Below are 56,590 nucleotides of genomic sequence, written 5' to 3' on the forward strand. Positions count from 1 at the left end.
GCATGCGATAGCGACGCCCGACCGCCGATCATTCCTTCGGCAGTTTGTGCTTATGAATTCGGATATAATCCTGCACAGCGTTTCGCAGCAGCTCGGTCATGCTGTGCCCGTTGCTGATCGCCAGCAACTTGAACTGACGCTGTTCCGCGGCCGTCAGATAGTAGCCGCAGCGGACCATCTCCTCCTCGCGAATCTTCTTGCCGGCGATGGGATCCTTTTTCTGGCCCTGTCGCAGCAGCTTGCGGAAATCGGGCCCGACTGCCGGGGACGGCTTTGTCGGTTCCTGCATCAGTGGCGCTGCTTGCTGCTTGGCCCCTGACGGCTCGACCTTCGGTGGGATGAACATGCTCGGCAATACGGGCGGCTGCGTGGAGATCGCCTTCATCATGCGGGCCTTCTTGTCGTCCCCGGGTTTAGGCGCGGTTTCTTCACTCATGCCGCGTTCCTTGTGGCTTCGATGAGGGTTTGCAGAAGGTCGTCAAACACCCCTTCGCTCTCGGCAACCGCCTTCGCGTCAGGCACCTCGGGGCTGTAAAGGGTCTGCCCGGTCTGAAGGTCGCGGTAGGCAACACGATTGTGCAGGACGTGTTCCGCAATCGGCGTGCCGTTGGCCTGGATAATGGCGCGCAGTTCGGTCAGGGCTCGCGCCCTGCCATCGATGATGGTCTGCTTGGTCAGCACGAATATCGCAGGCAGCGATCTCCCCCGGCTCTCGACCGCCAGTGGGATGTAGTGGTCGGTGACCTGGATGGCGGCGGTCACATCGTCGAGGGCAAAATAGACCGGCACGACGACAATGTCGGCGGCGAAGAGCCCGGCCATGAGGTTATCGTTTGTGGTGCCTTCCGTATCGATCAAGACGACCGAGCGTTCTCCGTTGTGAGTGGCTGCCGCGCGAAGGATTTCCTGCGGCGTCATCGCGCTCACCATCGTGAGCCTGTCAGGACGATTGCCAGCTTCGCCCAGCATCTGGAACCAGCGATTCATGTTCTGCCGCCGGTCGCCGTCGATGAGAGTGACCGAATAGCCCCTATGCAGCGCGACGGATGCGAGGGCGCGCAGCATCGTCGATTTGCCGGTGCCGCCCTTTGGGATCGCAGCGGAAATGATCATGAGGGCCTCCTTCCGGCATCATGGACACATGGAATGTCACGTTAGAAACATGGTGACATAGTCAACGGGGCTGACCGGTTTGGCAACCCAGGCGCGTACCAATAAAAGGCTCTATCGCAAGGCGCAATCATTCCGGACTGCTATCTTCAGTGAGTGCGGATACGGTGGAGCATCCCGACTGCAACCGCTCGGACATTTCCATGTTAACATGGAAACAAGTCTCCAATGCATCACCGACACATCACAACAAATCACTGTGGAAACATGTCGACGTTGGCGTGCCGCGGTCTAGTGTTGAAAACTGGGCTAGGTCGTGAGGGGACGTCCGCTGGTTTTTTGCGGCCTCCCTCCTTTTTTATTGGCAGGATAGCCTATTTTGTGATACACACAAAATAGGCGGCGCGGCCCTGGCGGGCCTTAGCGCCCGCAAGCGGGCTTGACGATGGATGCAGACGCCCAGAAAGCAGCGGTCAAGAGCGCGTCACGACGCTATGGCGAGGTGACGCACATCCGGTTTTCGGCTGACGAGCTGGTCGGCCTCAAAGCCATTGCGGAGCGGGACGGCGTAACCGTCAGCGAGGTCGTCCGGCGTCTGGTGCGGGCAGAGGCGGGGCGCCTGCCTGTTGCATCAGAGGCGTTGCGACCGGCGATCGTGGACATGACCGATCAGCTGCGGCGCGTTGGCATAAATTTCAATCAGGCCGTGCGCGCCATGAACGACGGCCGAGTTGCCCAGGATGAGGATCTTGAGCAGGCGCTGATCGCCGTGGGCGACCTCGTGCGGCAGTTTCGCGAGGAACTGAAGGCGATGACCGTCGGGTCCCGCAAGGCGAGGAAGGCCAAGCCATGAGCGGTCGTCTTGCTGGCTACGCGGCCGAAATCGAACGCTATCTGCGGGGCAAGTCCGGCGTGAAGCGCGAGGACCTGGACGACGACAAGTCACTGACGGGCGCCCGGCGCGATGCCGGTGAATTCCAGGCGATGAAGAGTTATGAGCGGACCGGTGGCGGCGGACGCCTCGGGCAAGGACAAGCCGGCTCGGTGGTGGGTGGCGGCAGGAACGTCCCTCGTTCGTCGCCGGGAGTAACAGGAGTGGCGGGGAGATCTATGTCCAGCAGGACGTCGAAGTCCACTGCGGCTGCGAGCTCCCCCAACGGCGCTAGCGCGCCGATCATGGTCTATGGCGCTACGCTCGCCGGTTTCCGGCCGGAAGAGGAGGAGGAAGATTGGAAGCGGCGCGGCGGCGGCGGTGGTGGCCGTGGTGCTGGTCGTCCGAGCGGTACGGGACGAGCGGCGCGGGTCGCCTATCAGGCGCGGGCGGTGGCGGCACGGGCAGGCTTTGCGGCGGGCGCGCAGCCTGCTGTTTTCAAGGTCATGCCCAATCCGCCATCGACCAGGGAAGCTGCCACTCGGCTGCTCAATTACATCGGCAAGCGCGAAGACGAAAAAGGCGAGAAACACGACATCGAGATTTTTGACGAAGATGGACAGGTCGTTGCGACAGGCGGCGCACGAAAGGCGTTCCTGGATACGTTTTGCGAGACGTTCGAACCGCCCTTGGAAAACACCAATTTTATGGAGGTTCGTTTTGAGCTCGCCGGCGAAGTCGCCGATGCCGCCTTGAGCGAGGCGTTGAACAAGGCCTTCGGCGCAAAACCGTTCATCTACGCACAGAATGGTCAATCGGTGGAGGTATACGCGCACACCGATGAGCGGGCCGGGCCGCTTGCGAGAGTCCTGGCCGGTGGTCGGGAGAATTCGCGCATCAAGGCGCTCGACAAGATCGAGGCGCGCTTGTCTGAAGCAATGGGTGCGGCGGGGGTGGTCGCCAAGGCAGAGGTAACGGCGGCCGTCAGCCGTGAACCCAAGGCGAAATATTTCCTGCAGAAGTTCATCCGCACCCACAGCCAGGTCCGCCACGCAAATGGCGAGCCCGTGCCCGGGGTGAAGAATCTCACGAAGGCTGCGACTTCGGCCTATGAACAATGGCGCCCGCATTTTTCGGGGCGTGAGCGCCGCAATGCCTATCACCTGCTTTTCTCGGCAAGAGCCAGCACCGATGCAAACGCCGTGATGGCCGCGGCGCGCGCCGTGCTTGAGGAGCGAGCGCCAGGATACAAGTTCGTCCTGGCGCATCACAAGGACACCAAGCACGTCCATATCCATGCGATGGTGCAGGCACGGTCGGCCGACGGCGAGCGCCTGAAATTCTACAAGCCAGATCTGGTCGCCTGGCGCGAGACTTTTGCAGAGAAGGCACGGGAGAACGGCATTGCGATGGTGGCGACGCGGCGCATGGATCATGCGATGACGCGGCCATTCACGAAGGAGCATGCCGGCGCCTACAGCCGCGCCCAGAGCGATCCGCGCTACCAGGTCAGCGCCAAGACGATCGAGCGGGTGGAGGCCAAGCGGCAAAGCCGTTTGGATGGACAATCCCTTGTCGTGAACGGCGATGCAATCGCTGCCGGATGGCAAAAGACTGTGTCGACAATGCGTACCGCGGGCGTAGTCGGTCAGGCTCTCACGGCAGCGGAGTCGATCGGAAACAATTTTCTGCAGTTCCGTCGCGATCGAGCAGGGGAGGGGCAGGCAGGTTCTGCCGCGGGTCGCGGAGCTGATCAATTGGGGCAGAAGTCTTTCCTGTCTCACCCCGGTATGAGAGAATTGAACGCACTGATAGGAGATTTGGACATGGCGCAAACCCCCTTGGAAATGCGGCGTCAGATGGCCCGCGTCAATCAGGCTCTCGACAACATGCGCGAGACGCTCCCGCCGGCGCATCAAGGACAGTTCGAAGAGTATCGTGAAGAGGTGAACGACAAGATGCACGATCGTCTCGCGCGGCTGCAATTCGAGCGGCAGCAACAGCGTCGTGGTGGTGGCGGTGGCGAGCCGATCCCCGAACGCGAGGCGCGAGGGCGAGACCTTCCAACCCGGGACGATCCGCGCGAGCCAGAGCAACCGCGCACAGGCACCGAGCAGGAGAAGGTGAGAGCCAAACAGAAGGACGCCAACGAACAGAAGGCACGGCAGTCGGAAGAGCAGGACCGTAAGACCCAGCGCTCAAACGATAACGATTACGAGCGCTGAGCAAGGGCCAACCTTGCGTCCTCGCGCGGTGGTCTACCAAAACGACGCATTCGTCACAGAATGATCAGGCTGCAGGGCAGTGGGACGAAGCCACGAAGTGGCTTCGTCGAAAGAAAACGAGATATAGCTCGGGCTGCCGTTGGCCGGTGCGGCACAAAATGCCGGACAAACCAGAATCAAATGTACTTGCGATAGTCGGAACTCACCTGTCCCTCGCTGATATATTTCAGCACTTCTCCGACCTTGCGCGCTGCCCTGATGGGGATTGGCAGCTTTTGGTTCATCTGGGTGGAATTCCAATTGATTTTGGTCAGCCCGAGAATCTCGTTCGCGATCTGGGCTACCGTGCTGTCGCTGGAATTATAGGGACAGATCAACAGAGGCTTTGGATCATACATACCGGGGTAGGTCCCGTAGTAAGGAATGCTGCCGTTTGTGTAGAGCAGCCCTTTACCATCGAGTTCCACGAACGTGCCGCGCATAACAGGGTAGTTGCCATCGCGAAAAACCTTCACAAACGACGATTCCTGCACCCAGACCAAGTCGCGCAGCTCGGTCCCTACCTCGTCGAGAGCTTCAAAAATCCCGTCGGCCTCTTCGTCGCGAAACTTTGATGTTTTTAGAACGATGACGCGCGCCGGATAATTCATATGATGCTTTTTGTACGCAGCGAGCGCGTCGGCGATGAGCGACTTTGCATCGTCTTGCGTGAGGTAAGGATGCCTTCCCCGACTCTCGGTTTGTGCGCCCTTTCCTTTGAGAATGAACCCCCTGCCTCGCTCGTCGAACATTTGAGCAGCGCTCGTAAAAAGCTGCTGGCCACCAGCCTCGCGGTAGAAGCTGACGCCGATGTAACAGGCGGAGAACTCGCCTTCTTGCGGAGCCCGGCGCCATGGAACGCGCCCTGACCCTTTGTAGTAGAGGGTGGTGAGCAGATTCCATGTTCGTCCCGCTTGGTCCTGGATCTGACGGGCACTGCTCTCCTTGATCTTGAGAGGAATGACGGCCCGCTCGTCGAGCACATCTTCCCACACGATCTGAATGGGAAACCGGAAGTGCATCGCTTTCGCTTTGAGCAAGCCGCGGAAGTTAGGGGCATCTGAGCCTCCGCTATCCTCCTGCTCCACAGTAGCGTCGGAATCGACCTTGGCGTTCCAGACGCGCTCGATGAGTTCTACGGGAAGAGCGATGATCGCGACGTCGGGCCGACTGCTGCCCTCGTCGAGGGCCTGCAGCTGCTGGATGATCTCATCCACAGCCATCTCGACGGCTTTGCCGTGATGCGGCTCTTTCCTGATTCGCTCGATGCGTGCCTGCGGAATAGCCGCGACGGCGCCGTCGGGAATCTCGAACCGACATCGGAAAGGATTGCGATTGCCGAGGCCCGGAAAGGGCGGATGCATGTTGGGATGTTTTTCAGACTTCCCGGCAAACCCGACGCTGGCGGCTTCAAGAAAGTTACGGGCATCTTCAATGGTCTTCTGGCTGCCGATGACCGCGATGTTGATCACGTCGCCAAAGGGCGTCTGCAGCGGACCGGCCTCGAAAAGTCCGAGGCGAGGATCGGGGTGTTGATGTTGGTTGCCAAATTCCAACAGGGGCTCCTCGAAGATCTTAGTTTCGAACTTCATGCGAACCTCAGCAGTTCTTGATTGCTCTCTTCGTCATCACTCGCCTTCTTCTGCGCACCCCAAACGTCTTCGGGCACCTTGGTGGGGAGCTTTACCGTCGGCGGATCACCAAATGTCAGGCGCGGATCAGTGCTGGCAATGGCGAAAAGATCGTCTGCATTGCGATCCGCTTCGGTGAGGAAACGATGCCACATGATGACTTGCCCCCGCAGCGATGCGCTCTTATCCAGCCGCTTCTTCCCCGCAAGAAGCGCGCTTGGGTAGGAGTGTGGAATGAAGCCGTTGGTGGTGAAGAAATAGGTTGGATTGATCACCAGGAACCACTGGTCGTAGAGGAGTTCGAACCGCGGGACGAACGCGTGGTGCCTCACAAACTCGACGCGAGCAGCGTCTAATTTGTTGCGAACGACATTGACGACGTCTGCCTCAGCCTTCTTCTTCGAGGCTTGGTACTGAAAGGCGCGGGACTCGTTCTCGACGCGAGCCCTGAAATAGAAAAGCCTCCCCTCTTTGTCCCACCCGAGGTCGGCTCGTATTTGATGCCGGAGAGTTTGGGCCAGCAGGAAAGCGAAATTGTTTCTCTCGTCGAGGTCCTGGTGGAACGCCAGATGTTCCACTTCAATAGCCTCCACCTGATCAAGGTCGACGATTTGATCGCACGATGAAGTTCGCGGATCGTGGAACGACCAGAATGCACTTCCTTTGATCGCCCAATCAAATCGCGCAGGCTCCTCTGCCGCCAGCAGCATCGCCGTGGCTTGCTTTGCGGTGTATGCGGTAGTCGTCACAAACACCTCATCCGGAAGGGCCACAGGTAATATGTTGACGAGCGCTTCCTCACCGCCGCCAAGCGGTGGAACGAAGTAGCCGAAGCCGGTTTTGGGAATTGTAAGAGCAGCAAGCCTGTCGACAGCATTCGTGTCGAGCACATCCTGCTGCTTGTCGAAGCGCAACCGCCGCTCACCCGGCCCCGTGCCTCCAAGTACTTCCTTCCAATAGTAACTCTCGTCACTTCTGCGGTAGAGAACAACAATGATTGGTAGATTGGCACCGCGCCAGTACGCAAGGTCTTCGCTCCGTAAGAGATAGGCGAAGCCGTTCGCATCCTCCGACGTGTACGTGCTGGACTCGGTTGTCTTGACCTGAACCGCAATCATTCTGGCGGAGGGCTGCCCCTCTATCATCACTTCGGCGATGCCATCGATTCCCGCTTCGAGCCGCGAGCGCACGTCGAATTGGAATCCCATTGTGAGAAATCGCAATTGAACCGCGGTCTCGCCGATCTGGCCGAGGAGTTGATTCGGGGTGATAGTTTTTGCCATATTCGCACTATAGAACATTATGCGAACACGCCCCATGAGATTCTTGTTCTCGCCCGCTTTTCAGGGCGGATAATTTGCGAGCCTGCTTACTGAGGCCTGTGCGGAAGCGCGTTCGCAGTAAACGGTCATTCGCTACACCAATAAAATCGACATTGTGGATGTTGAAGCGGACACTGAGAGAACCGCTACCGTCACAGAGTGTCGTCCGGCCTGTGAGCGGCTGTTCAGACAAGAAGTGCTTCCCTTTTGCGAACTCACGGACTGGGAACTTGGCGATCTCATTGCGCGAAGCGCGGTCTATGCGGGTTTGCGCTTGAACTCGATTGAGACCTCGGCACTGCCCGAAACGCGCGGCAATGTCCTCCGCCGCAACGACGTGTGCGACAAGGTCACGGTAGCCAATGACCTCTCCGCCGCATCGCTATCCTACCCATCGACTACCTCAGGTAAAGTATCTTCGACGATGCTGAGATTTCGATCGAAAGTCTCGGTGTCGGATGCGTTGACGCGCAGAGAACGCACCTTGTTCAGGATGGCCGCAACCGCCGCTTCTTTGTCGGGCGCTATGCGTGTTGTCACCGCCTTGGCGGCCAGAGCGGAAAAATCTATAGCGGCATAAGCTGGTACGGGTTCAGCGTCTGTTGCTTTCAGCCGTTCTTTAACAATTGTGCGCCGGCCCGCCGGCGGAGCTATATGGCCTGCTTTTGCGGCAAATGTTGCGCCGCGCCGCAGGCGGGTTTGCAAGAGGCCTGAGCGGTACGCCGGTGCTGTCGGCACAATTGTCGGGACCCCAGGAGATGGAACCGCAGCGGAAGCGTCCAATGCAGGGCTTGTCGTGCGCGAAGCGTCGGTAGAGGCGGGCAGGGGCATGAACGCGCGTTTGGCGAGCTGGCCGTCGGCGAAATAGAAATTGCGGGTGCCGAGGATCGGCAGTTCGCCGCGCGGCAATATGATGACCTTGTTCGTGTCGAGCGTACGGATTTCATCTGGCCGCATCAGGGGCCGCCGCACTTCCTTGCGGTGCTCCGAGCGCGTGTAATATGTGTCGAACAACGTTGCCTTGGTGCGCGTCACGTCCTTTTGCACGTCCGACGTTTCGCCGAGCTGCTCGGAAACGTAGCGCAGATCGTCCGCGTCCTGCGCGCCGAAAAAGATCTGTACGCGAGCAGCGTTGATGAGCGTCTTACGCCCTTCCTGGCGATAAATCTCGTCTACGGCCTTCAGCGACTGCACGAAAAACCACATGGAAACCCCGTTGCCGCCAAGCACGCTCGCCATTTCGGTCACGTTCTCGAGCTTGCCGAGGTTCTGAAATTCGTCGAGCAGCACTAGCACCGGATTCTCGTCCGGACGCGGCATAGTTTCCGACATGAAGTTCATCATCTGCGTAATCAGGACGTTGAACAACGGTCCGAGCGAGGTGATCTGCTCGCGCCGTACGTCGAGATAAAGAGAGATCCGGTCGCGCTTGAGTTTGCGAATATCGAACGTGCTGCGCGAGGTAGCTCGCCTCAGGCGCTCGTTGAGAAAGGGGGCCATGCCGGTCCGCACGCCGGCGTAAATTCCGGAAAACTGTCGCTCAGACATTTCGAAATAGGGCAACAGGGTTTGCAGCGTGAAATGCGAGCATTCGCGGCGTCGTTCCTCGCGTAGCGAGCCGATGAACTCCAGGAGTGGCTGCTCGGCACCATTCATGATTTCGAGGATTGTGGCGAAGGTCTTCCTCTCGCTCGGGATCGCATGCGATTCCATGACGAAGGACGCGATGCCGGTAAAGAGGAGGCGGGCATCGTTGACCCAATAGGGGTCCGCGTTCGAAGGGGGGCGCGGAAAAAGCGCCGCAGCGATGTTGCGGAGGTCGATGTCGCGCTGAGCTGAGTCCAGCGAGATGAAGTCCATCGGATTGTAGCATGCGGTATCTCCGTCTGGATCAGCCGGCGCGAAACGCACCACGCGGCTGATGGTTGAACGATAACCGGCGGTGGCCGCATAGGTCTCGCCCCGCAGGTCGAGAACCACGAGCGAATGCGGCCAGGTCAAGGCGTTCGGGATGATGAGTGACGTTCCCTTACCGGAGCGCGGCGGCCCTATGACGAAGCCGCCGACATCATCGCCATCAATCCACAATTTCTTGCCGCCGATCAGCTTGCGCTGGGTCAAGTGAATCTTGCCGGAGCGCTGATCGCGGCCGGGCGACAAAATTTCGGCAAACCTGCCGCCGGCTCGACCGACGAAGACGCCGCCAACTTTTGTCAGGCCGGTTTTCGATATGTCGCTCATGGTCATGAAGCGAGAGTCATTGCGCTTTCTCGGGCGCATGAGAAACAAGCTGACCAGTGGCAAGAGAAACCCTAATGCACCCGCTGCAACGGCATATTGTACGCGGTCAAAATTTCTCGCGGTCACGTCAGTCCAGGCCAGACGAACAACCGGCAAGGGATTGGCGTTCAGCTGGTCAAACGGGACGTGGGAGCCAGTCCGGTACCAATCTGTCGCGACATAGGCGACCGTGAAGAGCAGGGCGCCCATGGCCATCGCCATGAGCACCATGAAAATTGCTGTTGCGATTTTCTGCATGGATGGGCCTCGTTAGATCGTCTCCGCCTTGGTGAACTTGATCTCGCTGATACCGCGCCGTCCGCCTTCACTGCGGACCATCTGGACGACCACCGGAATGACCTCGCGCAAGTAATCGAGGATTTCACTCCGTGAGAGCCCCGTACTGCCCTGCATGACCATGAGCGCCAGCCGCTCGTAGGCGGACCGGGCGGAATTGGCATGAACGGTCGTGAGCGAGCCCGGATGGCCGGTGTTGATCGCCTGGAGAAACGCGAAGGTTTCAGCGCCGCGTAACTCGCCCAACAACAGACGGTCGGGTCGCATGCGAAGCGAGGCTTCGAGAAGCTGTTGCGCGGAGACTTTGGCAAGGCCCTGGTCGCCCTTCGAGGCTATCAGGGTGACGTTGTTAGGAGCCGGCAGCCTCAGTTCGCGGGTGTCTTCGATCGTGATGATCCGTTCATGAGCCGGGATTTCCTTCAGGAGTGCATTCAAGAACGTCGTCTTGCCGGTCGACGTGCCGCCTGAAACGACTATCGAGACGCGGTTGCGCACCGCATACTGGAGGAACTCCATCGGCGAGGTGTCCTGCAGCATTTCGACGAGTCGCTTTTCTTCGGTTGAAAGCGCCAGGCCGCTGCCCATCGCCGTATTCTCGAATGCGCCAAGATCCTTGTAGGCATCAAGGCTCATATCCATGATGACCTGTTTGCGGATTGAGATCGCCCCGCCTTCGGGAGCCGCCGGCGGCAAGATGCATTGGATGCGCTCGCCTGAGGGTAGTGCTGCCGACAGGACCGGTTTTTCTTCGTTGATGACCTGATTTGTCGCCGAGGCGACACCCGTCGAGATATGCCTAATCCAGCCGGGCGTGACCTCGCGCTTGACGACGTGCTCCATTTCCTTGGCGCCGAGGCGTTCGATGAACAATTCACCTGGCCTGTTGATCGCAATCTCGGAAACCGAGTCTTCGTTCAAATAGGACCATACTGGCTCCAGATGCGCGCGCAGGACCGGGGCTCTTGCCCAAGGGTCGGGGAGGGGATGCAGGGCGTTCATTTCACCGGGCTCCCATAGCCGCGATAAAAATGATCCTTTGGCGTCGCGTAAAGAGGCGTCGGATCGATCGCGGCCTTCGGCCGCCCACCTGCCCTCATTCGTGCAACTTCTTCCTGAACCGGATCGGCGTACAAATCCGAGAAATCGAGATCTCGCCGCACCAGCACGACGATGGACGTGCCCTGGTCTACGTAGACTGTCGGGCCAATGCTCTGCGTGTCGCGAAACGCCTCTTGCGCGAGTTGCTGCAAGGCGGTCGATGACTTGTCGAACGCGATACCGCGGGCGTCGCGCTGCGAGCCATTGCCACCATACGTTACGGTTGTGGTCTCACCGGTCACGGGATCGGTCGTCGACACCTGACGCTGTTGTCCATTCTGGCTGCTGTCGCCAAGCGAAGACAGATATTCAGAGACGCCGCCAACGACGGAGAGCATGATGGCGTTGCCGTACCGTTCAACCCAATGCGTATCGACACGACCGCCCATGCCGCCGCGGCCGAGCGCATCTGCACCAGGCGACTTTATATCGACGGAAATACCGTCCGAGCGAATGACCCTGTTCCAGACGATGAAAACACGCTTTTGTCCGCGCGCTAGCCCCGAGCGGTATTCTCCGGTCAGACGCGATCCTTTCGGAATGAGGATCCGCCTGCCGTCGAGCGAGAAGACATCCTCCCGCACGACAGCGCGTACGGCACCGGGAAGGTCGGTGTTAACAGCGGTTTCCAAATAGCCGCGAAGGATCGTTCCCTCTGGGATCAACGCATCGGTGCGTCGGGAGACCCTGGCTTTGACAATACTAGAAGAACTTGCCTCTGACTGCGCCAGGAATGCCTTGTTGGGATCGCTGTCGGCGCCGGGGACCGGGATGATCTGACCGTCGGGCGCGATTTCGGCCTGTGCCGCCTGGGCGCCGGTATCCGTCGAGCCGGTTTCACCATTTGTCACCATCTGGTTGGATCGTAGGCGTTCCCACACGGCCTTTTCATGCTCGGCGGCCTCAGCCTTGCGGCGAGCCTCGTCATCAGCCTCGGCCTTGCGGCGGGCTTCTTCCGCCTCGGCCTTGCGGCGAGCTTCCTCGGCCGCCATTTGTGCTTCCAGCGCCCGCCGCTGCGCATCGAGATCCGCGCCCTCCTGCACTGTCTGATCGACGTTCTCGGCTTGTTGCGTGGCCTTCTGGTCGTCAGCCGGTGGCGGCACCACGATCTGGTCGATCGTGCCGTCGGCAGGTTGAGGCGGCTCGTTCAACGCCGGCGGGCGAAACTCCGGCTGGTTGAAGTTTTCCTCGCCATCGCTGCGAAGATCGCGCGATACCGGCTCCCGAGGCCAGTTCAGCCATATCAGCGCGCCCACCAGCACCACGCCGAGGCCGACCAGGGCGATTTTGGTACCCACACCCGCACCGCGGCGCGCGACCGTCGGGCTGCCGTCCAGTTGGTTATAGTCGATCTGCGTCATCACCGCCCTCCGCTGGACCCGAACAGGGTGGAACCACTTGTCAGTTTCGTTGGACCGTAGACCTGCTCGACTGGATCGATAGCGTTGGGTCGAGCCCGGTTGTAAAGGCAGAGTGTCTTGCCATCGGCTCGCAGGGTGAATTGCCGTGCCACCTTGTCGATGACGGTGTATTTGCCCTGAGTGCGAACGTTGACCAGCGACTCATGGCGCTTGTCGTCGACCACGAAAATCGCAGGAATGTCACCCTTGAACTCCAGAAACACCTTGGTGCCGTCGTCGAACACGGTGCGCGGCTTCAAGCTGTCATCGCCTTTGTACGCATAGTCGTAATTGAGATCGGCATAGTTCAGGTCCTTCAAATCCGGATCGGCGGCGCTCTCCTTGGCCTGCGAGAGCAGGCGCGCGTTGATATCCTCGTCCGGGTATTTGAACCGGACCTGGAAGGATGCCCGGTCGCGGCTATTGTCAGTTGCCTGCAGCAGCAGGGAATAGACGCGCCGGTTGGTGACCACGTTGACGTTGGTCCAAGCATCGCGCTCCAGCGGCTTGACGAAGAGAAATCGCGATCCGCGTTTGGGGATGATCGACCAGCCCTTCGTGTCGCCGGCGGAAACGGTTTCGATGACTTCGGTCGGACTGAGTTCGACCATCGTCGAAATACCGAGAGCGGCGCGCACCGACGTCACGTCGTCATTGTTGAAGGTGACATATCGGATGCGGCCGTCGCGTGCGGCCGCGCCGTGGATCGTGCCGAGCAGAAGGGCGGCCGACAGGACGAGGCCCGCGCGCCGTCTCATTGCAGGCTCCCCGCCGCCGGCGCCGATTCCTGGTCGCGGCGGTAATCCGTAACCTGAAATCCCAGTGGATTGTCGAAACGCCATTCGTTCTTGAGCGGCGTTGAGGTGTAGCGGAATTTTATCACCGCCACCCAATTGTCAGCCGTGGACGAATTGTCCCGCCGCGTCGTCGTGGCAAAGCGCACCGAGGCAGTGTTGCGATTGAGCAGGGAAACAGATTTGATCTCGACCGAGACAGTGACATTGCGGCCAAAAATCTTGTCCAGCGATTGCGGGTTTGCAGGCGTGAACAGCCATGTCAAATCCTTGGACGCGGCGTCGGTCGAATAGAGCTGGGCCAAGTCGTAATTCTGTTTCAGTTCACGGGAATCATAGGTTTCGCGGGCCCTGATGTAGCGCACCAGATTGGCCGCCGTGACGGCCTCGTTCTGCGATAAATCTCCAGGCTTGAGCGCGCGCATGATCTCGAGGTAGCCCGTCGATTTGTCGACCTCGACAACATACGGTTCGAACTGCCGGAGCGGCAAGATCAGCACGAGCGCCAACAGCGACAGCACCGCAACCAGTCCCGAAATGCCGCTGACGATCCAGGCCAATGTACGCGATCGGCGTATTGACCTGTGCGTGTCGTCTTCCCAGGTCGCGCCCGCCCTATAATAGCGCTTGTCGACGAGTTCGCTGCTGCGGTCAGCAGCTGTTTCCACTGGCATGATCACGTTTACTATTGCCTCGTTTGCGCGACGATCCCGATCCGATCCAGGGCCGGGATCCGTGACGTTCTTGTGTTCTAGGCCAGAGGCCTGGAGTTATCGCGCGCCCCTTGCTGGATGGCGGTCCGGGTTGCGGCATCCGCGCTGGCTGCTCGCGAAGATCGAAAACTGTTTGTCGCGAACTGCCGGGCGCCCCGAGCGGCGCGGCCTGCGGCCCATCGCGCGCCGGAATAGCGCACAGCGTTTCTGCCGAAGTTTCTATAAGGGTTGTATGCGCCCACGGTGCTGAGATACCCGCCGCCATTCAGGATCGAAGCAATCGAGGGTATCTGCATGAGAACGTAAATGCCGATGATCGTCACCAGCACCAAGGGCAGCACCAGCGACATTTTGCTGTCCATGGTCGCTCCGCCTGATGTGGCGGTGTTCAGCGCCGCATTGACGAGCGAGAAGTAGAAACCGAGAAAGCCGTAGATCAGGATTTGCTGGATCATCAGGAAGGTGGTCAGCGAAAGAAAGCCTTCGCTCATGCGCGAGGACCATCGGTAAAGCCAAAGGATGATCCATATCGGCGCCAACGCCAGCGTGATGAACAACATCACCTTGGCGGCGATGATCGCGGCAATGGCAAGCGCTGCGAAGATGATGGCAGACAGCAGGACGAGCAGCGACAAGAGCGCACCAAAAATGTCATAGAAGGATCCGCTGTAGACCTGATTGGCGACGTCCTGGGCCCCTTGGTAGAGATTGTCGATCAGCGCTGGAATTGCCGCCTGGTCGCTAAGCTGATTGCCGGTGGCCCGCGACACGGCGCCGACGATCACCTTACCCACCTCGTCTGGAATGCTTTGCACGAGCTGATAGATCGTCGCGGAAAATGTGCCCCATCCGGTCAGCAGCAGATAGATGATGACGGCGCGGCCGAGGCGATAGGCCGCTTCGAGCGGCGAAATCGACTCACGCCCGCTCAGGATCGAATAGCCCCACAACACGATATAAAGGGTCAGCATCAGGGTGAAGACGTTGCCCATCGCATTGCCCAACTGCATATAGACGGTGCGAACGAAGTCCTCGCCGATGTTGTCAATGCCACCCAGAATGCTTGCGGCGAGACCGTTCATGGATCCTCGTCAACGATGTTGGCGAACGGCGTTGAATTGACCGGCTTCAGCGGGCCGCATTCATCGACATTGGCATACGCCAAAGGCCCGCACGGCGCTTTCAGTTCGCGATTTGCACATCCAAACAGCCCCGCGCTGACGCCAATCACAGCGCATATGCGCAGGACTCGCCCCGACAAGCGTTCAGCCCCCGCTCTTGCCAAATTCCGCGAACGGATTGACGGTGCGCGGTGTCATCATCTTCTGCACCTGGCTCTGGCGAAGAAGATCTCCCTTCAGCTTCTCATTCAGGGCCGCGACCGCGCCGTTCTGGACGCCGATCAGTTCGTTGACCGCACGCGCGTTTTCCAGCTGCATTCGGGTGTTCTGGTCCACCGAACCCTTGACGTCCTGTGACTGCCCAATCTGCCCGCTCGCTGACTGGAGGGAGTGTTGGCGCTGGGTAACGCCCTGCGAAGCCTGCGAGGTCAATGCGCTTAGCAGCGAGGCCACATTGACGCTGCCGCCATAGGCGGTGTTGACGGCGCTGGTCTCCTTGCCGGCAATCTGCTGGAGCTGCTTCACCAGCTGGAGCCCATTGATGACGGCGCCTGCGATTTTCTGGATTTCGGGCGAAAGGCCGCCAAACGAAAGCGCGCCGCCGTTGAGGATCGATCCGAACGACGGCGCCTGGGCAATCGACATGTTGCCGCCAAGGCCCATCTGTCCGATCCCGAGCGAACCGTCACGACTGCCGCTGAGAGCCTGCAGGATCTCCTCGCTCTTTTTCAGGATATCCTTGTTCGAATCCATGATGGAGTTGGTGTTGTCCGCATTCTTGCGGGCGACATCGAGATTGGCGCCATCAATGACGGCAATCTGTGCGTGGGCCGTGCTTGCCCAAAGCGCCAGACTGGCAGCAATCGCGAATTTGTTCATGTCAGCCTCCTATTGCTGTAGCGAATTGATCACACTGGCAGCGCCGGCAGGATCACTGGTGATGATCATCGAGCGATTGTCGGCCGAGCTTGCCGCCGCGTTCTCAAGTGCGCATGGTAGCCACCGGCCGCGATCGATCCTCAACCGCTCCAATTCCGCGGGATCACAAGAGAACGGGTTTGGAGAGCCGCTCTTCGGCGGTTGCACCAGCTTGGACGACTGCGATGCCTGAACGTTCTGCAACGATAGAAGTTGGGCCAGCAACGTCGTAAAATCCCCCGCCTCGGCGAGGTACTGGTTGGTGACATCGGCGTTGACCCCACGAGCCGACGAGTTCAGCTCCCAGGCGTCCTTGTTTTCGGTCACCTGGCCAACGTTGCCCGCCAGCGCGTCGATTGCAGCATTGTTGGCGCCCATCTGCGATGAGCTTGCATCAAGGCCGCCAGCCGCCTTTCTCACCGTGCCCATGGCCGCGTCCTGGGCCGTGCCGCCGGCGCCGTCGGCCGTTACGATCGAGAATGGCGGCGGCGCGGCGGCCGGAGCCTGGCCGCTCGACACATAGTCATTGAAGTAACTGTTCCAGCGGCCGACGCCGCCGGCCCATTGGTTCTGCTCGCCTGCGTTCGATCCGTTGTAGAAGGAGGCGAGACAGCTGTAGTTCGTCGCGCCGCATTGCTTCACGCCCATTCCGAGGTATTTGACGCCGCCTTCGACATTCTGCTCGTTCACGTCGCGGTCCAGTCCCATGGACTTGCCGGTGCCCTTGGTCAGCTGCATGACGCCTTTGACGCCGGTGTGGCTCCCGGCGCATGTGTCGAAGCGCGATTCCTGATAGGCGACGGACAGTGCCAGGCCTTCGGGCACGCCGTATTTTTGCGCATAATAGCGGATCATCTTCACGTTGCCCGCGTCGCGCTGCAACGCTTCGGCAGGCGACCGGCGAAACATCTGTGAGCGGTATTTGTTCGAATAGGTGCAGACGACGCTTTTCTTCCTGTCGGTTTCGTCCTTCTTGGTGTCATCCGACTTCGTACTGTGCTGCTCGTCCTCTTGCCGCTTGTCGAGGTTCTGCCCGTCGATGACCGCGATCTGAGCGACAGCCCCGCTCATGCTTTCCGTCGCCGCGAGAGCCACGGCCAGACAAAAGCTGCTAAGCCGCTTCGTCATGCTCGTTCTCCCATCCGCAGAAGTATGGCAGCCACATCTCCGGCTCGTCGCCGAAGGCTTCCCGGAGCCGGGCGCATTCCTTGCTGTTGGCTTCGTTCGAGGACAAGACCTTGATGAGATCGGGCATTGCCGACAAATCGAGCTTGGCGACGATCGAGTCGCTGTCGTGCTTGACGAGGAAGGTGCGTGTTTCCTTCGCGGTTCGGCGCACGAACTCGAATTCCTTCGCTGTCAGCGAGAAGCGCTCCACGTAGGATTCTTTGCTCGCCTTGGGGTTGGGGAAGAAAATGTTGGTCTTCGTTTGCTCGATCAGTGACGACGAGATGGAGGAGTTGACGACGTCTTCTGCGGTCTGCGTGCCAAAGCCGACCACGCCGTTGCGGCGACGAATGGTCTTCAGCGTCTCATTGATGAAAGCGGCGAAAACCTCGTCGTCCAGCAGCTTCCAGCCTTCATCGAGGAAAAGCATGAACGGCGAGCCGTCGATGACGTCCTCGAGACGATGGAAGATGTAGAGCAACGCCGCCGAGCGCAGCTTTCGGTCGCCCAGGATCTTCGTCATGTCGAACCCGACAACGGGTTTCGAGAAATCGATGAGATCGACGGGATTGTTGAAAAGCCAGCCCTTGTCCTTCGGATCGAGCCAGGGTTGTATCCGCGCCGCCAGATCATTCATGCCAGGCATGAGCGAGCCCCGCAGCACTTCCGGCAGCAGGTCGAAGGTCCGCTGTTCGCGCGGTATCTTGTAGATCATGTCGACGGCCGCGTTGATGACGCGCATCTCGGCCACATCAAGCGCGCCGCCTTCCGGCGTCAGAATGTAGAGGAGTAAATCTTCCAGGAAAGAACGGTTTTCCGCCGTGTCATCAAGCTGCAATGGCGCGAACCCGGTCGGCTGAGAGGGTTCCATCACCTCGTAACGACCGCCGAGCGCCCGAACGAAGATCTCGGCGCCGCGCATGTAGTCGAAATAAACACATCGCGGCCGCGGCATGATGCGCATGGCCTGCGCCATCAGGAACGACAGCACCACGGTCTTGCCCGAGCCGGTCGGGCCGAACACCGTGAAGTGCCCGACATCGTGTACGTGGAAATTGAAATAGTAGGCTGTCTGGCTGGTCGTCTCGAGCAAGGCGATGGGCCGTTTCCAATGCAGCCGGTCACGTTGGCCGGACGGGAAATTGTGTCCGGAAAAAAGGCCGGCGAAATTCAGCGACGAGATCAACGCACGTCGCGCGATGTAGCTGAAATTTCCCGGCAACTGCGCCCAGAAGGCCAGTTCCGTGTTGAGTGTCTCGCGGACCGGCACGATCGACATGCGCGAAAGCTCGGCCGTGATGTCGGATAGCGCACGGTTGAGCCCAGTCATGTCCGGCGCCAATGCCATGACGCTCATGTGATGCTGTCCGAAGACGACTTCGCCGCCGGCCAGCTTGTCGGCGCCATCATGGACAGAGACCTCCACCGTCGTGCCCGCCTCGTCGGAACCCTCAACCTGGTTGGCGATGGTGTTGATCCTGCGCATCGCCGTGACACGGTCTTCGATCGCGAAGCTCTGGGTCAGGACAAACTCATGTGGCAGGCGCAAAAGACCGTCCAATGAGCCCGGAGCGGTGAACGGCGGGTATTCCTTGATCGACACCATGGCGCCGAGCTTGCCTGCGTCCGGCCCGCGCAGTTCCAGCGCGGACTTGCCGAAAAACAGCTGCCGCGTCGCCAGCACATCGCCAAGGGACATGCGCGGCAAAGGCATTTCCACGTCGCCGCCACCGGCGAGGATTTTCGCCAGAAATTCGGCGGCCTCGGAAAAGAAGCTGTCGCGGCGCTTCACGACACCGAGAAGACGTCCTCCATAAGCGGTGAAATCCTTGACCATGCCGTCGAGAATGTCATGCAGTTCGGCTATTGCCTCTTCGCGGGTTTCTTCGCCAGCGGTGCTGATGCGGAATGCGTTGAGCGCCTTGTCCACCCAGCCGACCCGGCCGACCATTGGGCGCCGTATGACCGTCAGATACGCCTCGTTGACGAAAAGGTTCTTCGACCCAAGCTCATCCATGTAGCGGGCGTCGAGCTCGGCCACGAAAGGATTGTCAAAGTCGCCTTCGATCTCCGGCGTCACGTGGCGGCGGATGATCGTGGTGTAGACCGCAAAGCGAGACGTCGACAGGTTGCGGAAGGTGGTGTTGCGGTTGAACATTCGGCTGTTCAACTCGGCCTGGTCCATCGTCTGAAAGGGCAGGCCACTGAGCTGGATGGCGCCGACCAGAAAGCCGCTCTTCGTCACGATCAGATTGTCATCGACATGGCGAAGGTAGGGGATGTGCATCGCCGCAGATTTTTCGCGGCGGCGCTCACGGCCAAATTTCAGGTCAGCATCGAGGCTCATGGCGAATAGCTCCTCGCCCCCCAGAAAGTAAGGTTCGCCACCGCTCCGCGTTTGGAGATGCGCCGCTCGAAAATATGAAATATGTAAGGGTCGCGCTGGCACAGATATGCACTGACCAGATGCACCACGCCGAACACGCCAAGACCGAGCATGAAGCTGCTCGTGGCGATGAAACCGATCACCGCCAGCATGCCGTTCAGTGCAAAAACTTCATAGCGCACCCCCCATTTCATCGGGGGGCGTGTCAGGGGCAGGCTGACCGGCTCGACATAGACTTCCTCGTCGTCCATGGCTCAGCTGCCTCCCGCGGTGGCGCGAACCGCATCCACCAGCTGGGCAGCGCCGAAGATCAGAGCGATGCCGATGATGATGGAAAAAGCCATCATCCACGCCAGCCGCCCCGTCATGGCGAGGAAGCCGAGAAAACAGACCGCGATGATGGCAAATGAGCGCGCTATGTTGCCCTGCAGAACGCCGACGAACCATTCCAGCACGTTTTCGACTGGCGCCGCCGACTGGGCGTATGCGGTGGCTGGCGCCAGCGCTATTCCGACCGCCGAGGCCAAGGCCAGTTTCAGAGCAAATTTGCCTGCTTTCCTGTATTCCACCCTTGGCTCCTTTCAGTTGCCGAAATCCATGACATGACCCTCCTGCCAAGCGTCTCCGCTTGCTGGCGGAGCGGCCGCGAGCATTTCGGATTTGGTCAGGGCGGACTTCTTCACGACACCGCCGAACTTCCAGCGGTTCAGTATCTTCACGATGTAATCAGCCGTCTCCGGATTCACCGGAATGCCTTGCGCCTTGTAGACGCTGTTGGGCCCGGCGTTATAAGCCGCCAGCATCAGCAGCGGATCCTGGAACTCGTCATAGAGGGACTTCAGATATCGCAGGCCAGCCCGAACATTCACCTGCGTATCGCAACGGTCGCTCACGCCGAGATCGGCCGCCGTCCCCGGCATCAACTGCATGACCCCAAGGGCTCCGGCCTTGGACGGACCCTGATTGGCGCCGAGATCGCTTTCAGCCCATGCAATCGCCTCGGCCAGATCAGCGTCGAAGCCTTCGTCCTGCGCGATTGAACGCACAAGTTCGGCGACTTCAGTACGGTTTCCGGTCTTGCACGCCCCAGGCCTCTGCGCCCCGACTGAGGGAAGGGCTTGCGCGGGCGTTGCAAAGGCGACTGCGACGCGGTCTGATGCCAGATCCCGGCCGTGCGCTTCCAAGGGCATTGTAGCGGCACACAAAGTGAGCAGAAGAGCTGTTCGAGTGTTCATACTGTCGCCAAAATTTAACACTTTACTATGGCTACACGCAGCCCTAGTAAAGTGTCAACACCATATGCACCGCAGGGACGGATTTCGATGAAACAGATTGCCCTTTGCACGGCTTTGCTGCTCCAGGGTGCCGTGGCCCATGCCGCCGGCGCCGACGCCCCAAATGCCTTCGCGCAGCCTTCGGAGCGATACCTGCTTCAGTTTGCCAAGCGGGGTGAGAAGATGTTCGTCTATGAACGCTACGATGCCAAAGGCGCGCTCTTTCAGCGCGATGCGGCCGCCCTCAGCTCGCCGGTCAAGGTGCCGTCGGCAACCGAGCGCGTCATCAACGGCGTGCCCTATCGACTGCGCGGCCTCGCGGCCTGCCCAAAACCGAAGATTACCTACAAGGCGCAGGAGTGGGATTGCACGAAGGCCGCGCAGGACTATGAAGAGGGAATCTACAACGATCGGGCTTCTGTCGTGCTTTGCAAAACGCTTGTGCTGCAAAGCAGGAAGGGGGAACCAGACGCCGTGTCGTGTTTTTCTCTCGTGGGTGCGGGCAATACAAATGACCCGTACAACGTCGCCTACGACGATGACGAAATGGTTTTCTTCGACATGGCCGCAATCGGACGCAACGAGGACGGCAAGTCGCTGCGCCCCGATCTGGAGCACTCTGCTGACCTCGGTGCACAGTTCCAGGAATGAGACAGGCGCGCTTTGCAGTGCTGGCCGCTTTTGGTTTGTGCGTATCGGCACACGCGCAGGACGCATCCGAATCTGCCGCGCCAACGCCCTTCGCGGTATCGAAATCGGCTCAACTGCTGACTGGAGATACGTGGCGTGACGGCGACCACCTTTTCCGCCTCTATGGCGTGCAGTCATGTCTTCGCGGCACGTCGTCTGAACAGCCAAATGGGAACAAACTCGATTGCGGGAACATCTCGCTGGCGCACCTGGCCGCGCTGTTCGATAGCGCTGCGGTGACATGCCAGCCAATCGGCTACGCCCTCGACAAGGCGGCCTTTGTCGTCTGCGGTGCACAGCTCAATGGCGACACAATCGACGTCGGCACCGCGCTCATAGCGACCGGATACGCGTTTGCCGCAACGACAGCAAAGGGCAAAGCCGTCAATGAGAACTACCTCGTCGCGGAAATCAACGCTAAGATGAAACGTGCAGGTTTGTGGGGCACGACGTTTCAGCATCCTGTTCAGTTGCTGCTAAATAAGCGATCGGAGAGACAACAATGAAGCACGACGATGAGGCGCACAAATATTACTATCCCGTGGAAGGACGCGGCGACGGCGCTATTGTCGGAGCTGCGGCGTTCTTGGCGATCATCTTGGTGCCCGCAGGGATGTATGCGGCCTGGAACACCGTGGCTGCATGGATTTCAGCGCTCTTCTCCTAGGACCGGAGTTTCGCGAAGGAACCGAGCAACGCGCGAAAATCGTCGACATCAACCTCGCACCAGTCATGAGCCGTCAGCCGTTCAAAGTAAGCAGCCTTCATTTTCATTTCCTCGATAGTGGCTACTGGAGCAATGGCAGCACGCCTTCGCACCGCGGCCTCTTCCGCCATGACCGCGTCCAGTCTCTGACCCAGCAAGATAGCATCCGTACCCTCTGCCTCCATCGCACGCTTGCCGATACGTTCAAGTTCAGCGACGCTCTGACGATGTTCCGCAATCAATTTCGGGACGTCTTCAGCCGTTGCCATCACTCCGTTGCGACAGACCAATTGAATAGGCATTGACCGGATCCTCGCGCATGACAATTCGTAAATGATACCTGGGCAGGCGAGAAAAATAGGGGGTTCATCCCTCTGTTTCTCAGGCTCCTGACCTGTAGCTTCCCCTACTTTCACTCATGCGGTCACACTCCGCCGCTGCCACCAGACAAAACGTTTCAGATTGTAGGCGTGCCGGCCAAATCGAGTTGATAAAAACGTTGATTGAGGACGAAGGCACGATAGGATACGAAGCCTGGCGAAACGGAACGAAACTAGAGCCTATAAGTTGTTGTTTAGGAACGGAAAATTATTTCTCCCTCCGCCTAACGATGGGAGTGATTTCAAAGAATTGTTCAAACGACTGGCGGCGGCAGGTGCGGGTCGACTGTTGGGCAAAGACGGGTTTCCTGCAGGCCCATGGACGCCCGAGCTCCTTGCAGAGGCGATTTCACAGATTGATGCTAACCGGGTTGGGGTCGATCTGCGAACGGTGCAGCTTTGGTTTCAAGAGAACGACAAGGGAATTAGCACTGCCAACATTCGTTGGCTGGCGAGGGTTTTTGGATGCGATGATCCGGCCGCAACTAGCGAATGGCAGATGGAGCTTAGCGCGGCCCAATCGCGGTTATCGGCCAAGAGACGAGAATGGAAGAGAGCCGGAAGCAGCGTTGCAGAAGAGATTCCAGATACGGCACTGACTACGACCTTCGATAATGAGACAGACCCCCCGGCAGAGCCCACACGGGATACTGACGCCAAGGGGCCAAGCCAGCATTTTAGTTTGGCGAGGAAATCGGAGGCGTTTTTTAGTCACGGATCTCCCCTGAATTTACCGGCGTCGGTGTTTGCCGGCATGACCGCCCTCGGCTTCTTGTCGTACATCATTGGTATCCACAACGTCACCTACGAGCGAGCGGACGGGCTCGTTAAGCAGGTTGGATTCCTTTGGGCCGCAAATTGGACACTCGACTTTATGGTGTTCTTGCCGCTGTTTTTCTTCTTCGTTATTGAGTTGCTGGACTTCTGGAAAAATGAGGGGCGCAAAAAGCTCGCAGCGCAGAGCGATCAGCCGGAAAGCGACGACGCTTGGTTGCGCAACGTTGACGCTTCCTCCTACACATATTGGTCGGTTTTTTTGATTTGCTTGCTGTTCGCGGGTCTTTTTCAATGGATCGGCGTGTCCTTGATCCCATTGATGAAGGGCGGTAGCAACTATGCCATGGATTGGGGAAAAATAGCTCTTGTGCGTCCTGAGGTCATATCTGTCCCTGAAACAGTAATCTTTACGGGGGTCGCTTACCTATACATGTGCCTGGTGTTTTATCTTTTCTTCGCTGGCCTCATTTTGCTCTATACGATTGTTCATGATCTTTGGAGAATTGGAGGCGGATTGAAGAAGCTGCCGCATGTTGAACATCAGCAAGAGCTCAATGAAGCCGGCCTCAGAGTGATGCGTGGGGTTTTTCGGTGTACTGTTTTGGGGGTTCTGGTCGCCATATGGATGAAAGTCCAAAGCTCTTATCTGGCATCCGGTGGTGAGAATATTGTGGCATGGCTGGTCGGCGATATGTCCTCGATCTTCCAAGGTCGCGTTGATGTCAGCACCGGGTATCGCTATCGTATGCCGACCCATTACAGTAGCCTTCTTATCGTTATTTCGACCTGTTTTGTATTTCTGTACGGCTCCATCCGATTAGGTGTCGGAGGTCGATTTCATGCGCCTTTGTGGAAGATGTCAGCGGTCGTGGCGTTACTTGTTGTCAGCTACTTGCTGATCGACGCGTTTGCCGGCTTTTCGACCCTTCTGGCCATTTCAGTGCTAGTCGCACTATACGGCCTGTTCGATCCAGGATTAGGCCGCCGGCGAGCGAGCGAGTAAGGAAACAATCAGAGTGTTTCATAGTTGGCTAGATCGTTGGGACGAACGCCGGGCCCTTCGCGGTGAGGAAGGGAAGAAACCAACGGATTTCGTCCTTGACGCGGAGCGCGCCTTTCCAGGTGCAAAGAAGATAACGAGTATCGAGGAATTCTGTGCCCTCGCGGACGAAGCCGTGGCTGATCCAGCCTTTTTCGATGGTCCGAATGTGAGTGATCAGGGGTTTGAAAAGCTAGATGGGTGGCTCAAATTTCCATCCGACATTTCTACTGATATCGAACAGAACAATGTCGTCTCGGCGAAAATCACAGAAAGCGGGTCGTTAGATCAGGCGATGGTGATTTTTCACCATTGGAATGCAAGCTCTCGGAATCGTCAAATTGCCAACTTTTTCTCGCAGCGTGGCACCACGGTTGTCGAGATTGCTATGCCTTATCACTTCGAACGCAGCCGGCCCGGCTCCGTGCACGCCGACTATATGCTTAGCCCTAATCTCGGTCGAACGATTCAATCTGTAAGGCAGGCAGTGTTGGATGGGCGAAAACTCATACGTTGGTTGAAAAGCGAAGGCTATCGAGAGATTTCGGTTCTCGGAATGAGCTTAGGTTCCTGGGTTGCGGCCATAGTCGCGGCACACGATTTGGCTGTGTCAAAAGCCTCGTTGTTTCTGACGGCGGGGAGTCTAGCGGATATGGTCTGGACGGGCCGCGCGACACGATCGATACGCGATAGCCTTGAGCCTGAGATTGAGCTGACCGATCTCAGAAGGGCCTGGGGTCCACTTAACTTGGAGAATTACGCGCATAGTTTGGCACGACCTGATCTCGATCTTCAAGTTGTGTTGGCTAAGAGAGACAAAGTGGTGTTGCCAGAGCTATCGGAGAGGTTCATGCAGAGGCTGAAGGACGCCGGGGCTAGGCCAAATATTATGGAATTAAACTGCGGTCACTATTCGCTCGCCATACCGCCTTATATTTTGTTGGCCGGTTTGAGCTTGAAGCGGTTTCTGTCGCGTGCTGACAAGTCGGCCCGGCGAGCATGAGTTTGGCTTTGGCCGGTCCGTTCACCAGCAGATTCTCTGGCAGGCATCACGACACAAAAGTGATGAATGTAGGGCGCCACCTGGCGGAACCGACCCCTGGAAGTGGCCGACAAAGGCGCAGGCATGACACTGGCAATTGTCGAAAAGGCCACGACACCCTTCTTCTCGACACGCGCCGGCAGGATTGACGGCTTGTTCTCATATGGTTTCGACCCTCAAGGGAAGCTCTTCATCAGCAAGCATTCACGGCGCCGGCACAGTCGTCCATGTCAACGTCCCGTTATCATCCTAGCGCCAACAGCCGACGATGACGCCAGCGGCCGCCCGACAGGCGCGGCGGGGGGCGCTAGTCGGCCGCCGGGCTGACGGCAGGGGCATAGGAGCGGCGGCGGCAGGGGCGAATTATAGGCCGTTTAGGAACACTCGTGGGGCGGCTAGCTAGGTGTCAGTTCTGGGGATCTTTTCGGAAAAGAGGAAGGTCGCTGGATCAAGTTTCAACGCCTGGGCGATCGCGGCAATCGTGTCCACGCTGATGTTACCGCTCGCGCGTTCGAGCTTCGTGTATGTCGCCTCCGCCACGCCGATGAGCTCAGCCATCTCATAGCGGTGCAAAGTACGTCGTTGTCGCTCAATATCGATGATGTGGGCCAGCCTCTTACGGATCGCATTGTCGTCCAACCGATGCACCCACTCCGGAACTTTCTTACCGCCGGCGAGCAGTCCTGCAAAAGACACTTGCAAGCCGTTTGCCATGATCTGCAGCGTCGTCAATGTGACATTATTTTTCTGACGCACTGTCTGAATGTAGGTTCGATAGGCCAGTTTTTCGCCCTCGGCGGTCCGAAACAGTTCGGCCATGTGCATATGGGATAGGCCGCGTCTGGCTCTCTCCCGCTCAAGCGTCAGTGCAATGTTGGCGCGCAACGGGTTGTTGACCACGCCTCCGTCGTCTCGTTTCATAAATCGATGTAGTCGCACAAACCTGCCTTTTCGACCTGTCCTTTTTCGCGCGGATCATCCATAGTAAACTGTCAAATCTGCAGCGAGGAAAAGGCTATGACCATACTCAAATTCCTACTAGGGGGTGCCGTCGCCATCGCGGGCGCCGCAGCCCTTCCATCCCAATCAAAAGCGTCGGAATGGGGCTGTCAGGTTCTCCTATGTCTTTCCGGCGATTGGCAAGGCACCCCCTCATGCCACCCGCCAATTTACAAGTTGATTGCGGCGATGGAAGCCCCGGGTTTTAATTGGCCGACCTGTCCGCAAGCCAACTCCAGCGCGGCGAGATATGAGAAGTATGAGGATTGTCCATCTGGCTGGCAAGCAGTTGGCAGCTCCGAATCCGATCGGCCGGGCATAGGTCAAGAACGAAACATCTGCCGCATCGCGGCCGATAGGCTCCCCTTGCCCGTTGTTTTCAAAAACAACGTCCTCGGCGGGCATCATGGAGACGGATCACGTCCGGTCCAAATCGAAATCGACGGTAAGGTGGTTGCGGCAACAATCCAGACCGCGGGAAACGATCGAGGGCATTCCCTTGGTAATGGTCCCACCTACTACACCATCCCTCGACCGATGCGCGGAAAGCCCTGGTTCATCGAGTATGATGACGCGAACGGCGTGCGCCAGAAAAGCTGGTTCACTCTCAACATCCCATGAGCCAGGCGATCACGCAGGACGAGGTGCTACGACGGTGACAATTTCAAGGAGGTTTGAAGTGCTCAAGGCGCTTCTCCTGTCCGCTGTGATTATGAACATAGGCACAGTGTTGGCGGTGGCTGGTCAGACCGACAAGCCGCGATCAAACGTGGACAACCCTATGTGGCCGGCTTCGCTGAAATGGGACTGCAAGACCGCAGCCAAAATCGTGTGCGAGCGCGATGGCAGTTGTTCGGTGGCTGAGGACCACACCGGATTTGTGCTGAATTACGGCAGCAACGATGCTGAGTTTCCGGCCAGCAATGTCAGGATCAAACGCCACTATCAACAGACCGTGCAGGGGAGTCCTTTGCAGCAGGAAGTTAAAGTTGAATTGGTCGACAATCGCGTTCTTTGGCTGACGGCCGTGGATGCCAGCCGCACTTATTCGCAAGCGTGGGTCGGCGCACTGAGCGAGTTGAAGGGTGGCGCGGTGCTGATGGAGTCCGAGGGCGTCTATTGCATGCCGCACAAGTGAGTGCACCGAGAGGGGACGCGAGCGAGCGAAGGCCGATATAGTCTGACTTGGGACTCCGGCGGTTAGGAAGAGTCCATAGTCGGCCGCCGAGTTTTAATCAGACGGTGAGAACAGCGATCTCTCGATCTGAGGCGTAAAGTTGGCTGGACTGTTGGAAGCTGACCCGATTTCTGTTTATGACTATCGGAAAGACCTGGATAAAGTGCTATAATACGTTAAAATGTAAAGAAATATTAATTTACACTTGTAAAAGTCGCATAATCTATCTTATGGAACTTGCTAGGCGATAGAAATCGAATCAGCTATTTTCAGCCGCAGCCGCAGCCGCAGCCGCAGCCGCAGCCGCAGCCGCAGCCGCAGCCGCAGCCGCTCGAACTGGTCCGCATCCCGGTCGGCTTCGGCAAGACACTCGTCGACAATCGCTCTACCCGTCACTCGGGGACGGAACCGTCGTCCGGCCTCTGGAGGCTCCAACTTCACCGCGACGGCACGGGGGTTCGGTGGCTCAAGTGTCGAATGAGGGCTTGTCTACGTCAACCCGAATGGCGGCGCCATCGCGCTTTGCAATCCGCTCGGTATGTGCGCGCCCGCATCACCGCACTCCGGCGATCGAGCTTCGCGGGCGGGGCGCTACGCGCTTGCCACCGTCTCCATCGGCGTCGGCCAGGGCATAGCGATAGCACTGGACGGAGTTTGACGGCTTCCGCCGATCAATAGGGAAAGCCGACGTAATCCGCAATGCGGTCGACGCCGCCTTGGAGTGCACGAGATAGTCGAGCTCGGCTTCCTGGATGCGCTGGCCGAACTCGCCAGTGTCAGGGAACCGATGCAGCATCGTCGTCATCCACCAAGAAAAGCGCACGGCTTTCCCCACCCTGGCCAGTGCCTTTTGTGAATAGCTTTCTGCGGGTTGGTCGGCAAACACGTCGATACCTACAAGTTCGCCGACGGGCGGCTGGGATCGAGCCGCACACCCCCAGGCGCCGTTTCTTTGCCTGCCTACCGTTGTGCTTGGAGAGAATGCCGGAGGCCAGACGATCACGAAGCGGTGACGGCTGTAACGAGGAACGGGTGGGCTGCGAAGACTGGACGTGAGCGCCGCGCAACAAATTGCGCCGCATCTCGGCCGAATCGGCGCAACCCTGTCAACTCCCAAGGAATCCACGATCGTGATGAATAGGCGCACTTTCTCCGCCACGCTCGTCGCTGGGGTGGCGACGAGCATATTGGCCGGCTCCCACACGACGCGAGCGCAGACGGCCCCCAAGGTTCGCAATGTCGTTCTGGTCCATGGCGCCTATGCCGATGGCTCGTGCTGGTCGGAAGTGGTTGGCCAGCTTCAACAGGCAGGCCTCAACGCAACCGTCGTCCAGCATCCGCTGACAACGCTGGAGGCTGGTGTCGAGGCAACGCGCCGTGCGATCGCTCTCCAGGATGGACCGACAGTCCTTGTCGGACACTCCTTTGCCGGGATGATCGTCTCCGAGGCAGGAATGGATCCAAAGGTGTCCTCGCTCGTCTATGTCGCGGCGCGCGCGCCGGATGCCGGCGAAGATTACACGGCGCTCGCCAAGACTTTTGCGGCGCCGCCCGCCTCCGCCGGCCTCGTCTGGTCCGAAGGCTATGGCAAGCTCGGCGAGGAGGCTTTCCTGCGCGATTTCGCTGGCGATATTCCTCGCGAGAAGGCGCGCATCCTTTACGCCGTCCAGGGCCCGATCTCCGACAAGCTTTTCACCGGAAAGACAACGCAAGCGGCCTGGCGCTCGAAGCCAAGCTGGTATGCGGTCTCGACCGAGGATCGCACGATCAATCCGGATCTCGAACGCTTCATGGCAAAGCGCATGAACGCAAAGACCATCGAGGTGAAGGCGAGCCATTTGTCGTTGATCTCCCACCCGCATGAGATCGCCGCGCTCATCTCGCAAGCAGCCGCGCAGCGAGATTGGCTGGGACAGCAGAGATTGGCTGCCAGCCGACGACTAGACGCTGCGGCCTCTGGTCGCGCCACGGGATTGAACCGCTAGAAGATTCCGTTAGCGCTACCAGATAGGCCATCGGGCGGCCTCAACACGAGTCTTTCAAAACCAGCCATTTAGCAGGGATCTACGATGAAGCAGTCCGCGATGCCTGCAACGGTGTGCCCATGCATATCCACGCCAACGAAGATGAGCACTTCCTCGTTTCGGAAGGCACGCTGCACATAGCCAATAGCGATGAGAGGCTGGATATCCCGGCCGGCGACGCGATGACCGTCGAGAAGGGTGTTTCCTCATGCCTGTGTCAATCTCGGGGACATTCCTGTTCGCCTTTTGATCATTTTCTCACCGGGGCACATCGAGGCAATGTTCCTGGAGATTGCCGCGGCGGAGGGCGATGCCGTTCTCAGTTCGGCCGCTTCAGACCGGTTTGGCACCGTCCTTGGCGGTCCGACGCTGGCCGATGGAGTCTATTTGTCCGTCTCGCCGCGCCCCTGAACAGCAACACAGGCCGGTCAGCTCACCAGCAAATTCTCTGGTAGGCGACTCGGAGGAGCGGGCGCGTCATCGTTAATGACTGCGTCGCGTCTTGCTGGCAGCGCTGCGAGCATGCCTGAATGGATGAGCCCAGCCGCCTTGACCATGCCGGCGGCGAGCGCGGCGCCGGTGCCCTCCCCCTCGCCTATCCCGAGATCGAAGAGTGGGGTCAGGCCGATTTTCTCCGCGAGTTGACGATGGCCGGGCTCGCTCGTGGAGACATACGCCAACAGGCAGTGGTCGAGTGCCGCGGGATTGGCGCGATGGAGCACAGCCGCGGCCGCTGTCGCTGCAAAGCCCTCGAGGACAACGGCCACCTGGGTCCGCGCCGCGATGATTGCGCCGGCGATTGCCGCGAATTCGCGTCCGCCCAAGCGGCGTAGAACTTCGAGCGGATCCTCGAGATGGCCGGAGTGCAAGGCGAGCCCATGATCGACGATCTCCCCCTTCCGGCCGATTATCGTAGCATCGGCCCCTGAGCCAGCGCCAACCCAGTCGGCACCGCTGCCGCCGAAGAGCGCGGCCGATACCGCCGCGGCGGCAGTCGAGCCGCCGACGCCGACACTCGCCAGCGCCATGAGATCGACGCCATCGCTGACCGCCTCTATACCGTATGCCATGGTCGCAGCGCAGCCTCCCTCGTCCAGCGCGGCGCCTGTGGTGAAATCGGCGGTTGGCAGGTCGAGGGCGAGGTCGTACAGCTTAAGCCCGAGGTCGTGGGATGCACAGACTTGGTTGACTCCCGCGCCGCCGGCCGCCGCAAGCTCGACGAAACGCCGCGTGGCGCCCATCGGACGCGGTGAGACGCCATGTCGCGAGATCCCGTGATTACCGGCGAAGATCGCCACGACCGGGCGCTGAACGGTCGGCAGCCGACCCGTCGAAGCGGCGAGCCAAGCAGCAACCTTTTCGATGCGGCCAAGCGATTTTTCAGGCTTGGCCATGCGGCCAAAATCGTTGCGAACGCGAGCAAACGCGTGCTCATCCAGCGGCGGCAGCCGCTCAATGAGCGCACGATAATTGTCGAAGGGCAGGCAGGAATCAATTGACGAAAGAATTGCCATGTCCGGGTTCTCGGTGAGAAATGCACTGTCAGCGCTTTCGCGACGTTGCAGCAACGGTGTTTACACGGTGAGAGAGGGGGCGAGCTTTGCGAGACGAATGTGTTGGCGTGGGCATGCTCGGCTACAGCGTCTCATCGGCCGTGGGGCTGGGCTGCGTATAGACGAGCGGGCGCTCGCCGCTCTGATAGTCCTTTGCCGGCAGAGCCGGCTGAGGCAGTGCGTAGAACATCGGCTCGCGTGTATCGAGACCGGCGTCGGTGGCCTGCATCTTCATCTCTACCCCAGTGCCGTCGGCTTCCGCCTTGCCCATCGCATCTTGCAGCTGTTGCGCGGCTTGCTGACTCCATGGCAGCACATAGAAGCGCGGCTCAGTCGAGCCGGGCGTGGTAAGCCACACATAGATGGCTTGGTTCTCAACCGGAACGGCGCCCACCACCTGGGCCTTTGCCCTGTCGCGCCACTCGAGCGTGAGGGGCTTGGGACGGCCAAGAAGCTCGCTGGCGCCGACATAGACGACGGTGATCAGCGCCAGGAAGATGCCGACCGAGAGCGTGCGGCGGGCAATGCCTGCATGCGGCAGGATGACGAAGATGAACGCGCCAAGCAGCAGGGCGAATATGACGGGAGCGATCATCATTGGGAGGCCGCCACGCGCAGGGGTTTGAAGATGCTGTTGATGCTGCCTGGCACCAGTTGGCCAGTCGAATCGAGCCGGAATCTCAAGGCGGTAAGCTCCTGGTTGGGCTTGCGCAACTGGACCGTCGTTGTGGCCACCGGAGCTGACAACTTGGCATCGCGCTTTACATTGACGGCTATCTTCACCGGGACGGGGTATTTGACGTTGACGCCGCGATACATGTGAACATTGACGACGTATTCGCCTGTGGGTGCTCCCCGAGAATAGGCGACCTCATGGTTGGAGTCGGTCATGTCCTGCGCCATGCCGAGGTCGTCGCGCAGCAGATCGAACACCTTGCCGCTCTTGTTGGAGTAGCCAACCGGGACATCGCCGGGCGCCTGAACCCACAGATCGACATCGGCGTCGAGCTTGTCGGGCCACTGCGTCTCAACGGTGACGTTGCCGGGCGCTGTGACGCCGTCGGTCTCGCTCGCCTTGGCAGGTGGATTCATCACTGTCATCATGAGCACGGTCATGAGAACGAAGCCGCCGAGCATCAGGAGAGCGGTGTCGAGCCAGACAGTAAGAGTTTCCTCATCCATCGAAGTTACCCAGCAGGCGAAGATTGATCTTGAGCCATAGGTTCGTGGCAATGCCGAGCAGCGTCGCATAGAGCGCGACATACATGCCGTCGATGACCGATGCGATCATCGGCCGGATTGCATTTGGGTCGGCCGAGCCGCCGGCGCGCGCCGCAGAGAAAGCGACGATGAGCCCAACCACGGTTCCGAGCAGCCCGATCCGCACCACATGCGTCGCCAGCCAATCGACATCGCGCCAGCGCTGGAAGAAGACGCACAAAATGCCGAGGGCGCCGATGGCTGCGATCAGCCAGCACAGAAACGCGTTGTCGCCGGCAAATGGTTTGCCGGCAATGCCGACGGCCCACAGGCCCACGATTCCGGCGGCGCCGATCGCCTGAAGAACGATGAACCGCGACAGGAACGCCTTTGGCGCAACGTGGTAGGAGTGAGTTTCCGACAGCCTACGGGCAACGGCGTGCGGTCCCATGTCAGCTGCCTGCTCTGGCCATAAGTTCTGAGCAATCGGACTGGGCCACGGCTTTTGGCGCGGTGCGCTTTCGCGGGAATAGACATCAACCATCTTGCCGCTCCTTCTTTTGCGATTGATTCGATCGATCAGGCGCCGCGCTCGCCCTTGGCGCCGACCCGCTTCAATTCTTCCCAGCCTTCGCCGATGGCGACGAGGCAGCTTGGGCCGTTCGGCTGACTGACCAAGATCGTCCAGGTCTCGCCATCCTCGCTGGTCAGAACTTCGACGACTGAGCCGTTCCTGGACAGGCCGAGGGCAACGGGCGCTTCCTTGAATCGGCTGGAAAGTTGTTTCAGGATTTCCGGTCGCGAGCCGCACGGGGGCAACCCGCTCGCCGTGGCCGCTGGCGATGCAGCCGCCACCGGCGTGGCGGAGATGGCGATCAGCGAGACTGCCGCGCCCATCGCCTTGATGCGCGTCAACGCAGAACGTGTTTTTAGTAAGAGAGCTTCGTTGGACATCGGAATCTCCGAATTCTGGCGAAGGCCGACCACTCAGCCGTCGCTGCGGTTGAATTCAGTGCAATACGCCGACTTTTTCCTGCGTCTGGCCAAACTGTTCAGCAATGGCCCTGACACCATCTTGCTGCCTCAAGTTCATAGGAATAGAGGCCAATATAGTATGGTCGTCAGAGTCGGCGTCCATTCCTCTAACTTACATACCCCAGCGGAATTATGCTTGTACCGTGCTGCTAGATCGGGGCCGATCGTGCTCAAAGAGTCGGCTGCGTAACTTTGACTAGTAGCGCAGCGAGGCTGAGCAAGACCGGGAGCAGCAGGGCAGGCAGGCCGATTTGCCATTCGAGAACACAGCCCGCCGCGCAACCGACGAGAAACCCGACGATCGGCGGGAAGGTTGCTGCGACTTTTTCGTGCGCGGCCCCGCGACTTGTTGCGGGACCTGCAACGCTCTCAATAGCGGCGACCGTGAATCGCGTGATGTTGGTGGTCAGGACCGCCGTCGAGGGAGCACCGGGTATCGATATCTGCACCAGGACGTTCTGGACCGCCATGGCCGCTACGCCGCACATGCCCGCCAGTGTGACCCACGGCGCCTCGGTGTCAAAGGTGTTGCCAAGCGGGAGACAGAGAAGGAAGAAGCCGAGCAGAAGAGCGAACTGGAGTATCAGGAGCGCAAAGTCAGCCGCCCCCTTTCCGTGTCGGTCGAGCACTAGGCCAAACAGCCTGGCCAGGGCGAGCACCACCATGAATACGGGTACGGAGATCATCTCCGCGACTCCCGCCCTGCCCTGCGCCACCAGATGGCCGGCAAGGATGACCATGTTGCCGGTGATGTGTGCGGTGAACAGGCCGTTGAGGCCAAGAAAGCCTATCGCATCCGTCGAGCCCGCAGTGGCGCTCAGCACCAGCAAAGCCAGGATTCGACCGCGCTCCGACTGATGGTTGGCTAAGGTCATTGCCCGCCTTGCGAGCTAGCGCCTAGAGCGGCGAGCGCTCAAACGGAATGGCTTTCGCCACTCTATCTTTTGTTTGGGCATCGGACTCATTCGAGAAACCGCTTCGCACTTTTCGGTCCGATGCTTGCTACGCCAATGGACTGACCTTCGCCTCAAGCTGGGTAGACCGGGCGGTAGACGCTCGAGCGGATCAGCGCGCCGACATCGTCCGGCTGCGGTACCCGCGCCAGCCCCTGTTCGAAGATGCGAGCTGCAACTCGCTCGGCCACATGCAGTGAGGCGCTGAAAATCCGCTCGCGCGGAGGGTAGATCAGCCCTGCCGCGAGGTTCTCCTCGCTGACCTGCTCGGCGATGGCCTGCGCGGCGGTGAGGAACATGTCCTCGGTGACGCGCTTGGCCTCGGTGGCGAAGATCGCCATAGCCATCGCAGGGAAGATGTAGACGTTGTTGCCCTGGTTCGGGACGAGTTTCCGGCCGTCGAGCTCGACCGGGGGAAACGGGCTGCCGCTGGCAAAGATGGCGCGACCGTCGGACCAGCGATAGACTTCTTCCGCCGTGGCTTCGGAGCGCGAGGTCGGATTGGAGTAGGGAAAGATGATCGGCCGTGGATTGAACTCCGCCATGCTTTCGATCACCTCACGGGTGAACAGCTTTGGCACCCCGCTGACCCCGATGATCCCCGTGGGCTTCAGGGTCCTGACCGCCTCGAGGAATGTCGAGATCGGCGACCGGTCCTGCACGAATGGGCGCTGAAACGCCGCAACATCGTTGCGCGATGTGACGAGCAGACCATTGAGATCGAATAGAGCGTTGCGACGCCTTGCTTCATCTATGTCCATCCCGGCTCCGGCCATGGCCTGACTGATCAGTTCCGCAATCCCGGTCGCTGCGGAGCCTGCACCGAGAAACAGGAACCGCTGATCGGTGATCTTCTGTTTTGTGATGCGCAAGGAGGCCAGGATTCCAGCGAGCGCGACCCCCGCAGTGCCCTGAATGTCGTCATTGAACGTGCAGATCTCGTTCCGGTAACGCTCGAGGATGGGCACGGCATTGATGTTCCCAAAGTCTTCCCATTGAATGCAGCATTTCGGGTAGAGCTGCTGTACTGCTGCGACAAATTCCTCGACGAACGCCATGTATTCGTCACCGCGAACGCGGCCCTGCCGCAGTCCCAAGTAGAGTGGGTCGTCGAGTAGAGCCTGGTTGTTCGTGCCGACGTCGAGGACGACGGGCAGGCAGTTTTGCGGCGGCACGCCGGCGCAGGCCGTGCACAGAGAGAGTTTCCCAATTGGAATGCCCATGCCGCCGGCGCCGAGATCCCCGAGCCCGAGAATGCGCTCGCCGTCGGTCACGACAAGGAAGCGCACGTCCTTGTCGGGCCAGTTGGAAAGCAGCTCCTTCACGCGGCCGTGCGCGCTGATCGGCAGATAGATGCCGCGCGGCTGGCGGAAAATATGGCCGAATTTCTGGCACGCCTCGCCGACCGTGGGAGTGTACACGATCGGCATATAGGCGGCCGGATCCGACATCAGGACGGCGTAGTAGAGCGTTTCGTTACGCGCCTGCAGGTCCGAGAGCACAAGATATTTCTGCAGATCGTCATCGAGGCTTGAGATCTCGTCGTGGCGGCGCGCCACCTGCAGTTCAGTTGACAGCACGGCGGGCGGCAGCAGACCTTCGAGGCCCAAGGCGCGGCGTTCTGTTTGCGTGAACGAGGTGCCTTTGTTCAGACGCGGATTGCGCAGCAGATCGTAACCTATGGGGTGCTCCGGCGCCGACGCAGTCGTCCTGGATGGTGCATTCATCGTTTTGCTCCATGTACTCGCGGTTGTCAGATGCTGTTGATTGTCGAAATGCTCTGATCGGCTTCGTTGGCCACGTAAGGCCTGACCATCTTTGCCGGATCGATCACGCGCTCGAACGTCGCCTCGTCGACATGGCCGAGCTGCAGCGCTGCCTCCTTCAGAGTCAGATCGTGCTCCAATGCGTAGTGCGCGATCGCCGAGGCCTTGTCGTAGCCGATCACCGGCGCGAGCGCGGTCACCAGCATCAGCGAGCGGCGTACATATTCGGCAATCTGCTTGCGGTTGGGCTGCGTGCCCTCGACGAGGAACTTTCGGAAGTTCGTGCACCCGTCACTAAGCAACGTGATCGACTGAGCGATGTCTGCTATTATAAGCGGCTTGTAGACATTCAACTCGAGATAGCCGCCGGCGCCGGCGAAACCGACCGCTACGTCATTGGCCATGACCTGTACGGCGATCATGGTCAGCGCCTCGGCCTGCGTCGGATTGACCTTGCCCGGCATGATCGACGAGCCGGGTTCGTTCTGCGGGATCAGCAGCTCAGCGAAGCCAGCCCGTGGGCCGCACGAAAGCAGCCGGATATCGTTGCCGATCTTGTAAAGCGACACCGCCAGGGTTCGCAGTGTTCCCGAGAGTTGGACTAGCGCGTCATGTGCGCCTTGAACCGCGAACTTGTTCGGTGCGCTTACGAACGGCAGCTTCGTCAGTCTGGCGATCTCCGCAGCCGCCGCTTCCGCGAAGCCGGGTGCAGCGTTGATGCCGGTACCAACCGCCGTACCGCCGAGGGCTAGCCGGTAGAGGCCGGGCAACCCTGCCTCGATCCGCTCCAGGTCGTCCGCCAGCATCGCGGCATAACCCGACCATTCCTGGCCAAGGGTGAGCGGCGTCGCATCCTGCATATGGGTGCGGCCGATCTTCACGATGTCGTCCCACTCAGCTGCCTTGGCCGCAATCGCGTCGCGCAGCGCGGCGATAGAAGGTACCAATCGCTGCTTGACATTGATGGCGGCGGCTATGTGCATCGCCGAGGGGAACGTATCGTTCGACGATTGCGACATGTTGACGTGGTCGTTGGGATGAACCGGTTGCTTGCTGCCGAGCTCCGTGCCGGCGAGCTGGCAGCAGCGGTTCGAGACGACCTCGTTGACATTCATGTTGAACTGAGTGCCGCTGCCCGTCATCCACACATGAAGCGGAAACATCTCGTCGTGTTCGCCCGCAAGGATTTCGTCGCAGACGCGGGTGATCAACTCGTAAACCTCATCACTCAACCGCTGGCCAGCGTGGTTTGTAACGGCGGCGGCCCGCTTGATGATTGCGTAGGCGGAAATCATCTCTCGCGGGATCAGGTCCTGCCCGATGCTGAAGTGCATCAACGAGCGCTGGGTCTGAGCGCCCCAGAGCTTGTCAGCCGGCACGTCGATGTGGCCGAAGCTGTCGGCTTCCGTACGAACTCGTGTCATGTTGGTCTCGCCTATTGCTGAGCCTCGAGGATGCTTACGCGCGCTCGGTCATCATCCGCTTGGTGTTGCCGATCGCCCGCGCCGGGTTCAGCCCCTTCGGGCACGTCCTGGTGCAATTCATGATCGTGTGGCAGCGATAGAGGCGGAAGGGATCTTCAAGCCGATCAAGTCGCTCTCCGGTGTGCTGATCACGACTGTCGGCAAGCCAGCGATAGGACTGCAACAGGATCGAGGGGCCGAGATACTTGTCCTGGTTCCACCAGTAGCTCGGGCAGGAAGTGGAGCAGCAGAAGCAGAGGATGCACTCCCACAGTCCATCGAGCTTGGCACGATCTTCCGGGGATTGCGGTCGTTCGCGATCCGGCGCCGGTTGGTCGGATTGCAGCCACGGCTCGATCAGCTCGTACTGCGCATAGAGTCCGGTCAAGTCTGCAACGAGATCCTTCAAGACTGGCAGATGCGGCAGTGGCGTGATCCGGCTCGTCCCCTTCTTCAGGCTATCGATCGAGGTGAGACAGGCCAGCGTGTTGTGCCCGTCGATGTTCATAGCACAGGAGCCGCACACGCCTTCGCGGCAAGAACGCCGAAAGGACAATGACGGATCGATCTGATCATTGATCTTGAAGAGCGCGTCGAGAACCATCGGTCCGCAATGTTCGAGGTCAATGTCGTACGTATCTATGGTCGGATTGGCGTTATTTTCCTGAGCCCAACGATAGATATGAAAGCTCTTGACCTGGGCACTCTTTGTCGGCGACGGCCAGTGTTTTCCTTTGCCGACTTTTGAATTCGCGGGAAGCGTAAATTCGGACATTTTCAGAATGCTCCTTGTTTGAGCGCGCGATGCGACCGACGCGGACCGGGGATCGGGACCGCATCCCGATTGGGGGACCCGCAGCCCTGGAGAAAATTTGGTGACCGACGCCTAGTGGGTGCGCTCTGCCGGCGGAAAACTTTCCACTTCGCTGGAGAGCGTATCCAGCCGCACCGGCCGGTAGGCGAAGTTGACGTTCCAGTCCTCGTTCTTCCAGGCAACGGTATGCTTGAGCCAGTTTACGTCGTCTCGTTTTTGATAGTCCTCGCGCGCATGAGCACCTCGAGATTCGGTGCGCGCGTTCGCGGAGTGAGCGATCACCACGGCTTGATCTGCCAGGTTGGCCAATTCCAGTGCCGAAACCAAGCCGACGTTCCACGTCAGGGAAGGATCGTCGACGGTCACGCGGTCTAGCGGATCGCGCAGGGCGATCAGCTTGGTAAGCCCTTCCTTCAAAGTGTCGCCGCGTCTGAATACGCCGAAACCCGTTTGCATCACCTCCTGCATGAGCGGTCGGACCTCACCCGGCTTGTTCCCGCCCCTGCTATTTCGCGTTCGGTCGAAGCGCGCCAATGCCGCTTCCTGCGAAGGGCCGTCTGCGTCGCGCACACGCGATTCGGGCTTGATCAACTCCGCAGCGCGCTGCGCCGCGGCCCGACCAAAGACGATCAAATCGAGCAGGCTGTTGGTGCCAAGGCGGTTGCCGCCATGCACCGAGACGCAAGCGGCCTCGCCAATCGCCATCAAACCCGGGACGACTTCCTCGGAATTGTCCTTGGTCGGACTAACGACCTCGGCTCTGATGTTGGTGGGAATGCCGCCCATGACATAATGCACGGTCGGAATAACCGGGATCGGTTCCTTGTGCGCGTCGACTCCGGCGAAGGTGCGCGCCGACTGGACGATTCCCGGCAGGCGCTGATCGAGAACGTCCGCAGGCAGGTGCTCGAGATGCAGGTGGATGTGATCCTTCTTCTCGCCGACGCCGCGGCCCTCGCGGATCTCGACGGCTTCTGCCCGGCTGACCACATCTCGCGAAGACAGATCCTTCTCGCGCGGCGCATATTTGGGCATGAATCGCTCGCCGTCGCTGTTGGTCAGATACCCGCCTTCGCCGCGCGCGCCCTCCGTGATCAGAACGCCCGCGCCATAAACACCGGTTGGATGGAACTGGATGAACTCCATGTCCTGCAACGGCAGCCCGGCTCGCAGCGCCATGGCGCTGCCGTCGCCCGTGCAGGTGTGTGCCGAGGTGCAGGACTGATACACCCGTCCACATCCGCCCGTGGCGATGACCGTCATGTTGGCGCGGAAGCGATGGATCGAGCCGTCCTCCAGGCACCAGGCCAGTAGGCCGCGACAGACACCATCCTCGTCCATGATCAGGTCGAGGGCGAAGTATTCGACGAAGAACCGCGCTTTGTGCTTCAGACACTGCTGGTAGAGAGTGTGCAGGATGGCGTGGCCGGTCCGATCCGCTGCGGCGCAGGCCCGATAAGCCATGTCGCCCTTTGTGTACTCGGTTGTATGCCCGCCGAACCGCCGTTGATAGATCTTGCCCGCGTCGGTCCGGCTGAACGGCACGCCTAAATGCTCGAGCTCCACAACCGCGTCGATCGCCTCTCGGCACATATATGCGATCGCGTCCTGGTCACCGAGCCAATCAGAGCCTCGAACGGTGTCGAACATATGCCAACGCCAATCGTCGTTCTCGATATTCCCGAGAGCAGCGCTGATCCCGCCTTGCGCCGCCACCGTGTGGCTACGCGTAGGAAAGACCTTGGTAATGCAGGCAGTGTTCAGTCCGGCCGCGACCATCCCCAATGTCGCTCGCAGTCCGGCCCCGCCGGCACCAAGAACGATCACGTCGAAGGAGTGATCTATGATGTCGTAAGCATTGGGCATACTGAGCTCCTAGTGACCGAGAAAAAGCTTGAGGACGGCGAGAACACTCGCAGCTGCGAGAATTGCCGCTACTGCCCGGACGAGCAGCTCTGCGGCAAGCCGGCGGGCCCGCGTGTGCACATAGTCGAGAAACACCGAACGGACACCGATCAGCGCGTGGGCGAATCCGGCAAGTACGAAAAGGATGACGAGCAATGCCGGCACGGGTGACGCAAGCCAGGCGGCTGCAGTCGTTCGGCCGGACGTGGCGAGCCACAGAATCGACGCGGCGAAATATAAACCGAGTGGAATTAGCGCTAGCGCCGTCAAACGCTGCAGGCGCCATTCCTGCAGCCCGTCACGCGCGCTGCCAAGCTGGTTTACGCGCCGGAGCACTGTCGCATCGCGCAGCGCGGTTGAATTGGCTGAAGACGAAGACTTTGTCATCGAGCCCTCCTAGGCCAGAACCACGTAGAGCCAGGTGATAAGGGTCAGCACAACGGTCGCTACCAAGACCCCGTAGCCGCTGCGGTAAGCGGTGCGGAGTTCAAAGCCGTAGCCGGCATCCCAGGCCAGGTGACGAACGCCGTTGCACAAATGGTAGAAGAAGGCGATCGACCAGCCAAACAACAACAACAATCCGACTGGAGAGGCGATGAACGCATGGGTCCGGGCGAAGGATTCGCCCCCGGCCGCCACGCTGACCAGCCACCAGGCGAGCAGGATTGATCCCACTGCCAGAGCGATCCCCGTAAGCCTGTGCAGGATCGACAGCGCCGAAGTGATCTGGAAACGGTACCAGGTCGGGAACATAAAGGGCGATAGCGGCCGTTCCATGATGTACTCCTTGATTGTCAGATTGGATGCTGTCGGTTCTGCAAGGGCCTTTGATGGCGTGCTCCGCAGAAGCCGCGCAGCAAGCGCATCACGTCATGATCATGTTCGGCCGGCGCCGGTGTGTTGCCCAAGATCCAGTCGAACAGATCAGCGTCGGTGCAATCGAGCAGTGCTTCGAGCCGACAGAGTTGAGCGTCGTCTAATTTATCGATGGACTGCTCTGCAAACGAACCGAGGATGAGATCGCTTTCTTGCGTTCCCCGGTGCCAGCAGCGGAACAACACTCGCTTGCTTCGGACGTCCAGATCTCCACGCTGTGATGCATATGAGACGCGACTATTCATATCTGAACGTCCTTTTCTGAATTGAGGACTAGTCTTACAGGCCCGCCTAGAGCCGCCGAGACCGAGGCTGCATGCCACGCTGCTCAGCGCTGCATATGCAGATCCATCAGGTCGGCTGGCGGCATCATCCCGTCATTGAGATCGGCCATGATCACCAACGAACCCGCCATCACTAGCTGGACGATGAGCACGCCAAACGCGAGCGCCAGCACGTTGTTGGTGTTGTCCGGGCCGGTCGTGATGTGCAGGAAGAACACTAGGTGAACACCCATCTGGGCGATCGCGAGCACGGCCAGGCCGAGGGGAATTCCGGCAGCCCAGAGCAGTGATGTGTTGGCCACCCAGAACGACAGGGCTGTTAGGATCACCGCGAGAAGCAGCCCGATCGTGTAGACGAGCACGCCCGAGGAGACTGGCTCTTCCTGGTCGGTCGCTATCGACTGGTCGCCAGGAGCGCGATGGAAACTTGTTGTGGTCATGGGGTAGCTCCCATCAGATAGACGACCGTGAACAGCCCGACCCAAACGATGTCGAGCGCGTGCCAGAAGAGCGAAAAGCACTGAAGCCGACGCAGTACGGGGGCGCGAAACCCTTTCAACGCGACCTGCGCCATCATCACCGCCAGCCAGATCAGTCCAGCGGCGACGTGCACTCCGTGACAGCCGACGAGAGCGAAGAACGACGAGAGAAATGCGCTGCGTTGCGGGCCCGCGCCATGTGCGATCATGTCGGCGAATTCGCGGAACTCGAGAGCGAGGAACGCCGCGCCGAGCGCGAATGTCAGCAAAGCGCCTACATACGTGCCGAAGCGGTTTCGCGAACCGACCGCCAATGCCATCAATCCGCACGTATAGCTCGACGCCAGAAGGCAAACAGTTTCGATGGCAACCCTGCCCTGATTGAACAGCTCGGTGCCGGTCGGTCCGCCCGCAGTGGCATGCCGCAAGACGGCGTAGCCGGCAAAGAGCACCGAGAACATCACGATGTCGCTCAGCAGGAAGATCCAGAAGCCGTAAGCAACGACAACGCGCTTGGGGGCCGGACCGGCTTCGCTTTCGCTCGGCAGCGCTTCGCCAGCCTCAACGGCAACGGTGACATTCATATCGCTACCTCAGCCTGGTGAACCCGATCGAATTGCGCAACCTGCGCTGCCGACACCTCGGTCTCGTCCTCATCGCGGAAGGCGAAGATCAGGATCGTCAGGAACGTGCCGATGAGGCCCAGCCCTGCCATCCACCAGATGTGCCAAATCAGTGCGAAACCTATGGCGACGGCAAAGAAGGCGTTGACGAACCCGACTGCGCTGTTCTTCGGCACTTCGATCGGCTCGTACTGGCGCGGTGGTGCTGGTTGAGCTTGCTGTGCGTTGGCGCGTTGCTTCGCGACCCAGTAAGTGTCGCGCTCGGCCACATGCGGCAGGACCGCAAAGTTCCAGGCCGGCGGCGGCGACGTTGTGGACCATTCCAGCGTGCGGCCATTCCAGGGATCCCCGGTCACACGAAGCAGGTCGCGATTGCGGATCGAGACAACCAGCTGAATGATCTGGCAAACAATCCCGGCCAGGATAATGACGGCGCCAATGGCCGCCACGACCAGCCATGGCTGCCAGGCCACGTTGTCGTAGTGCTGCATGCGCCGGGTCATTCCCATCAGACCCACCGCATAGAGCGGCATGAAGGCGAGATGAAAGCCGATGAACCAGCACCAGAAGGAGCGCCTGCCCCAGCGTTCGTCGAGCTTGAAGCCGAAGGCCTTGGGGAACCAGTAATTGTAGCCGGCCATCACGCCGAACACCACGCCGGGAATGATGACGTGATGGAAATGAGCGACCAGGAACAAGCTGTTGTGCATTTGGAAATCGACCGGGGGCACGGCCAGCAGCACGCCGGTCAAGCCGCCGAGGACAAACGACACCATGAAGCCGATGGTCCATAGGACTGGCACCGTGAATCGCACGCGCCCGCCGTACATGGTGAACAGCCAGTTGAAGATCTTCACGCCCGTAGGCACCCCAATGACCATACTCATGACGCCAAAGAAGGCGTTGATGTTCGCGCTGGCGCCCATGGTGAAAAAGTGGTGCAGCCAGACAGTGTAGGCCAGAATGGTGATCACCATCGTCGCAGCGACCATCGAGCGGTAGCCGAACAGCGGCTTGCCGGAGAAGGTCGCGCTCACCTCCGAAAAGATGCCGAACGCCGGCAGGATCAGGATATAGACCTCGGGGTGACCCCACACCCAGAACAGGTTCACGTACATCATCGCGTTGCCGCCGGCGTCGACTGTGAAGAAGTGAAAGCCGAGATAGCGGTCGAGCAGCAGCATCGCCAAAGTCGCGGTCAACGCCGGAAAAGCCGCGACAATCAGCAGGTTGCTGGCGAGCGCGGTCCAGCAGAAGACAGGCATGCGCATGTAGCCCATTCCGGGTGCCCGCAATTTCAGGATCGTGGTGACGAAATTGATTCCCGTCAGCAGCGTGCCGACGCCGGAGATCTGCAGTGACCAAAGATAGTAGTCGACGCCGACTCCAGGCGAGAATTGCAGCTCGCTGAGCGGCGGATAAGCGACCCACCCCGTCTTGGCGAACTCGCCGATAACGAGGGAGACGTTGATCAGCAGCACGCCAGACGCCGTCAGCCAGAAGCTCACCGAGTTCAGCGTCGGGAAGGCGACATCGCGAACACCAAGCTGCAGCGGCACAATGAAGTTCATCAGCCCGATCACAAACGGCATCGCCACGAAGAAGATCATGATCGTGCCGTGTGCCGAGAAGATCTGATCGAAATGCTCCGGAGGCAGGTACCCCGGGGCGCCGCCGGCGGCGACCGCCTGTTGCGCCCGCATCATGATCCCATCGGCGAATCCGCGCAGCAGCATGACCAGCGCCAGCAGGAAGTACATCACGCCGATGCGCTTGTGGTCCACGGACGTGATCCATTCGCGCCAGAGATACGGGACATATCCTTTCAGCGTGACCCACGCCAGGATGGCGACTATGGCCAGGACAACGACAGCCCCTGTGCCCATGATGATCGGCTGGTCGAAGGGGATGGCGCTCCAGTCGAGCTTGCCAAGCAGGTTCATTTGACTGTCCTCTGTGATGTCTGGTCTGCGAGCCGCGAGGGATCATTCGGCTGCGCAGCGAAGCTCTGGATGTGGTTGAACAGATCGGGAGCGATGTCGCGGTACGTGAAAGACGCAACCGCCTCGCTTGGCCTGGCCAGGTCGGCATAGGCTTGCGCGTCGAGCATTGGACCGGCGTCGCGAGTTGCTTTCACCCACTGCGAAAAGGCTGTGGGGGACACCGCATCGACGGCAAACCGCATGTCCGCAAAGCCGTCGCCGCTGAAATTGGCCGATAGCCCCCGATACGTTCCAGCATGGTCGGCCTGCAGGTGAAGGCGCGTCACCATTCCCGCCATGGTGTAGATCTGGCCGCCGAGCTGCGGCACGAAGAAGCTGTTCATCACGCCCGAGGAGGTGAGCTCGAAGCTGACCGGCGCGCCAACCGGGATGGTCAATTGATTGACGCTTGCGAGGCCTTGGTCGGGATAGATGAACAGCCATTTCCAGTCGAGCGAGACCACCTGAACCCTGACTGGCCTCACATCAGAGGCAATCGGCTTTCGCGGATCGAGGTCGTATGAGCCGATCCAGGCGACGCCACCGACCAAGATCACCGTCATGATGGGGATAGACCAGACGAGCAACTCGAGACGGCCCGAATACTCGAAATCGGGCGTGTAGTGAGCGCGCCAGTTCGACGAACGAAACCAGAAGGCGACGCCGAGCGTGGCGAGGATCGTCGGGATCACGATCGCCAGCATGATGCCGAGCGAGTTGAACAGAATCTGCCGCTCTGCAGAGGCAACAGGTCCTTGTGGACTGAGCACGCCTTCCGAACAGCCCGCGAGTGTCACGGCGCCGATCAAGCCAGCAGCGAGCAACCTGAGCCTCATGTCAAACCTCATCTGTGCCGGTGGTGATGGAAGTGCCTGCAGTTCCGGCATCAGTCCGGGAACTGGACGCCGGCGTAGAGTGCAGTGCTTGATTGGCGTGATCGGCCAGGAGTGCCGCAAACAACACGAACAAGTAGAAGATGGAGAACACGAACAGGCGGCGAGGAGTGCGGCGGTCGGCCGCGTCGCTTCTGCGCAGCTGGATTGCGAGCACGACAAGAATTGCTCCGCATGCCATGGCCGCCACACCATAGATCGGGCCTGCGAACCCAAGCGCCCACGGCAGCGCTGAAGCTGCGGCCAAGAGCGCACAGTAAAACAGTATCTGCCGCGTCGTCGCGACCCGTCCCGCAACGACCGGCAGCATCGGTACGCCAGCACGCGCATACTCATCAGTGCGATTGAGGGCCAGCGCCCAAAAATGCGGCGGGGTCCAGAGGAAGATGATGAGGAACAGGACCAGCGGCTCGAGCCCGATTTGGCCCGTCGCTGCAGCCCATCCGATGACCGGCGGAAGTGCCCCGGCGGCGCCGCCGATGACGATGTTCTGGGGTGTCAGCCGCTTTAGCCATGCCGTATACACGACAGCGTAGAAGAGGATTGCGCCGGCGAGCAGCGCGCCCGCCATGACGTTGGCCACGAAGCCAAGCAGCCCGACGGCGCCGCCGGCGAGCACAACCCCGACTACGAGCGCCGCGCGCCGCGAGATCTTGCCGCGGGGAATCGGCCGCATTGCCGTGCGCGTCATGACGGCGTCGATATCGGCGTCGTACCACATGTTGAGCATACCGGCCGCACCAGCGCCCGCAGCGATCGCGATAACCCCTGCAAAGGCGTGGAGCGGATCCAGGTCGACCGGCGCGATGATCATCCCAACCACCGCAGTGAAGACAGCCAGCACCATCACGCGCGGCTTCATGAGCCTGAGGAAATCGGGCAATCGCCCGCGCTCGATCAGGGAGGAGGCGCGATGTGACGATGGTATGGGACCGACCTGCGAAGACAAGGTTAGGCGGGAGCGGAGAGCGGCTGTGATCGCCATTCCGATAGTCCTCTGCGCGAAAGATCTGTCGTTTTGGCATCGCAATCTTCTTGATGCCGTCGTCTTGCTAAGTTGCCTTTTCGGGGCGCGCCGCGCTTGTATGGCGCTGCTGGAGCTGGGGTGATCGTGCTCAAAGAATTCGCAAAGGACGCGTTATTCGGCGGTCGAAGTAGAATGTGTCGCCGACATTGACGGCGGGCGTTCATATTCAGGCGTCGAGGCGCTAGACTATCGCGGATATTGTCCGCTGGTTCCCGATGTTGTGGGCAACAGGAAGTGCCCGAGCAGCGTGCGCGGTACGATGAGCCCGACGGTCATGGCCAGAATGATCAGGAAGGCCGTGGCTCCGTTCACGACGCAACTCGCGAGCTGATTTGCCGAGGCGTGCGGTCCACTCGAGACCAGTTGGACCAAGTCCTCCGCTGCATGAAACAGGAAGAAGCCTGGCATCATCGAGACAACCGAGGAAAAGCCGAGGGCTGCAAAGGGTAAGCGTAGACGGTTCGCGACAGGTGCGACTACGAGTCCGACAAGGACAGACGCGACCAGCGCTGCGGTTGCGACATGAAATCCAGCCGAGATCACCGCCCATCGCGCCCCATGCGCGAGCATGCCGACGACCACCGGGAATGGCAGCAGGCGCCATGGCATGGAAAAGAACGTGGCAAATGCGGCGACCGCGGAACCCGCGGCGACTACATCGGCCGCGAGGGGCACCGGCAGGGACGATGCGGCACCCTGAAGCGTTGCGCCGCCGGCGGCCAGACCGGCGAATAGGCCAACGCAGATCGTCAGGACGATGACCCCGGCGTAAACCAAGCGGGCGCTGCCGAGGGCGATGCGCGTGCGTGTCAGGTCGATCGCGCCATTGAGAAGGTGTGGGCCGGGAACCAGTATCATGCACGGGCAGAGCGCGACGAGGGATTGCGCGTCGGACAGCTGCAAGCGGTCAGCGGCGGCCGCCACGATGCCGGCGATGGCAGCTGCGCAAAGCGGCTGGATGAAGGGATTGCGTGAAAGCGTCGCGAGTTTGCGGCGGGCGAGCGCACCTGCTACCGCGCTTGCCGCAATCAGCAGCAGGCTCACAACGTCCAGCGCGCCGAAGATGACACCCATCGACGCAGCGCCGATGGCCGCGAAGAGAACGAAGCGCAATGTCGACCCCGAAGGCAAAATTCTCACCGCCGAGAGGGCGGCACGCACCGCCTCGAGAGGCAAGCGGCGATCGCAGACCTGGTCCACTAGCGTCATCACGGCCAGCACCTTGCCGAGGTCGACGCCGAGAGGCGTGGCCGGGGCAATCTGCGATAGCGGCGCGCCGTCGATCTCGACGGCAATCTCGCCCCACTCCGGCAACACTCTGACCTCCACAGACAGGGCGTGCCCAAGCCGTTCAGCGGCAATAACCGTCTGTTCGGTCGTTTGCCCGTGCTCGAACAGAAGCGCGGCCGCCAGCGCAATGGTATCAAGTGCAACTTCGCGGGTTGTAGACGCGCCATCCGGTGGCAGTGGTGCGATAGGGCTTGTCACGTCGGTTTGCCGCGATGTACTGGATTTGGTGCCCAGAGGCAGACCGCCTGTGCGGCGGAAGTCTGACTGGTCACTGGCAGGTCAAAGGAAGTTTTCCCTCACCATTTCCCAAACATCCCCTCCCCGACCGTGCAAAACGGCGCGAGCGGAATAGAGCGCCATGCCAACTGTTGGTGCCGCAGCCTTGAATGGTGGGATCACCAGTTGCAAGGGACTAACGTGCACATGCAGGAGCGCCGGCCCCGGTTGCGCAAGCCAGTCCTTGACGCTCGCTTCAAGCTCGTCCGCCTTGGAAACCGTTTGGCCCCAGAAACCCAGCGCTCGCGCAACTTCACCAAAGTTCGGGTTTTTCAGCCGTGTGAACGTATCCAGCATCCCCTCGGCCTTCTGCTCGATCTCCACGAAGCCGAGCTTGCCGTTGTCATAGACCGCAATCTTGATCGGCAATTGTTCCTGGATCACGGTCATCAGGTCACCGAAAAGCATTGAGAGGCCGCCATCGCCGGCCAGACAGATTACCTGGCGGCCTGGCTGAGACTTCTGCAGCCCAAGGGCTGACGGCAAGCCGCCAGCCATGGTTCCATGCAGCAGACTGGCAAAGGTACGGCGCTGACCATTGGTTTCGATGTAGCGAACAAGCCAAGCGGCCGGTGTCCCATCGTCCGCAGAAAATACCGCGTCCTTCGCGGCATGGCGGTTGATCGCCTCGGTAAGATAGGTTCCGGGAATACACCCGTCGTGACCCGCGACAGCCTTTGTCTTCTCCGATTGCCTGGCTTTGGCGTAGCGCCGCACATATTGGTCGCGGAAAGAGGGGTCAGAGCGTTCGACCAACTTGGGCAGCAACGCTTCCAGGGTTGCTCTCACGTCGCCAACAACACCCTTTGTGATCGGATGCCGGCGCCCGAGATGTGTCGGGTCGATATCGATCTGAACAATCTTCGCCTTATCGGGATAGAACTGCCGCCAAGCAAAATCCGCCCCCAGGAGCAGCAGCGTGTCGCAGTCGAGCAAGGCGTGATAGCCGGCCTCGTTGCCGAGCATTCCGGTCATGCCGATGTTGTAGGGATTGTCAAATTCGAGGAAGTCTTTCCCGCGCGAGGTATGAGCGATCGGGGCCTTCAGCTTCTCGGCAACGGCCAGAATTTCCTGGCGCGCTCCCTGGCAGCCGGAACCGCCATAGATGGCAAGGTTCCCGCTTTTGTTGATTATCCCCGCGATTTCGTCGAGGTCACCATCGCTCGGACGAACGACGGGCTCGGAAACATGAACTGCGTACGGGATATCATCGGCCACCATTGAGGCGGAAACGTCCGCCGGCACGATGAGAACGGCAACACCCCGCTTCGACAAGGCGGTCTGACAGGCAATGACGGTTTTGCGCCGCGCCTGCTCCGCCGTGTAGATCATGTCGCAAAAGACGCTGCAGCTTTGGTAGATCTGCTTGAAATCGACTTCCTGGATGAAATCGAAGCCCAGCTCATCGCGAATGATCTGGCTTGCAATGAGAATGACGGGCGCACGGTTTCGGTTTGCTTCAAAAATCCCGTTGATGAAATGCAGGCTGCCGGGGCCGCAACTTCCGGCGACAGCCGTCAAGTGACCCGTCAGCTGTGCTTCGGCCTGCGCTGCGAAGGCTCCAGCCTCCTCGTGCCTCACCGACACCCACTCGATCTTGCTTCGCTCGAGCGAACGGGCGATCAGATTGAGCGTGTCCCCCACGACGCCGTAACAATGTTCGACGCCGGCGCTCTGCAGCGTTTCAACGATAATGTCTGCTACCTGCCTGCTCATGCTGCCTAACACCTGTGAGACCGTTTCCGGCCTCAATATGTGGCCTGCCTGATGGCCGATCTTGGTTCGGGCTGCGAGAACTTGTCTCAGATTGCTGTGAATGAACATCTTGCCACGCGAGACATCTTCCAGAATCGACCGCAGTTCCTCTCTTGCCTCGGCAATCTGCGGCGCAAGCGTGCCAACCGCAATGCCAAGCACATTCGCTGCATCGGCATAAGAAAGGCCCTCAACGGCGACCAGCGCCAGCGCGGCGCGTCGTTCTGGGGCAATCTGCTGCAGGGCCGACAGCACCTCGGCCGGACCGATCCTATCGGGCGCCGCAGGGGCGACCGCGTCAATCGTCTCGGGCATCAGCGCCTCAACATGGACATTGCGCTTGGTGCGACGCAACTGATCGACGTAAAGTTGGTGCATAATCGTTAACAACCGGCGTCTCGGCGAATCGCCCGACCTCCAGCTCTCGATAAGAGACCGTGCCATTTCCAAGCAGTCCTGCACGAGGTCGTCGGCCGCGTCGCTGTCCCGCAGCAGCGCACGCGCATGGCGGCGCAGCCGAGGAATCTCCTCGGTGATTGCCCGTCTCATCGGCGCCAAAGGATCTCACGCTCGCGACGCCAGTTGGCCGGGCTTTGGCCAAAGGCATGCCTGAAAAGCTTCGACAAATGTGCCTGGTCGGAAAAGCCGACGGTCAGCGCGATTTCGCTCAGCGAAGCTTGGCTGGTCAGCATCAGGTGACAGGCTTCCTCCAGCCGCCGCCTCACAATGTAGGCGTGCGGCGGTTCTCCAAATGCTTGCTTGAACGAGCGCGAGAAATGTGCCGTGCTCCGCCGCGCAACGGCGCTGAGGTCACTCGCGTGAATTGTTCGGTGGAGGTTCCGGTCGATGAAGGACCTGACGCGCGCTATCTGCCAGCCCGCCAATCCACCCGTTCCGGAGCTTTTGGCACCTGAACGGCGCTCAATCTCCGAATGGAGCATGGATGCCGCGGCGGCCAGCGATGTCTTTGCCGCCTCATGGTTATGCTCGAGCTCGCCTTTGGCTGCTTCAAGAAGCAGCACGAGACTGTTTGCCAGGCAACCAAACTCGAGATCGATTGATGATGAAGCTTCTGCAGTCTCGCTGTACAGCCTGTCCATATCGAACCCTCGACAAACATTCCGCACTAGCCGGGACGAATTTCGTGGCTCTCAAAGAGAGACAAAACACGGTCTCGCCGCGGTGACGTGCAGTGTGATGGTTTGGAATGCCGCGATCTATTGCACACGGGTGGCGCGGAGTAGCGTCATGGTTTCGGTGCGCTGAACTTTGGCTTACACGGGAATAAATGGGGATCGAATGCCGGTGGGATCACCGCTGCTGGTGCGGCTTCGGCTCAGCAGCGTGCTGCTCGTCGTCGGGCACCAGCTGCAGCTTTTCCGCCATTCGGCTGAGCGCGAGAAGCGAATTGGCCTTCATCTTTCGCATCAGGCGGCTGCGGTGCACCTTCACCGTGGCTTCAGCGATGCCGATATCGCCGGCAATCTGTTTGCTGAGGCGACCGCGCGCGACGTGAACCATGATCTCGCGCTCCCTGGGGCTCAGCGACGCGAACCGCTCTCTGATAACGACCAGAGCCCCTTCGCTTTCCCGCCGGGCACGATCGCGAGAGAGGCCGAGTTGAATGGCGTCGAGCAGCTCCTGGTCGCGAAACGGCTTGGTCAGGAACTCAATGGCACCGCCCTTCATCGCCTGCACCGACATGGCAATGTCGCCGTGGCCTGTGATGAAGATGATTGGAATGTCCCGGTTGGCCATGGCCAGCTGACGTTGAAGATCAAGCCCGCTTCGTCCCGGCAATCGGACGTCGAGTACCATGCAAGTGGGACCATTCGGCGGGTCCGCCTCGAGAAACTCTGGGATGGACGCAAACAGCCGAGCTTCGAGGTCGAGCGATCGCAACAGGCGCCCGATCGAGGCTCGAAGGGCTGGATCATCATCGATGACCAGGATGGTAGCGTTCGCGTCCGACATCACTGCTGCTCACGATCAAAGGGCGGGTAAATGAGCGCCTTCGTCTCGGCTTGCAAGGTTCGCGTGGCTCCTCCGCGCAAACTTAATCCCGACGGATGGGCGTGAACAGTCTCATTTCCCGTCAGAGACGCGCGCGGGCGTAAACGAAGGTTTACGCGCTCTACGATCCGCTTGGCGGGCATCCTCCCGCACAGCTGGGGAATTTCGCCTTCGAGCCTAAGCCAAAGTTTACAATCGCTGGTATTGCTCCACCATCACTCTAGGGCGCAGGCTGACCCATCGCAGGCGGGTGCGGTGGCGTTGTCGGAGCGCCCGTGTCGCTGTTCGTGCGCACTTCCGGAGCACATTATGCCGGTGGCGTCGTTGATCTCGGTCGTCGAGGACGATCAGTTCTTTCGCGAATCCATGAGGAGGCTCATGAGATCGCTTGGCTACGACGTCGCGGTCTTCCCGACGGCAGGTGATTTCCTTTCATCACCTCGTCTCGGCGAAACCGCCTGCCTCATCGCTGACGTCAATATGCCGGCGATGACCGGACTTGAGCTCTATGACCACCTCATCGAGGCGGGTCACGCGATTCCAACGATCCTAGTTACGGCCTATCCCAACGACCTTGACCAGGCCCGCGCGTTGAACGATGGGGTCGTTTGTTACCTTCGTAAGCCGTTTGATGAGCGGCATCTGATACGGTGTCTCCGCGAGGCTATCCAGTCCGGCGAGCCGAGCGACGAGAAGTCCTGAGTTCGTTGCCTGCGCCTGGCAAGAAGAACCGAAGTACGGCCCCATGCGATGCATTCATGTCTGCCCACAGCCGGCCCCCGTGAGCATCGATGATCGACTGGGAGATCGACAGTCCCATCCCCACTCCGCTCGACTTCGTCGTGTAGAAAGCTTCGAAAACGCGATCGAGACGGTCTGGGTCAATGCCCGGTCCTGTATCGTGCACGGACACGAGAACGTCACCGGTCTGGGTTTGCTCGGTGCCGATCACCAACTCCCGTGGCCCCGCCTCGACCGTGCTCATGGCTTCAACTGCGTTGAGGATCAGGTTCATAACAACTTGTTGCAATTGAACACGATCCCCCTCAATGGGAGATAGCGCCTCCGTGAGGCGGGTTCGGACCGCGACTCCATTTGTGGCGATAGCGCTTTGCGCCAATCCAATCACTTCGTCGATCGCCTTGTTCAGATCGAAACGAGACTTTCGAGGAGGCGCCTTCTTGATGTGATCACGGATGCGGTCGATGATATTTCCGGCTCTGTCGGCATCATCGACGATGGAGGCGAGCGCTTCTCGGATTTCGCCAAGATCCGGTGGATTTCTGTCCAGAAAGTGCATGGCCGCACGGGCGTTGTTGCGCCCCGCGGCAATCGGTTGCGTGATTTCGTGGGCCAGCGAAGCAGTCAGTTCTCCTATTACGCTTACGCGGTTCATGTGCGCGAGATCCGACTCCAGTTGGCGCAGCCTCTCATGCTCCTCCTGCGCGTGGATGAATGCTGTGACGTCGGTGCCGGTGCCGCGATAGCCACGGAATTGTCCGTCGGCGTCAAACACTGGCTTGCCGGTCACCTTCACATGTATGGGAGATCCGTTACGGCGAGCGGAGTAATATACGAAGTCACGGAACGGTTTGCGTGCATCGAGAGTTGCCCGAAGAAGCCGCCATTTCTCCGGCTCTGTTTCAAGGTCGAGAGCACGATCCCAGTACGCCGTGCCGATTCGATCAGCCGAATCTGAACCAAACGCATTCTCGGTCAGCAGCGTGAATTTGTAGTCCGTACCGATTTCCCAAAACCAATCGGAGGCACTTTCGGCGTAGTCGCGGAATTTCGCCTCGCTCTCCCGCAAATCTTCCTCGGCGCGCTTGAGCTCTTCAATATCGAGGGTTGCACCTACCCATAGCAGAAGCGTTCCATCGCTTGCGCGGAGCGGCTCAGTGCGAGTGTGGAACCAGCGGTAGTCGCCTTGGGCAGTACGGACTCGATAGTTATGTTCGTAGCCTTCGCCGGTGCGCAGACTGTTTGACCAGAGTTTGCGCCCGTCTTGTTGATCGTCTGGATGCAGGAACGGGATATGGACGTCCCACGGTGCACCTGTGTCGATGCCGAAACGCAAGGGATGATCGTTCGGGACACCAAGGAAATCCGCTTGTCGTGTATTCACGAAGATCAGGCTGCCCGACGGAGTTCCGTACCATGTATATGCCGGAAGCACATTTAGAATGGCCTGCACCTGTGCCATGAACCCTGGTTGGCCCGTCGACCAGGTTAGACCCGGTACCGTGTCCATGAGTTGACGGAGTTTATATTCGCTTTCCCGCAACGCCTGCTGGGCACTTTTGCGTTCCGTCACATCGACGATAGTGCTGACAACCTCCACAAGGTCTCCGCTTTCTGAGAACTTGGGATGAGAGGTCACTTCGATATGTTTTGTGATTCCTACGGGTAGTACGATTCTGTACTCAAGTTTGTAGTCTCTCTTCTGCAGGACCGCACGTCGGGCCTCCTCGAGCACCCGCTCCAGATCATCGGGATGGATCGCTTGCACCACAGCTTCGCGGCTCGGGACGCCGTTGCGCGGATCGAGCCCAAAAATTCGATAAGTCTCATCCGACCAATAGAGTATCACGGTGTCGTTAAAGGCCGCGGAACCGGTGTGGCTAAGGCTTTGTGCTTCGGCCAGATAGGCTTCGCTACGGCGCAGCAGATCTTCGGCTCTTTTGCCTTCATCGATGTCAACAGACAGGCCGTACCACTGGACAATGCGTCCCTTGCGGTCGCGCAGAGGCTCACCACGAGCATGGTGCCAACGAAACTCCCCGTCCGCCCGGCGCAGACGGAACACGCTCTGGAAGGGAGTTCCGGTCTGAACTGCGTGTCGGAAGGCCCTTGCTGTTTCTGGAAAGTCGTCGGGGTGCAGGAAGGTCCCCCAACCGCCATGCTTGAAGTCTTCAAATCGCATGCCGGTATAATCCAACATGCGCTGGTTGAGCTGTGTTGGTTCGCCGGCGGGATCCACTGACCAGAGCAGGCCGGGCACCGTTTCAAAGAGTTGACGGAGCGCGTGTTCGCTTTCCCGCAAGGCTTCTTCGGCCTGCTTGCGCTCCGTCAAATCGATGTTTGTGCCGACAAACTCGACAAGCCTTCCGTCCGCGGAAAAAACAGGTCGGCTGATCGATTTGAGATTTTTGACAGTCCCATCAGGGAGTACGATCCTGAGCTCGATCGCGAAGCTTCTTTTCTCACTGAACGCGCGCTCGAATTCTACGCGCGCACGGTCCCGGTCGTCGGGGTGAATCCGTTGGAACACACCCTCAAGACTCGGAATACCTAGTGCCGGATCAAACCCATAGATGCGGTAAGTCTCGTCCGACCAATAGAGAATCGTCTTCTCGTTATAGACCGTGGAACCGGTGTGGCTCAGGCTCTGCGCTTCGGCCAGATGGGCTTCGCTGCGGCGTAGCCGGTCTTCGGCTCTCTTGCGCTCCGTCACATCAATCTGTGTCGTGACAATCTCGACAAGTTCCCCAATTGACGAGAACGCAGGCTGGCCGATTACTTCGAGGTGTTTGACCGTTCCATCGGGCAGTACGATTCTGTACTCGTGCGAGTAGCCTCTCTTCTCGGCCACCGCCCGCTGAACCTCTGAGTTAAGTCCGTCGCGGTCGTCCGGGTGGATCCGTTGGAACACGGCTTCGAGGCTCGGAACGCCTTGCGCCGGATCAAACCCCCAGATGCGGTATATTTCTTCCGACCCATAGAGAACCTTCGTCTCGTTGTAGGCCGCCACACCGCTGTGACTGATCCTCTGTGCTTCCGCCAGATAGGCTTCGCTGCGACGCAGCCGGTCTTCGGCCTTTTTGGCGTCATCGATGTCGATAGACAGACCGTACCACTGGACAATGCGCCCCTGCTGATCGCGCAGAGGCTCACAACGTGACTGGTGCCAACGAAACTCGCCGTCCGCCCGACGTAGACGCAGCACTGCCTGGTGTGAAACACCGGCTCGAATATCGTGGAGGAACGCCTTCTCGGCTTCCGGAAGGTCGTCGGGGTGTACGAACGCGCCCCAGCCGCCTTGCGTGAAGTCCTCATATCGTTTGCCGAAATAGTCCAGCATGCGCTGGTTGTAGTGGGTCGGCTCGCCGTCGGGGTCCAATGACCAGACGAGACTTGGCACTGTTTCGATAATTTGACGGAGCTTGTATTCGCTCTCCCGGAGCGCTTGTTCGGCTCGCTTGCGCTCCGTCACGTCGAGCTGCGCGGAGACGATTTCGAGAAACTCCCCGCTCGCGGAAAACACCGGCTCGCGGATGGATTCGAGATGCCTGACCGTTCCATCGGGCAGGACAATTCTAAACGCGTTTGAGGAGCCTGTTGGATCGACGAGCACGCGGTCGATGTCCGCACGCATCCTGTCCCGGTCGTCGGGGTGAACCCGTTGGAAGACGGCTTCTCTGTCAGGAATGCCTTGTGCCGGGTCAAACCCCCAGATCCGGTAAGCTCCCTCCGACCAATAGAGAACCGCCGAACCGTTGTAGGCCGAAGCACCGCTGTGACTGAGCCTCTGTGCCGCGGCCAAAATGGCCTCGCTGCGGCGTAGAAGGTCTTCGGCTCTCTTGGCTTCATCGACGTCGACGGACAGGCCGTACCACTGGATGACGCTTCCCTGTTGATCACGCATAGGTTCAGAACGGGTATGGTGCCAGCGATACGCGCCGTCCGACCGACGCAGACGGTGTACGATCTCGTGGGAAGTTCCAGTCTGGATTGCCTGGCGGAAAGCGTTTTCCGTCTCCGGACGGTCGTCGGGATGTATGAATGCCTCCCAACCACGACCAACAAATTCTTCAAATGGCGCGCCGATATAGTCGAGGATGCGCTGGTTGACATAGGTCGGGTTGCCGTTGGGATCCGTCAGCCAGATGAGACCTGGCACTGTTTCAAGAATTTGACGAAGCT

Annotated in this window: 53 protein-coding genes and 3 pseudogenes (1 of these 56 cut by a window edge); 12 read left to right on the top strand and 44 right to left on the bottom strand. The window is 59.8% G+C overall.

Translation table 11 applies throughout. The annotated features are described in order from the left end of the window. Positions 1–28: 28 nt before the first annotated feature. Both RQ479_RS31950 and RQ479_RS31955 read right to left on the bottom strand, forming a co-directional pair. Positions 29–436, bottom strand: coding sequence for a hypothetical protein (locus tag RQ479_RS31950; RefSeq protein WP_376706205.1), 408 nt, complete (start codon positions 434–436; stop codon positions 29–31). Beyond that, the gene (locus RQ479_RS31955) at positions 433–1,113 is read right to left on the bottom strand and encodes a division plane positioning ATPase MipZ (protein WP_376706206.1); all 681 of its coding nucleotides are present in this window, start codon (positions 1,111–1,113) and stop codon (positions 433–435) included. The genes RQ479_RS31950 and RQ479_RS31955 overlap by 4 nt, the downstream gene beginning before the upstream one ends. A 499-nt stretch (positions 1,114–1,612) precedes the next feature. Between RQ479_RS31955 and RQ479_RS31960 the strand changes: the two genes are divergently transcribed. Then, positions 1,613–1,963: a hypothetical protein gene (locus tag RQ479_RS31960; RefSeq protein ID WP_376706207.1), complete on the top strand. Its 351-nt coding sequence runs from the start codon at positions 1,613–1,615 to the stop codon at positions 1,961–1,963. Further along, complete coding sequence (locus RQ479_RS31965; protein WP_376706208.1) at positions 1,960–4,206, top strand: relaxase/mobilization nuclease domain-containing protein; 2,247 nt, start codon at positions 1,960–1,962, stop codon at positions 4,204–4,206. Before RQ479_RS31960 ends, RQ479_RS31965 begins: the two co-directional genes overlap by 4 nt. 176 nt (positions 4,207–4,382) lie before the next feature. On the opposite strand, the gene RQ479_RS31970 is transcribed toward RQ479_RS31965, so the two are convergent. The 14 genes from RQ479_RS31970 to RQ479_RS32035 form a co-directional block, all read right to left on the bottom strand. Then, positions 4,383–5,837, bottom strand: coding sequence for a hypothetical protein (locus tag RQ479_RS31970; RefSeq protein ID WP_376706209.1), 1,455 nt, complete (start codon positions 5,835–5,837; stop codon positions 4,383–4,385). Beyond that, positions 5,834–7,177: a DUF4365 domain-containing protein gene (locus RQ479_RS31975; protein ID WP_376706210.1), complete on the bottom strand. Its 1,344-nt coding sequence runs from the start codon at positions 7,175–7,177 to the stop codon at positions 5,834–5,836. Before RQ479_RS31975 ends, RQ479_RS31970 begins: the two co-directional genes overlap by 4 nt. Positions 7,178–7,585: 408 nt before the next feature. Further along, a complete protein-coding gene (locus tag RQ479_RS31980) occupies positions 7,586–9,736 on the bottom strand; it encodes a type IV secretory system conjugative DNA transfer family protein (protein WP_376706211.1) in 2,151 nt (716 codons plus the stop codon). A 12-nt stretch (positions 9,737–9,748) separates the two neighbouring features. Then, entirely contained in the window at positions 9,749–10,774 is a 1,026-nt protein-coding gene (gene virB11, locus RQ479_RS31985) for a P-type DNA transfer ATPase VirB11 (RefSeq protein WP_376706212.1), read from the bottom strand. Next, on the bottom strand, positions 10,771–12,234 hold the full coding sequence (gene virB10, locus RQ479_RS31990) for a type IV secretion system protein VirB10 (RefSeq protein ID WP_376706213.1): 1,464 nt from the start codon (positions 12,232–12,234) through the stop codon (positions 10,771–10,773). Before virB10 ends, virB11 begins: the two co-directional genes overlap by 4 nt. Continuing rightward, entirely contained in the window at positions 12,234–13,031 is a 798-nt protein-coding gene (locus RQ479_RS31995) for a TrbG/VirB9 family P-type conjugative transfer protein (RefSeq protein ID WP_376706214.1), read from the bottom strand. Before RQ479_RS31995 ends, virB10 begins: the two co-directional genes overlap by 1 nt. Beyond that, positions 13,028–13,741, bottom strand: coding sequence for a virB8 family protein (locus RQ479_RS32000; RefSeq protein WP_376706215.1), 714 nt, complete (start codon positions 13,739–13,741; stop codon positions 13,028–13,030). The genes RQ479_RS31995 and RQ479_RS32000 overlap by 4 nt, the downstream gene beginning before the upstream one ends. A gap of 77 nt (positions 13,742–13,818) precedes the next feature. Next, entirely contained in the window at positions 13,819–14,862 is a 1,044-nt protein-coding gene (locus RQ479_RS32005) for a type IV secretion system protein (RefSeq protein WP_376706216.1), read from the bottom strand. A gap of 183 nt (positions 14,863–15,045) precedes the next feature. Continuing rightward, positions 15,046–15,780: a type IV secretion system protein gene (locus RQ479_RS32010; RefSeq protein WP_376706217.1), complete on the bottom strand. Its 735-nt coding sequence runs from the start codon at positions 15,778–15,780 to the stop codon at positions 15,046–15,048. Positions 15,781–15,789: 9 nt separating this feature from the next. Next, positions 15,790–16,947, bottom strand: coding sequence for a transglycosylase SLT domain-containing protein (locus RQ479_RS32015; protein WP_376706218.1), 1,158 nt, complete (start codon positions 16,945–16,947; stop codon positions 15,790–15,792). After that, complete coding sequence (locus RQ479_RS32020; RefSeq protein ID WP_376706219.1) at positions 16,931–19,333, bottom strand: VirB4 family type IV secretion/conjugal transfer ATPase; 2,403 nt, start codon at positions 19,331–19,333, stop codon at positions 16,931–16,933. Before RQ479_RS32020 ends, RQ479_RS32015 begins: the two co-directional genes overlap by 17 nt. Next, positions 19,330–19,623: a type IV secretion system protein VirB3 gene (locus RQ479_RS32025; protein ID WP_376706220.1), complete on the bottom strand. Its 294-nt coding sequence runs from the start codon at positions 19,621–19,623 to the stop codon at positions 19,330–19,332. Before RQ479_RS32025 ends, RQ479_RS32020 begins: the two co-directional genes overlap by 4 nt. Positions 19,624–19,626: 3 nt before the next feature. Continuing rightward, entirely contained in the window at positions 19,627–19,941 is a 315-nt protein-coding gene (locus RQ479_RS32030) for a TrbC/VirB2 family protein (protein ID WP_023720448.1), read from the bottom strand. A 12-nt stretch (positions 19,942–19,953) separates the two neighbouring features. Continuing rightward, positions 19,954–20,607, bottom strand: coding sequence for a lytic transglycosylase domain-containing protein (locus tag RQ479_RS32035; protein WP_376706221.1), 654 nt, complete (start codon positions 20,605–20,607; stop codon positions 19,954–19,956). 87 nt (positions 20,608–20,694) lie between these two features. Between RQ479_RS32035 and RQ479_RS32040 the strand changes: the two genes are divergently transcribed. Genes RQ479_RS32040 through RQ479_RS32050 form a run of 3 tightly spaced genes read left to right on the top strand, consistent with a single transcriptional unit; the run spans position 20,695 to position 22,003 of the window. Further along, positions 20,695–21,297, top strand: a complete 603-nt coding sequence (locus RQ479_RS32040; protein ID WP_376706222.1) for a hypothetical protein — start codon at positions 20,695–20,697, stop codon at positions 21,295–21,297. Then, the gene (locus RQ479_RS32045) at positions 21,294–21,842 is read left to right on the top strand and encodes a thermonuclease family protein (protein ID WP_376706223.1); all 549 of its coding nucleotides are present in this window, start codon (positions 21,294–21,296) and stop codon (positions 21,840–21,842) included. Before RQ479_RS32040 ends, RQ479_RS32045 begins: the two co-directional genes overlap by 4 nt. Further along, positions 21,839–22,003 carry a hypothetical protein gene (locus RQ479_RS32050; RefSeq protein ID WP_376706224.1) on the top strand — a complete coding sequence of 55 codons (165 nt, stop codon included), beginning with the start codon at positions 21,839–21,841 and terminating at the stop codon, positions 22,001–22,003. Before RQ479_RS32045 ends, RQ479_RS32050 begins: the two co-directional genes overlap by 4 nt. On the opposite strand, the gene RQ479_RS32055 is transcribed toward RQ479_RS32050, so the two are convergent. Continuing rightward, positions 22,000–22,344 carry a hypothetical protein gene (locus RQ479_RS32055; RefSeq protein ID WP_376706225.1) on the bottom strand — a complete coding sequence of 115 codons (345 nt, stop codon included), beginning with the start codon at positions 22,342–22,344 and terminating at the stop codon, positions 22,000–22,002. The genes RQ479_RS32050 and RQ479_RS32055 overlap by 4 nt on opposite strands. A gap of 268 nt (positions 22,345–22,612) precedes the next feature. Here RQ479_RS32055 and RQ479_RS32060 point away from each other — a divergent pair, with 268 nt between their 5' ends. Next, on the top strand, positions 22,613–24,202 hold the full coding sequence (locus RQ479_RS32060) for an RcgA family putative transporter (protein ID WP_376706323.1): 1,590 nt from the start codon (positions 22,613–22,615) through the stop codon (positions 24,200–24,202). A gap of 13 nt (positions 24,203–24,215) precedes the next feature. Then, on the top strand, positions 24,216–25,241 hold the full coding sequence (locus tag RQ479_RS32065; RefSeq protein WP_376706226.1) for an RcgR family putative quorum lactone hydrolase: 1,026 nt from the start codon (positions 24,216–24,218) through the stop codon (positions 25,239–25,241). Positions 25,242–25,679: 438 nt separating this feature from the next. On the opposite strand, the gene RQ479_RS32070 is transcribed toward RQ479_RS32065, so the two are convergent. Beyond that, positions 25,680–26,180, bottom strand: a complete 501-nt coding sequence (locus RQ479_RS32070; RefSeq protein ID WP_376706227.1) for a helix-turn-helix domain-containing protein — start codon at positions 26,178–26,180, stop codon at positions 25,680–25,682. 117 nt (positions 26,181–26,297) lie between these two features. Between RQ479_RS32070 and RQ479_RS32075 the strand changes: the two genes are divergently transcribed. Together RQ479_RS32075 and RQ479_RS32080 are read left to right on the top strand one after the other, a co-directional pair. Next, entirely contained in the window at positions 26,298–26,900 is a 603-nt protein-coding gene (locus RQ479_RS32075) for a hypothetical protein (protein ID WP_376706228.1), read from the top strand. 58 nt (positions 26,901–26,958) lie between these two features. Then, positions 26,959–27,417, top strand: coding sequence for a hypothetical protein (locus RQ479_RS32080; RefSeq protein WP_376706229.1), 459 nt, complete (start codon positions 26,959–26,961; stop codon positions 27,415–27,417). A gap of 279 nt (positions 27,418–27,696) precedes the next feature. Here the strand turns inward: RQ479_RS32080 and RQ479_RS32085 are convergent, their stop codons facing one another. Continuing rightward, a complete protein-coding gene (locus tag RQ479_RS32085) occupies positions 27,697–27,852 on the bottom strand; it encodes a hypothetical protein (protein ID WP_376706230.1) in 156 nt (51 codons plus the stop codon). A 94-nt stretch (positions 27,853–27,946) separates the two neighbouring features. Here RQ479_RS32085 and RQ479_RS32090 point away from each other — a divergent pair. After that, a pseudogene (locus RQ479_RS32090) lies at positions 27,947–28,114 on the top strand (3-oxoadipyl-CoA thiolase); the annotation flags it as partial. A gap of 13 nt (positions 28,115–28,127) precedes the next feature. Here the strand turns inward: RQ479_RS32090 and RQ479_RS32095 are convergent. Beyond that, positions 28,128–28,321: pseudogene (locus RQ479_RS32095) on the bottom strand (4-hydroxybenzoate 3-monooxygenase); the annotation flags it as partial. A gap of 262 nt (positions 28,322–28,583) precedes the next feature. Here RQ479_RS32095 and RQ479_RS32100 point away from each other — a divergent pair. Then, the gene (locus RQ479_RS32100; protein WP_376706324.1) at positions 28,584–29,441 is read left to right on the top strand and encodes an alpha/beta hydrolase; all 858 of its coding nucleotides are present in this window, start codon (positions 28,584–28,586) and stop codon (positions 29,439–29,441) included. Between the two features lie 467 nt (positions 29,442–29,908). Here the strand turns inward: RQ479_RS32100 and RQ479_RS32105 are convergent, their stop codons facing one another. From RQ479_RS32105 to RQ479_RS32215, 23 genes and pseudogenes are all read right to left on the bottom strand, one after another. Then, positions 29,909–30,976, bottom strand: a complete 1,068-nt coding sequence (locus tag RQ479_RS32105) for a nicotinate-nucleotide--dimethylbenzimidazole phosphoribosyltransferase (RefSeq protein WP_376706325.1) — start codon at positions 30,974–30,976, stop codon at positions 29,909–29,911. Between the two features lie 139 nt (positions 30,977–31,115). Continuing rightward, a complete protein-coding gene (locus RQ479_RS32110) occupies positions 31,116–31,631 on the bottom strand; it encodes a hypothetical protein (protein ID WP_376706231.1) in 516 nt (171 codons plus the stop codon). Then, positions 31,628–32,215, bottom strand: coding sequence for a hypothetical protein (locus tag RQ479_RS32115; RefSeq protein WP_376706232.1), 588 nt, complete (start codon positions 32,213–32,215; stop codon positions 31,628–31,630). Before RQ479_RS32115 ends, RQ479_RS32110 begins: the two co-directional genes overlap by 4 nt. After that, positions 32,208–32,684: a MotA/TolQ/ExbB proton channel family protein gene (locus RQ479_RS32120; RefSeq protein ID WP_376706233.1), complete on the bottom strand. Its 477-nt coding sequence runs from the start codon at positions 32,682–32,684 to the stop codon at positions 32,208–32,210. Before RQ479_RS32120 ends, RQ479_RS32115 begins: the two co-directional genes overlap by 8 nt. A 128-nt stretch (positions 32,685–32,812) precedes the next feature. Next, positions 32,813–33,187: a hypothetical protein gene (locus RQ479_RS32125; RefSeq protein WP_376706234.1), complete on the bottom strand. Its 375-nt coding sequence runs from the start codon at positions 33,185–33,187 to the stop codon at positions 32,813–32,815. A gap of 251 nt (positions 33,188–33,438) precedes the next feature. Then, positions 33,439–34,143, bottom strand: coding sequence for a YoaK family protein (locus tag RQ479_RS32130; RefSeq protein WP_376706235.1), 705 nt, complete (start codon positions 34,141–34,143; stop codon positions 33,439–33,441). 152 nt (positions 34,144–34,295) lie between these two features. Next, positions 34,296–35,948, bottom strand: coding sequence for an NAD-dependent malic enzyme (locus RQ479_RS32135; RefSeq protein ID WP_376706236.1), 1,653 nt, complete (start codon positions 35,946–35,948; stop codon positions 34,296–34,298). A 26-nt stretch (positions 35,949–35,974) separates the two neighbouring features. Continuing rightward, entirely contained in the window at positions 35,975–37,411 is a 1,437-nt protein-coding gene (gene fumC, locus RQ479_RS32140; protein WP_376706237.1) for a class II fumarate hydratase, read from the bottom strand. A 34-nt stretch (positions 37,412–37,445) separates the two neighbouring features. Beyond that, positions 37,446–38,225: a succinate dehydrogenase iron-sulfur subunit gene (locus RQ479_RS32145; RefSeq protein ID WP_376706238.1), complete on the bottom strand. Its 780-nt coding sequence runs from the start codon at positions 38,223–38,225 to the stop codon at positions 37,446–37,448. A gap of 111 nt (positions 38,226–38,336) precedes the next feature. Next, a complete protein-coding gene (sdhA, locus tag RQ479_RS32150; protein WP_376706239.1) occupies positions 38,337–40,130 on the bottom strand; it encodes a succinate dehydrogenase flavoprotein subunit in 1,794 nt (597 codons plus the stop codon). Between the two features lie 9 nt (positions 40,131–40,139). Next, complete coding sequence (gene sdhD, locus RQ479_RS32155; RefSeq protein ID WP_376706240.1) at positions 40,140–40,556, bottom strand: succinate dehydrogenase, hydrophobic membrane anchor protein; 417 nt, start codon at positions 40,554–40,556, stop codon at positions 40,140–40,142. A gap of 9 nt (positions 40,557–40,565) precedes the next feature. After that, a complete protein-coding gene (gene sdhC / locus RQ479_RS32160) occupies positions 40,566–40,946 on the bottom strand; it encodes a succinate dehydrogenase, cytochrome b556 subunit (protein WP_376706241.1) in 381 nt (126 codons plus the stop codon). 17 nt (positions 40,947–40,963) lie between these two features. After that, positions 40,964–41,290, bottom strand: coding sequence for a succinate dehydrogenase assembly factor 2 (locus RQ479_RS32165; protein WP_376706242.1), 327 nt, complete (start codon positions 41,288–41,290; stop codon positions 40,964–40,966). An 83-nt stretch (positions 41,291–41,373) separates the two neighbouring features. Then, positions 41,374–41,769, bottom strand: a complete 396-nt coding sequence (gene cyoD, locus RQ479_RS32170) for a cytochrome o ubiquinol oxidase subunit IV (protein ID WP_376706243.1) — start codon at positions 41,767–41,769, stop codon at positions 41,374–41,376. Then, positions 41,766–42,392: a cytochrome o ubiquinol oxidase subunit III gene (gene cyoC, locus RQ479_RS32175; RefSeq protein ID WP_376706244.1), complete on the bottom strand. Its 627-nt coding sequence runs from the start codon at positions 42,390–42,392 to the stop codon at positions 41,766–41,768. The genes cyoD and cyoC overlap by 4 nt, the downstream gene beginning before the upstream one ends. Next, positions 42,389–44,368 (bottom strand): cytochrome o ubiquinol oxidase subunit I, encoded by a 1,980-nt coding sequence (cyoB, locus tag RQ479_RS32180; RefSeq protein ID WP_376706326.1) that lies wholly within the window; start codon positions 44,366–44,368, stop codon positions 42,389–42,391. The genes cyoC and cyoB overlap by 4 nt, the downstream gene beginning before the upstream one ends. 2 nt (positions 44,369–44,370) lie before the next feature. Further along, the gene (gene cyoA / locus RQ479_RS32185) at positions 44,371–45,249 is read right to left on the bottom strand and encodes a ubiquinol oxidase subunit II (RefSeq protein ID WP_376706245.1); all 879 of its coding nucleotides are present in this window, start codon (positions 45,247–45,249) and stop codon (positions 44,371–44,373) included. Position 45,250: 1 nt separating this feature from the next. Next, positions 45,251–46,291, bottom strand: a complete 1,041-nt coding sequence (locus tag RQ479_RS32190; protein ID WP_376706246.1) for a heme o synthase — start codon at positions 46,289–46,291, stop codon at positions 45,251–45,253. A gap of 228 nt (positions 46,292–46,519) precedes the next feature. After that, a complete protein-coding gene (locus RQ479_RS32195) occupies positions 46,520–47,821 on the bottom strand; it encodes a threonine/serine exporter family protein (protein WP_376706247.1) in 1,302 nt (433 codons plus the stop codon). 81 nt (positions 47,822–47,902) lie between these two features. Then, positions 47,903–49,615: a thiamine pyrophosphate-dependent enzyme gene (locus RQ479_RS32200; RefSeq protein WP_376706327.1), complete on the bottom strand. Its 1,713-nt coding sequence runs from the start codon at positions 49,613–49,615 to the stop codon at positions 47,903–47,905. A 153-nt stretch (positions 49,616–49,768) separates the two neighbouring features. Continuing rightward, positions 49,769–50,203 (bottom strand): annotated as a pseudogene (locus RQ479_RS32205) (sigma factor); the annotation flags it as partial. Then, positions 50,200–50,676 carry a helix-turn-helix domain-containing protein gene (locus RQ479_RS32210; protein WP_376706248.1) on the bottom strand — a complete coding sequence of 159 codons (477 nt, stop codon included), beginning with the start codon at positions 50,674–50,676 and terminating at the stop codon, positions 50,200–50,202. The gene RQ479_RS32210 and the pseudogene RQ479_RS32205, both read right to left, overlap by 4 nt. 289 nt (positions 50,677–50,965) lie before the next feature. Further along, entirely contained in the window at positions 50,966–51,628 is a 663-nt protein-coding gene (locus RQ479_RS32215) for a response regulator transcription factor (RefSeq protein WP_376706249.1), read from the bottom strand. A 348-nt stretch (positions 51,629–51,976) separates the two neighbouring features. On the opposite strand from RQ479_RS32215, the gene RQ479_RS32220 reads away from it, so the two are divergent. Continuing rightward, positions 51,977–52,369, top strand: coding sequence for a response regulator transcription factor (locus tag RQ479_RS32220; protein ID WP_376706250.1), 393 nt, complete (start codon positions 51,977–51,979; stop codon positions 52,367–52,369). Here the strand turns inward: RQ479_RS32220 and RQ479_RS32225 are convergent. Next, positions 52,332–56,590 carry the 3' portion of a PAS domain-containing protein gene (locus RQ479_RS32225; protein WP_376706251.1) on the bottom strand. 1,201 nt of this gene lie beyond the right edge of the window, so only the last 4,259 of its 5,460 coding nucleotides appear in the window; its start codon lies beyond the right edge, outside the window; the stop codon is at positions 52,332–52,334. The two genes, RQ479_RS32220 and RQ479_RS32225, sit on opposite strands and share 38 nt — an antisense overlap.

The sequence above is a fragment of the Mesorhizobium sp. ISC25 genome (genome assembly GCF_042295465.1).
Lineage (GTDB): Bacteria > Pseudomonadota > Alphaproteobacteria > Rhizobiales > Rhizobiaceae > Mesorhizobium.

What these genes read in the sequence shown, in the direction of transcription:
- RQ479_RS32050 (WP_376706224.1), top strand. Translation starts at nt 21,839, where the DNA reads ATGAAGCACGACGATGAGGCGCACAAATATTACTATCCCGTGGAAGGA.
- RQ479_RS32110 (WP_376706231.1), bottom strand. Translation starts at nt 31,631, where the DNA reads ATGATGATCGCTCCCGTCATATTCGCCCTGCTGCTTGGCGCGTTCATC.
- RQ479_RS32075 (WP_376706228.1), top strand. Translation starts at nt 26,298, where the DNA reads ATGACCATACTCAAATTCCTACTAGGGGGTGCCGTCGCCATCGCGGGC.
- sdhC (WP_376706241.1), bottom strand. Translation starts at nt 40,946, where the DNA reads ATGGAACGGCCGCTATCGCCCTTTATGTTCCCGACCTGGTACCGTTTC.
- RQ479_RS32120 (WP_376706233.1), bottom strand. Translation starts at nt 32,684, where the DNA reads ATGGGACCGCACGCCGTTGCCCGTAGGCTGTCGGAAACTCACTCCTAC.
- cyoA (WP_376706245.1), bottom strand. Translation starts at nt 45,249, where the DNA reads ATGAGGCTCAGGTTGCTCGCTGCTGGCTTGATCGGCGCCGTGACACTC.
- RQ479_RS32055 (WP_376706225.1), bottom strand. Translation starts at nt 22,344, where the DNA reads ATGCCTATTCAATTGGTCTGTCGCAACGGAGTGATGGCAACGGCTGAA.
- sdhD (WP_376706240.1), bottom strand. Translation starts at nt 40,556, where the DNA reads ATGACAAAGTCTTCGTCTTCAGCCAATTCAACCGCGCTGCGCGATGCG.
- RQ479_RS32025 (WP_376706220.1), bottom strand. Translation starts at nt 19,623, where the DNA reads ATGGACGACGAGGAAGTCTATGTCGAGCCGGTCAGCCTGCCCCTGACA.
- RQ479_RS32115 (WP_376706232.1), bottom strand. Translation starts at nt 32,215, where the DNA reads ATGGATGAGGAAACTCTTACTGTCTGGCTCGACACCGCTCTCCTGATG.
- RQ479_RS32040 (WP_376706222.1), top strand. Translation starts at nt 20,695, where the DNA reads ATGAAACAGATTGCCCTTTGCACGGCTTTGCTGCTCCAGGGTGCCGTG.
- RQ479_RS32000 (WP_376706215.1), bottom strand. Translation starts at nt 13,741, where the DNA reads ATGCCAGTGGAAACAGCTGCTGACCGCAGCAGCGAACTCGTCGACAAG.
- RQ479_RS31955 (WP_376706206.1), bottom strand. Translation starts at nt 1,113, where the DNA reads ATGATCATTTCCGCTGCGATCCCAAAGGGCGGCACCGGCAAATCGACG.
- RQ479_RS32010 (WP_376706217.1), bottom strand. Translation starts at nt 15,780, where the DNA reads ATGAACAAATTCGCGATTGCTGCCAGTCTGGCGCTTTGGGCAAGCACG.
- RQ479_RS32015 (WP_376706218.1), bottom strand. Translation starts at nt 16,947, where the DNA reads ATGACGAAGCGGCTTAGCAGCTTTTGTCTGGCCGTGGCTCTCGCGGCG.
- RQ479_RS31970 (WP_376706209.1), bottom strand. Translation starts at nt 5,837, where the DNA reads ATGAAGTTCGAAACTAAGATCTTCGAGGAGCCCCTGTTGGAATTTGGC.
- RQ479_RS31975 (WP_376706210.1), bottom strand. Translation starts at nt 7,177, where the DNA reads ATGTTCTATAGTGCGAATATGGCAAAAACTATCACCCCGAATCAACTC.
- RQ479_RS32130 (WP_376706235.1), bottom strand. Translation starts at nt 34,143, where the DNA reads ATGACCTTAGCCAACCATCAGTCGGAGCGCGGTCGAATCCTGGCTTTG.
- RQ479_RS32200 (WP_376706327.1), bottom strand. Translation starts at nt 49,615, where the DNA reads ATGAGCAGGCAGGTAGCAGACATTATCGTTGAAACGCTGCAGAGCGCC.
- RQ479_RS32215 (WP_376706249.1), bottom strand. Translation starts at nt 51,628, where the DNA reads ATGTCGGACGCGAACGCTACCATCCTGGTCATCGATGATGATCCAGCC.
- RQ479_RS31950 (WP_376706205.1), bottom strand. Translation starts at nt 436, where the DNA reads ATGAGTGAAGAAACCGCGCCTAAACCCGGGGACGACAAGAAGGCCCGC.
- RQ479_RS32220 (WP_376706250.1), top strand. Translation starts at nt 51,977, where the DNA reads ATGCCGGTGGCGTCGTTGATCTCGGTCGTCGAGGACGATCAGTTCTTT.
- RQ479_RS32135 (WP_376706236.1), bottom strand. Translation starts at nt 35,948, where the DNA reads ATGAATGCACCATCCAGGACGACTGCGTCGGCGCCGGAGCACCCCATA.
- sdhA (WP_376706239.1), bottom strand. Translation starts at nt 40,130, where the DNA reads ATGCCCAATGCTTACGACATCATAGATCACTCCTTCGACGTGATCGTT.
- RQ479_RS32125 (WP_376706234.1), bottom strand. Translation starts at nt 33,187, where the DNA reads ATGTCCAACGAAGCTCTCTTACTAAAAACACGTTCTGCGTTGACGCGC.
- RQ479_RS32005 (WP_376706216.1), bottom strand. Translation starts at nt 14,862, where the DNA reads ATGAACGGTCTCGCCGCAAGCATTCTGGGTGGCATTGACAACATCGGC.
- RQ479_RS31965 (WP_376706208.1), top strand. Translation starts at nt 1,960, where the DNA reads ATGAGCGGTCGTCTTGCTGGCTACGCGGCCGAAATCGAACGCTATCTG.
- virB10 (WP_376706213.1), bottom strand. Translation starts at nt 12,234, where the DNA reads ATGACGCAGATCGACTATAACCAACTGGACGGCAGCCCGACGGTCGCG.
- RQ479_RS32035 (WP_376706221.1), bottom strand. Translation starts at nt 20,607, where the DNA reads ATGAACACTCGAACAGCTCTTCTGCTCACTTTGTGTGCCGCTACAATG.
- cyoD (WP_376706243.1), bottom strand. Translation starts at nt 41,769, where the DNA reads ATGACCACAACAAGTTTCCATCGCGCTCCTGGCGACCAGTCGATAGCG.
- RQ479_RS32145 (WP_376706238.1), bottom strand. Translation starts at nt 38,225, where the DNA reads ATGTCCGAATTTACGCTTCCCGCGAATTCAAAAGTCGGCAAAGGAAAA.
- virB11 (WP_376706212.1), bottom strand. Translation starts at nt 10,774, where the DNA reads ATGAACGCCCTGCATCCCCTCCCCGACCCTTGGGCAAGAGCCCCGGTC.
- RQ479_RS32020 (WP_376706219.1), bottom strand. Translation starts at nt 19,333, where the DNA reads ATGAGCCTCGATGCTGACCTGAAATTTGGCCGTGAGCGCCGCCGCGAA.
- RQ479_RS32165 (WP_376706242.1), bottom strand. Translation starts at nt 41,290, where the DNA reads ATGAATAGTCGCGTCTCATATGCATCACAGCGTGGAGATCTGGACGTC.
- fumC (WP_376706237.1), bottom strand. Translation starts at nt 37,411, where the DNA reads ATGACACGAGTTCGTACGGAAGCCGACAGCTTCGGCCACATCGACGTG.
- RQ479_RS31980 (WP_376706211.1), bottom strand. Translation starts at nt 9,736, where the DNA reads ATGCAGAAAATCGCAACAGCAATTTTCATGGTGCTCATGGCGATGGCC.
- RQ479_RS32045 (WP_376706223.1), top strand. Translation starts at nt 21,294, where the DNA reads ATGAGACAGGCGCGCTTTGCAGTGCTGGCCGCTTTTGGTTTGTGCGTA.
- RQ479_RS32190 (WP_376706246.1), bottom strand. Translation starts at nt 46,291, where the DNA reads ATGGCGATCACAGCCGCTCTCCGCTCCCGCCTAACCTTGTCTTCGCAG.
- RQ479_RS31995 (WP_376706214.1), bottom strand. Translation starts at nt 13,031, where the DNA reads ATGAGACGGCGCGCGGGCCTCGTCCTGTCGGCCGCCCTTCTGCTCGGC.
- cyoC (WP_376706244.1), bottom strand. Translation starts at nt 42,392, where the DNA reads ATGAATGTCACCGTTGCCGTTGAGGCTGGCGAAGCGCTGCCGAGCGAA.